This window comes from Planococcus beigongshangi (genome assembly GCF_016820495.1).
Classification (GTDB): domain Bacteria; phylum Bacillota; class Bacilli; order Bacillales_A; family Planococcaceae; genus Planococcus; species Planococcus beigongshangi.
Map to the genome: position 1 here is coordinate 114,083 of NZ_JADHDU010000001.1, position 57,671 is coordinate 171,753.

The 57,671-nt window shown below is 48.2% G+C and carries 55 protein-coding genes (2 of these 55 running past the window's edge); 35 read left to right on the forward strand and 20 right to left on the reverse strand.

All coding sequences use genetic code 11. The annotated features are described in order from the left end of the window. The 3 genes from IQ294_RS00595 to IQ294_RS00605 form a co-directional block, all read left to right on the forward strand. Positions 1–998 carry the 3' portion of an ABC transporter ATP-binding protein gene (locus IQ294_RS00595; protein WP_203332078.1) on the forward strand. The gene continues 730 nt to the left of window position 1, outside the view, so 998 of the gene's 1,728 nt are visible here — the last part of the coding sequence; its start codon lies beyond the left edge, outside the window; it ends in the stop codon at positions 996–998. Further along, positions 991–2,817 (forward strand): ABC transporter ATP-binding protein, encoded by a 1,827-nt coding sequence (locus tag IQ294_RS00600; RefSeq protein ID WP_203332079.1) that lies wholly within the window; start codon positions 991–993, stop codon positions 2,815–2,817. Before IQ294_RS00595 ends, IQ294_RS00600 begins: the two co-directional genes overlap by 8 nt. A 986-nt stretch (positions 2,818–3,803) precedes the next feature. After that, on the forward strand, positions 3,804–4,658 hold the full coding sequence (locus tag IQ294_RS00605) for a GNAT family N-acetyltransferase (protein ID WP_203332080.1): 855 nt from the start codon (positions 3,804–3,806) through the stop codon (positions 4,656–4,658). 34 nt (positions 4,659–4,692) lie between these two features. On the opposite strand, the gene IQ294_RS00610 is transcribed toward IQ294_RS00605, so the two are convergent. Further along, complete coding sequence (locus IQ294_RS00610; protein WP_238942574.1) at positions 4,693–5,199, reverse strand: YusW family protein; 507 nt, start codon at positions 5,197–5,199, stop codon at positions 4,693–4,695. Positions 5,200–5,341: 142 nt separating this feature from the next. On the opposite strand from IQ294_RS00610, the gene kynA reads away from it, so the two are divergent. Together kynA and IQ294_RS00620 are read left to right on the forward strand one after the other, a co-directional pair. Next, positions 5,342–6,196 carry a tryptophan 2,3-dioxygenase gene (gene kynA / locus IQ294_RS00615; protein WP_203332081.1) on the forward strand — a complete coding sequence of 285 codons (855 nt, stop codon included), beginning with the start codon at positions 5,342–5,344 and terminating at the stop codon, positions 6,194–6,196. A gap of 10 nt (positions 6,197–6,206) precedes the next feature. Then, positions 6,207–6,935 (forward strand): glycerophosphodiester phosphodiesterase family protein, encoded by a 729-nt coding sequence (locus IQ294_RS00620; RefSeq protein ID WP_203332082.1) that lies wholly within the window; start codon positions 6,207–6,209, stop codon positions 6,933–6,935. An 85-nt stretch (positions 6,936–7,020) separates the two neighbouring features. On the opposite strand, the gene IQ294_RS00625 is transcribed toward IQ294_RS00620, so the two are convergent. The 4 genes from IQ294_RS00625 to IQ294_RS00640 all read right to left on the reverse strand — a co-directional run bounded on the left by IQ294_RS00625 (position 7,021) and on the right by IQ294_RS00640 (position 12,195). After that, a complete protein-coding gene (locus tag IQ294_RS00625) occupies positions 7,021–8,040 on the reverse strand; it encodes a DUF2804 domain-containing protein (protein ID WP_203332083.1) in 1,020 nt (339 codons plus the stop codon). An 81-nt stretch (positions 8,041–8,121) separates the two neighbouring features. Next, positions 8,122–8,979, reverse strand: coding sequence for a DegV family protein (locus IQ294_RS00630; RefSeq protein ID WP_203332084.1), 858 nt, complete (start codon positions 8,977–8,979; stop codon positions 8,122–8,124). Between the two features lie 109 nt (positions 8,980–9,088). Next, complete coding sequence (locus IQ294_RS00635) at positions 9,089–9,655, reverse strand: glycerol-3-phosphate acyltransferase (protein ID WP_203332085.1); 567 nt, start codon at positions 9,653–9,655, stop codon at positions 9,089–9,091. Between the two features lie 1,163 nt (positions 9,656–10,818). Further along, positions 10,819–12,195 carry a dipeptidase gene (locus tag IQ294_RS00640; RefSeq protein ID WP_203332086.1) on the reverse strand — a complete coding sequence of 459 codons (1,377 nt, stop codon included), beginning with the start codon at positions 12,193–12,195 and terminating at the stop codon, positions 10,819–10,821. Between the two features lie 154 nt (positions 12,196–12,349). Here IQ294_RS00640 and IQ294_RS00645 point away from each other — a divergent pair, with 154 nt between their 5' ends. The 3 genes from IQ294_RS00645 (at position 12,350) to IQ294_RS00655 (ending at position 16,325) form a co-directional block, all read left to right on the forward strand. Further along, positions 12,350–13,591: a hemolysin family protein gene (locus IQ294_RS00645; RefSeq protein WP_203332087.1), complete on the forward strand. Its 1,242-nt coding sequence runs from the start codon at positions 12,350–12,352 to the stop codon at positions 13,589–13,591. Positions 13,592–14,163: 572 nt separating this feature from the next. Further along, a complete protein-coding gene (locus IQ294_RS00650) occupies positions 14,164–14,700 on the forward strand; it encodes an RNA polymerase sigma factor (RefSeq protein WP_203332088.1) in 537 nt (178 codons plus the stop codon). Between the two features lie 173 nt (positions 14,701–14,873). Next, the gene (locus tag IQ294_RS00655; RefSeq protein ID WP_238942575.1) at positions 14,874–16,325 is read left to right on the forward strand and encodes a phospholipase D family protein; all 1,452 of its coding nucleotides are present in this window, start codon (positions 14,874–14,876) and stop codon (positions 16,323–16,325) included. 47 nt (positions 16,326–16,372) lie between these two features. Here IQ294_RS00655 and IQ294_RS00660 read toward each other — a convergent pair whose 3' ends face one another. Further along, on the reverse strand, positions 16,373–17,938 hold the full coding sequence (locus IQ294_RS00660; protein WP_203332089.1) for an ABC-F family ATP-binding cassette domain-containing protein: 1,566 nt from the start codon (positions 17,936–17,938) through the stop codon (positions 16,373–16,375). A gap of 139 nt (positions 17,939–18,077) precedes the next feature. Beyond that, positions 18,078–18,260: an SE1832 family protein gene (locus IQ294_RS00665; RefSeq protein ID WP_203332090.1), complete on the reverse strand. Its 183-nt coding sequence runs from the start codon at positions 18,258–18,260 to the stop codon at positions 18,078–18,080. Positions 18,261–18,419: 159 nt separating this feature from the next. On the opposite strand from IQ294_RS00665, the gene IQ294_RS00670 reads away from it, so the two are divergent. Together IQ294_RS00670 and IQ294_RS00675 are read left to right on the forward strand one after the other, a co-directional pair. Then, positions 18,420–20,246, forward strand: a complete 1,827-nt coding sequence (locus IQ294_RS00670) for a cation:proton antiporter (protein WP_203332091.1) — start codon at positions 18,420–18,422, stop codon at positions 20,244–20,246. 162 nt (positions 20,247–20,408) lie between these two features. Beyond that, positions 20,409–20,972, forward strand: a complete 564-nt coding sequence (locus IQ294_RS00675) for an NADPH-dependent FMN reductase (RefSeq protein WP_203332092.1) — start codon at positions 20,409–20,411, stop codon at positions 20,970–20,972. A 561-nt stretch (positions 20,973–21,533) separates the two neighbouring features. Here IQ294_RS00675 and IQ294_RS00680 read toward each other — a convergent pair. Beyond that, positions 21,534–22,520 (reverse strand): nuclease-related domain-containing protein, encoded by a 987-nt coding sequence (locus IQ294_RS00680; protein WP_203332093.1) that lies wholly within the window; start codon positions 22,518–22,520, stop codon positions 21,534–21,536. Between the two features lie 149 nt (positions 22,521–22,669). Between IQ294_RS00680 and IQ294_RS00685 the strand changes: the two genes are divergently transcribed. The 10 genes from IQ294_RS00685 (at position 22,670) to IQ294_RS00730 (ending at position 35,414) form a co-directional block, all read left to right on the forward strand. Further along, positions 22,670–24,829, forward strand: coding sequence for a DNA topoisomerase III (locus IQ294_RS00685; RefSeq protein WP_238942576.1), 2,160 nt, complete (start codon positions 22,670–22,672; stop codon positions 24,827–24,829). Between the two features lie 64 nt (positions 24,830–24,893). Next, a complete protein-coding gene (ybaK, locus tag IQ294_RS00690) occupies positions 24,894–25,385 on the forward strand; it encodes a Cys-tRNA(Pro) deacylase (protein WP_203332094.1) in 492 nt (163 codons plus the stop codon). A gap of 84 nt (positions 25,386–25,469) precedes the next feature. After that, positions 25,470–26,108: a YczE/YyaS/YitT family protein gene (locus tag IQ294_RS00695; RefSeq protein WP_349291310.1), complete on the forward strand. Its 639-nt coding sequence runs from the start codon at positions 25,470–25,472 to the stop codon at positions 26,106–26,108. 80 nt (positions 26,109–26,188) lie between these two features. Continuing rightward, on the forward strand, positions 26,189–26,863 hold the full coding sequence (locus IQ294_RS00700; RefSeq protein ID WP_203332096.1) for a class I SAM-dependent DNA methyltransferase: 675 nt from the start codon (positions 26,189–26,191) through the stop codon (positions 26,861–26,863). Between the two features lie 21 nt (positions 26,864–26,884). Continuing rightward, complete coding sequence (locus tag IQ294_RS00705; RefSeq protein WP_203332097.1) at positions 26,885–27,358, forward strand: S-ribosylhomocysteine lyase; 474 nt, start codon at positions 26,885–26,887, stop codon at positions 27,356–27,358. An 11-nt stretch (positions 27,359–27,369) separates the two neighbouring features. Further along, entirely contained in the window at positions 27,370–28,302 is a 933-nt protein-coding gene (locus tag IQ294_RS00710; protein WP_203332098.1) for a PLP-dependent cysteine synthase family protein, read from the forward strand. Beyond that, a complete protein-coding gene (locus IQ294_RS00715; RefSeq protein WP_203332099.1) occupies positions 28,302–29,435 on the forward strand; it encodes a bifunctional cystathionine gamma-lyase/homocysteine desulfhydrase in 1,134 nt (377 codons plus the stop codon). Before IQ294_RS00710 ends, IQ294_RS00715 begins: the two co-directional genes overlap by 1 nt. A gap of 207 nt (positions 29,436–29,642) precedes the next feature. Further along, on the forward strand, positions 29,643–31,787 hold the full coding sequence (locus tag IQ294_RS00720; RefSeq protein WP_203332100.1) for a hypothetical protein: 2,145 nt from the start codon (positions 29,643–29,645) through the stop codon (positions 31,785–31,787). A 218-nt stretch (positions 31,788–32,005) separates the two neighbouring features. Then, a complete protein-coding gene (locus IQ294_RS00725; RefSeq protein WP_203332101.1) occupies positions 32,006–34,129 on the forward strand; it encodes a M6 family metallopeptidase in 2,124 nt (707 codons plus the stop codon). Between the two features lie 94 nt (positions 34,130–34,223). Then, positions 34,224–35,414, forward strand: coding sequence for a glycine C-acetyltransferase (locus tag IQ294_RS00730; protein WP_203332102.1), 1,191 nt, complete (start codon positions 34,224–34,226; stop codon positions 35,412–35,414). Positions 35,415–35,474: 60 nt separating this feature from the next. Here the strand turns inward: IQ294_RS00730 and IQ294_RS00735 are convergent, their stop codons facing one another. Continuing rightward, complete coding sequence (locus IQ294_RS00735; RefSeq protein ID WP_203332103.1) at positions 35,475–36,095, reverse strand: hypothetical protein; 621 nt, start codon at positions 36,093–36,095, stop codon at positions 35,475–35,477. A gap of 229 nt (positions 36,096–36,324) precedes the next feature. On the opposite strand from IQ294_RS00735, the gene IQ294_RS00740 reads away from it, so the two are divergent. Beyond that, positions 36,325–37,269 carry an L-threonine 3-dehydrogenase gene (locus IQ294_RS00740; RefSeq protein ID WP_203332104.1) on the forward strand — a complete coding sequence of 315 codons (945 nt, stop codon included), beginning with the start codon at positions 36,325–36,327 and terminating at the stop codon, positions 37,267–37,269. Between the two features lie 605 nt (positions 37,270–37,874). Here the strand turns inward: IQ294_RS00740 and IQ294_RS00745 are convergent. The 3 genes from IQ294_RS00745 to IQ294_RS00755 all read right to left on the reverse strand — a co-directional run bounded on the left by IQ294_RS00745 (position 37,875) and on the right by IQ294_RS00755 (position 40,458). Next, a complete protein-coding gene (locus tag IQ294_RS00745; RefSeq protein ID WP_203332105.1) occupies positions 37,875–39,248 on the reverse strand; it encodes a YjiH family protein in 1,374 nt (457 codons plus the stop codon). Between the two features lie 157 nt (positions 39,249–39,405). Next, a complete protein-coding gene (bshB2, locus tag IQ294_RS00750; protein ID WP_203332106.1) occupies positions 39,406–40,095 on the reverse strand; it encodes a bacillithiol biosynthesis deacetylase BshB2 in 690 nt (229 codons plus the stop codon). Between the two features lie 12 nt (positions 40,096–40,107). Further along, positions 40,108–40,458, reverse strand: a complete 351-nt coding sequence (locus IQ294_RS00755; protein ID WP_084244136.1) for a YojF family protein — start codon at positions 40,456–40,458, stop codon at positions 40,108–40,110. A 139-nt stretch (positions 40,459–40,597) separates the two neighbouring features. Between IQ294_RS00755 and IQ294_RS00760 the strand changes: the two genes are divergently transcribed. Both IQ294_RS00760 and IQ294_RS00765 read left to right on the forward strand, forming a co-directional pair. Continuing rightward, a complete protein-coding gene (locus tag IQ294_RS00760; protein WP_203332107.1) occupies positions 40,598–41,461 on the forward strand; it encodes an ABC transporter permease subunit in 864 nt (287 codons plus the stop codon). Then, positions 41,462–42,472, forward strand: a complete 1,011-nt coding sequence (locus IQ294_RS00765) for an ABC transporter permease (protein WP_203332108.1) — start codon at positions 41,462–41,464, stop codon at positions 42,470–42,472. Between the two features lie 334 nt (positions 42,473–42,806). On the opposite strand, the gene IQ294_RS00770 is transcribed toward IQ294_RS00765, so the two are convergent. Further along, on the reverse strand, positions 42,807–43,568 hold the full coding sequence (locus tag IQ294_RS00770) for an HAAS domain-containing protein (RefSeq protein WP_203332109.1): 762 nt from the start codon (positions 43,566–43,568) through the stop codon (positions 42,807–42,809). Continuing rightward, positions 43,568–43,891 carry a PadR family transcriptional regulator gene (locus tag IQ294_RS00775; protein WP_203332110.1) on the reverse strand — a complete coding sequence of 108 codons (324 nt, stop codon included), beginning with the start codon at positions 43,889–43,891 and terminating at the stop codon, positions 43,568–43,570. Before IQ294_RS00775 ends, IQ294_RS00770 begins: the two co-directional genes overlap by 1 nt. A gap of 198 nt (positions 43,892–44,089) precedes the next feature. On the opposite strand from IQ294_RS00775, the gene IQ294_RS00780 reads away from it, so the two are divergent. Beyond that, positions 44,090–44,971, forward strand: coding sequence for a GNAT family N-acetyltransferase (locus IQ294_RS00780; RefSeq protein ID WP_203332111.1), 882 nt, complete (start codon positions 44,090–44,092; stop codon positions 44,969–44,971). A 58-nt stretch (positions 44,972–45,029) separates the two neighbouring features. Here IQ294_RS00780 and IQ294_RS00785 read toward each other — a convergent pair whose 3' ends face one another. The 3 genes from IQ294_RS00785 to IQ294_RS00795 form a co-directional block, all read right to left on the reverse strand. Beyond that, positions 45,030–45,575, reverse strand: a complete 546-nt coding sequence (locus IQ294_RS00785; protein ID WP_203332112.1) for a DUF6609 family protein — start codon at positions 45,573–45,575, stop codon at positions 45,030–45,032. A 213-nt stretch (positions 45,576–45,788) separates the two neighbouring features. Further along, complete coding sequence (thiD, locus tag IQ294_RS00790) at positions 45,789–46,622, reverse strand: bifunctional hydroxymethylpyrimidine kinase/phosphomethylpyrimidine kinase (protein WP_203332113.1); 834 nt, start codon at positions 46,620–46,622, stop codon at positions 45,789–45,791. A gap of 64 nt (positions 46,623–46,686) precedes the next feature. Next, positions 46,687–46,941, reverse strand: a complete 255-nt coding sequence (locus IQ294_RS00795) for a hypothetical protein (RefSeq protein WP_203332114.1) — start codon at positions 46,939–46,941, stop codon at positions 46,687–46,689. A 71-nt stretch (positions 46,942–47,012) separates the two neighbouring features. Between IQ294_RS00795 and IQ294_RS00800 the strand changes: the two genes are divergently transcribed. From IQ294_RS00800 to IQ294_RS00815, 4 genes are read left to right on the forward strand one after another with little or no spacing between them, the layout of a single operon-like run. Then, entirely contained in the window at positions 47,013–47,735 is a 723-nt protein-coding gene (locus IQ294_RS00800) for a DUF4230 domain-containing protein (protein ID WP_203332115.1), read from the forward strand. Between the two features lie 12 nt (positions 47,736–47,747). Continuing rightward, positions 47,748–48,422 carry a uracil-DNA glycosylase gene (locus IQ294_RS00805; protein WP_203332116.1) on the forward strand — a complete coding sequence of 225 codons (675 nt, stop codon included), beginning with the start codon at positions 47,748–47,750 and terminating at the stop codon, positions 48,420–48,422. Between the two features lie 60 nt (positions 48,423–48,482). Further along, on the forward strand, positions 48,483–48,743 hold the full coding sequence (locus tag IQ294_RS00810) for a YwdI family protein (protein ID WP_203332117.1): 261 nt from the start codon (positions 48,483–48,485) through the stop codon (positions 48,741–48,743). Between the two features lie 19 nt (positions 48,744–48,762). Beyond that, on the forward strand, positions 48,763–49,140 hold the full coding sequence (locus IQ294_RS00815) for a DUF423 domain-containing protein (RefSeq protein WP_203332118.1): 378 nt from the start codon (positions 48,763–48,765) through the stop codon (positions 49,138–49,140). Positions 49,141–49,198: 58 nt separating this feature from the next. Here IQ294_RS00815 and IQ294_RS00820 read toward each other — a convergent pair whose 3' ends face one another. Further along, positions 49,199–50,230, reverse strand: coding sequence for a beta-carotene 15,15'-monooxygenase (locus IQ294_RS00820; protein WP_203332119.1), 1,032 nt, complete (start codon positions 50,228–50,230; stop codon positions 49,199–49,201). A gap of 173 nt (positions 50,231–50,403) precedes the next feature. Here IQ294_RS00820 and IQ294_RS00825 point away from each other — a divergent pair, with 173 nt between their 5' ends. Then, complete coding sequence (locus IQ294_RS00825) at positions 50,404–50,613, forward strand: hypothetical protein (protein ID WP_203332120.1); 210 nt, start codon at positions 50,404–50,406, stop codon at positions 50,611–50,613. Between the two features lie 203 nt (positions 50,614–50,816). Here the strand turns inward: IQ294_RS00825 and hemQ are convergent, their stop codons facing one another. Continuing rightward, on the reverse strand, positions 50,817–51,566 hold the full coding sequence (gene hemQ / locus IQ294_RS00830; RefSeq protein WP_203332121.1) for a hydrogen peroxide-dependent heme synthase: 750 nt from the start codon (positions 51,564–51,566) through the stop codon (positions 50,817–50,819). Positions 51,567–51,743: 177 nt separating this feature from the next. Between hemQ and lipL the strand changes: the two genes are divergently transcribed. From lipL to IQ294_RS00845, 3 genes are read left to right on the forward strand one after another with little or no spacing between them, the layout of a single operon-like run. Further along, a complete protein-coding gene (gene lipL, locus IQ294_RS00835; RefSeq protein ID WP_203332122.1) occupies positions 51,744–52,559 on the forward strand; it encodes an octanoyl-[GcvH]:protein N-octanoyltransferase in 816 nt (271 codons plus the stop codon). 59 nt (positions 52,560–52,618) lie between these two features. Next, the gene (locus IQ294_RS00840; protein WP_203332123.1) at positions 52,619–53,923 is read left to right on the forward strand and encodes an HD domain-containing protein; all 1,305 of its coding nucleotides are present in this window, start codon (positions 52,619–52,621) and stop codon (positions 53,921–53,923) included. Beyond that, complete coding sequence (locus tag IQ294_RS00845; RefSeq protein WP_203332124.1) at positions 53,924–54,418, forward strand: YwgA family protein; 495 nt, start codon at positions 53,924–53,926, stop codon at positions 54,416–54,418. A gap of 891 nt (positions 54,419–55,309) precedes the next feature. On the opposite strand, the gene thmT is transcribed toward IQ294_RS00845, so the two are convergent. Continuing rightward, entirely contained in the window at positions 55,310–55,495 is a 186-nt protein-coding gene (gene thmT, locus IQ294_RS00850; protein WP_106532804.1) for a 2-hydroxymuconate tautomerase, read from the reverse strand. A 63-nt stretch (positions 55,496–55,558) separates the two neighbouring features. Between thmT and IQ294_RS00855 the strand changes: the two genes are divergently transcribed. The 3 genes from IQ294_RS00855 to speB all read left to right on the forward strand — a co-directional run. Then, on the forward strand, positions 55,559–56,074 hold the full coding sequence (locus tag IQ294_RS00855) for a YwhD family protein (RefSeq protein WP_203332125.1): 516 nt from the start codon (positions 55,559–55,561) through the stop codon (positions 56,072–56,074). A 519-nt stretch (positions 56,075–56,593) separates the two neighbouring features. Continuing rightward, positions 56,594–57,427, forward strand: a complete 834-nt coding sequence (speE, locus tag IQ294_RS00860; protein ID WP_203332126.1) for a spermidine synthase — start codon at positions 56,594–56,596, stop codon at positions 57,425–57,427. A 2-nt stretch (positions 57,428–57,429) separates the two neighbouring features. Continuing rightward, a protein-coding gene (gene speB, locus IQ294_RS00865) for an agmatinase (RefSeq protein WP_203332127.1) crosses the window boundary here: on the forward strand, positions 57,430–57,671 show its beginning. Its footprint extends 631 nt past the window's final position; only the first 242 of its 873 coding nucleotides appear in the window; its start codon is at positions 57,430–57,432; its stop codon lies beyond the right edge, outside the window.

The window sequence follows — 57,671 nt, forward strand, 5'->3', positions numbered from 1 at the left end:
TATTCGGAATGAACTTATCCCTGTTGGCTGTGCTATGGTTCGGTGCTTTCGAAATCCGGAGCGGCGATGCACAGATCGGTGAATTGGTCGCGATTGTCAATTACGCGATGAGAATGACAGGTGCATTCTCGATGTTCTCTTTCATCATCATGGCGTTTGCCCGGTCGAAAGCTTCATCTGAGCGGATAGAAGAAATTCTTTTGGCGGATGATGTCCGTGAAAAAGATGAAAAAGGCGCTGAAAAAATTATACGCCGCGGCGATATTTTATTCGACGATGTGTCCTTCTCTTACCCCGGAACGAATATACCGGTTCTTAAAAACCTTTCTTTCCATATCAAACCCAATGAAAAACTGGCGATCATGGGTGCCACGGGATCCGGTAAATCGTCACTGCTGCAGTTGATTCCCCGTTTTTATGATGTTACCGGCGGCAGGGTGCTGATCCACGGCAGAGATGTCAGGGAGTGGTCATTGAGTGCGCTCCGGAAAACAATCGGCGTGGTGCCGCAGCAATCATTGCTGTTCACCGGGACGATTTCGGACAACTTATCATGGGGCAAAGAAGAAGCCCATCAGGAAGAGCTGTCGGATGCGGCATCGAAAGCGCAGATCCACGATACGGTGGAACGTTTTCCGAAAGGCTATTTCACCCGCGTGGGCCAAAAAGGGGTCAACCTTTCCGGTGGCCAGAAACAGCGCCTGTCCATCGCACGTGCACTTGTCCGGAAACCATCCATCCTGATATTGGATGACAGCACGAGTGCCCTCGATGTCAAGACAGAAGCGGCCTTGTGGCAGGAATTGGACCAGGAAAAAGCGACGATGCTGGTCGTAACCCAAAAGATTCGCACAGCGATGCGTGCAGATCATATCCTGCTCCTGGAAGAAGGGGAAATTTCAGCATACGGAACGCATGAAGAACTGCTGGAGCACTCTGAACTTTACAGAAAGATTGCGCTGTCGCAACAGGAAGAGGAGGTGGACGAATATGTTTGATGCCATTCGTCGCCCTTTCGGTTATGAACCGATCATCAAAAAAGAAGATTTGAAGAAAGACCCCGATAAAAAAACGGAACGCGCCGATAACTGGAAATCCACGTTGTTGAGAATCTGGAAGCTGGTTGATGAACAGCGTTTCTTGCTGATTGTCGTTCTTGCCCTTGTATTCGTCAGTTCGGCGCTGGCCCTTCTCGGCCCTTATCTGGTCGGACGGGTGCTGATCGACCAATACATCATTCCGGAACAATTCGGCGGGATGGGCATTGTCATCATTTGGCTCATCTTCATCTATATCGGGCATTCCGTATCGCTCTATCTGCAGAACTATTGGATGGTGGGAATCGCCCAGCAGGTCATTTACCGTATGCGGACTGGACTTTTCAGCCATTTCCAGCGGCTGCCGGTGTCGTTCTTTGACAAACGGCAGCACGGTGAACTGATGAGCCGGATGACGAATGATGTGGAGAATGTTTCGGCGACTTTGAACACTTCATTCATCCAGGTGTTTTCCAGTATTCTGACGCTGACAGGTACGGCGGTTGTCATGTTCCTGCTCAGTCCCTTGCTTACCTTACTGACATTCATCATCATTCCGCTCATGTACATTTCAGTGCGTTGGATTACGAAGCGGACCGGCCGTTTGTATAAAGAACAGCAGCGGGCTGTCGGCGATCTTAACGGAATGATTGAAGAAACCATTTCCGGCCAAAAGATCATCAAGGCCTTTTCGCAGGAACCCCGGGTGATGGATGAGTTTCTTGTGAAAAGCGAAAGGCTCAAACGTGCCGGTTTCTGGGCATGGACATATGCCGGATTCATTCCGAAAGTCATGAACTTTTTGAACAACGGCAGTTTTGCGATTGTGGCTGGAGTCGGCGGTATCCTGGCTTTGAATGGTGCAGTATCAATTGGTGTCATTGTGATATTCACTGAGTATTCCCGCCAATTTACGAGACCGCTGAATGATCTGGCAAACCAGTTCAATACGGTTCTGTCGGCCATTGCGGGGGCCGAACGCGTTTTCGCGATCATGGACGAAACGGAAGAGAAAGACGATCTGGTGGCCAACGCGGACAAAGAATTTACGGGACGGGTCGAATTTGATGATGTTTCCTTCAAATATGAAGGTGCTGAAGAGGATTGGACGATCCGCAATGTCAGCTTTACGGTGGATGTCGGTCAAACAGCGGCACTTGTCGGCGCGACGGGTGCCGGGAAAACCACGATCATGCAATTGCTGGCGCGCTTCTATGATGCCAATGAAGGCGAGATCCGGATAGACGGGACGCCGATTTCTTCAATGCCGCGCGAAACGCTTCGCAAGCAGATCGCCTTTGTGCTACAGGATCCATTCCTGTTCGAGACATCTGTGTACGATAATATCCGCTATGGGAAATTGGATGCGACAGAAGAAGAAATCATCGAAGCAGCGAAAAAAGCGAATGCGCATGACTTTATCCTTAAACTGCCGCACGGCTATGACACCATCCTTGAAGGGGACGGTTCGATGATTTCGCAGGGGCAGAAGCAATTGCTGTCGATTGCGCGGGCATTGATCGCAGATCCCGTCATCCTGCTGCTCGATGAAGCGACAAGCAGCATCGATACTGTAACCGAATTAAAGATTCAGGAAGCACTCGAACGGCTGATGGCGGGAAGAACAAGTTTCGTCATTGCGCACCGATTGAACACGGTGCGCCAGGCGGACCTGGTTTTCGTCATGGAAATGGGGAAACTCGTAGAAGCGGGTACCCAGGAAGAACTGATCGAAAAAGAAGGCATGTACGCAACCATGCTGGCAGATGCGAAATTATAATGGAAATCCCGCCGGAAGATATTTTCGGCGGGATTTTTTACGGGCGTTCTCGCTTTTCTTATTGTCCAGACTCCGACGACCCAGTTCCGCGAGTCGCTTCGGTCTTAGCTGCAATGGCAGAGAGCGCCATTTCCACTAAGCCCTCCCGCGCTTGTCGGAACTAAACGGGTGTCGTCGCTTTTCTTATTGTCCAGACTCCGACGACCCAGCTCTTCGGTCATAAGCCAGTCCAGCTATGCGGCAAAGAACGCTACTTCGCTGTTCTGTCAAAGTCCTTATTGCTCCTGCAACTATGCGCTAGCTTCGTCGCAAAGAGAGGGACCAATTGGAATTTGGTCCCTCTCTTGCCTGTCAGAGCTAAACGGGCGTTCTCGCTTTTCTGATTGTCTAGACTCGAACGGCCCAGCGCTTCGGTCATAAGCCAGTCCGGCTATGCGGCAAAGAACGCTACTTCGCTGTTCTGTCAAAGGCCTTATTGCTCCTGCAACTCTGCGCTAGCTTCGTCGCAAAGAGGGGGACCAATTGGAATTTGGTCCCTCTCTTGCCTGTCAGAGCTAAACGGGCGTTCTCGCTTTTCTTATTGTCTAGACTCGAACGGCCCAGCTCTTCGGTCATAAGCCAGTCCAGCGATGTGGCAAAGAACGCCACTTCGCTGTTCTGTCTGATGCCTATCAGAGCTAAACGGGCGTTCTCGCTTTTCTCATTGTCTAGACTCGAACGGCCCAGCTCTTCGGTCATAAGCCAGGCCAGCTATGTGGCAAAGAACGCCACTTCGCTGTTCTGTCTGATGCCTATCAGAGCTAAACGGGCGTTCTCGCTTTTCTCATTGTCTAGACTCGAACGGCCCAGCTCTTCGGTCATAAGCCAGTCCAGCTATGTGGCAAAGAACGCCACTTCGCTGTTCTGTCTTATGCCTATCAGAGCTAAACGGGCGTTCTCGCTTTTCGGATTATGGTACGATAAACATAAAAAAGGGTGGTGCCATAATGGATATTTCTCTCTCGATAGCATCTTTCCCCGTAGACTCGGAAACGGCGGAGGACATGCAGACATTATTGGAAAAGGCTGAGCTGGATTACAGCAAGCCGCTTTTCCAATACAGCTGGCAGCAGGCGGACGCAAAAGGATTTGCAGTTCTTGCTTATACAGATGATAATGAATTGCTCGGCTTTGCTGCCGCGTTGGATATCATCGGATTGGATTCATACGAATGGTCTGCTTTCGTGCGTCCGGACTACCGGCGTCTGACAATCGGCTCGGCGCTCGCTGGCGGGATCACTTATGGGTTGGAACAGCGTGGTGCCGAGGAAGAGTTAGCGGCATTCATCAAAGGCGAAGTCGCCGAAAAATTCATGGGAAGTCTCGGCTACCGGCCGAACTTCCAGGAAATTGAACTTGCTGCAGCACCGCTGGCTGAGTTTTCACTTCCTGAATCCGTGACTGTTAACCCGTATAACGGGGAACTCGAAGCGCTTGAAAATGTGATGGCTGCCGCTTTTGATGAGGAAATGCTTCCTGTTGTCCACTATAATATAGAAAGAGAAGAAAGAAATGTCTTTATAATGAAGCACGAGGAAACTCTCGTTGGAAGTGCAACATTATTAAAAGAAGAAGGAGCTCTTTGGATCACAGCTCTAGCGGTAGATCCGGCTATGCAGGGCAAAGGCTATGGAAAAGCATTCCTGTCATGGTGCCGATATTATGCCGGGAAAGAGGGGATAGATAATGTCCTCCTTGAAGTGGAAACTGATAATAATGCTGTAGAAGTCTATAAAAAAGCAGGTTTTATGCCTGTCCATACAGTAGAGTACTGGAAAAAGCCGGAAGACGAGCAAGATTAAAAAACCATCCGTTTCCGGATGGTTTCAGAATTGATCAGTTGCCGCGTGCTTCGTAATCCTTCTCAGTGCCATCCGGATAAGTCACTTCGATATCGATGGATTTATAACCATCTTCGATACTGAATACTTCGATGGCTTTATTGATGACTTCATCATCTGCCATATCAGCAGTCAGCTGAAGTTCAGCCAATAACGGTTCGATTTTATCGAAAGCGTCGTTTCCTTGTAGGTTTTCATTCGTGGACTTGTTTTCATATTCAGCTTCGACTTTGTCGCGGTCTTCATCATATGAAACCTGCAGTGCATCATCCTGGTCAGGAAGATCGACATCCAGGTCAAAGTCCACAAAGCCGAAGACCTCGCCTCCGACGTCACCTTGGGAAAGGCTGCCGCTGGGATTGGCATCTTCCACCCCGTCAGCAGGTTGGGAAGTTTCGTCTGTAATGGGTTCGGTCACTTCGTCCTCATTGCCGCAGGCACTCAAGAGAAGCATGGAAGAAAAAAGGATCCCAGTTGCAACCGGCGTTTTTTTGAATATCATAGCTCTCATCCTTTCGTAAATCCGTCTATAATCATCATTCCCGATTTTCAAAGACATAAGCTTTTCGAACCGAAAAACTTCGATGATGAAATATTAGTGCAAGTCGAGACGAGGCAAAGCAGAGCCCAAAGGAGTCTTTAATGTGAATAAATACGAAAATGGCCAGAATATCGCAGCAGCTTCAGAAAAGAATATCCGAACGGATTTCAAGGAAAGTATGACATATGGGGATTACTTGCATCTGGATCAATTGTTGACAGCGCAAGATGGCGTCAGCGGCCATCATGACGAAACCCTGTTTATCATCATCCACCAGGTTTCGGAATTATGGATGAAACTGATCCTCCATGAATTGCGTGCCGCGATCCGCAGTATTGATGCGGATGATCTGCAGCCTGCATTCAAGCAGATGGCCCGGGTATCAAAAATACAATCCCAAATCATCAACGGCTGGGATGTGCTGGCCACGATGACGCCTGCGGAGTATATGGAATTCCGTGGGGACCTGGGCAATGCGAGCGGTTTCCAATCCTATCAATACCGTATGATTGAATTCGCTTTGGGTTATAAAACGAAGCATGTGCTGAAGATCTATGAAAAAGATCAGGAGTTGCTGGAAGAATTGACGGCTGCTTTCGAAGCACCGGGCCTTTATGATGCAGCCATCCAAAAATTGGCGCGGAGCGGATTTGCGATAGATAAAGAAGTGCTCGAACGCGATCTTACCACCGTTTATGAACCGCATGACAGCGTTAAGGAAGCATGGAAAGCCGTTTACCGGGATGTGGATACGCACTGGGAATTGTATCAACTCGCGGAAAAGTTGGTTGATATCGAAGATTGGCTCCAGCAGTGGCGTTTCCGCCATATGAAAACGGTGGAACGCATCATCGGTTTCAAGCAGGGGACAGGCGGCTCTTCAGGAGTCCATTATTTGAAAAAAGTGCTTGATCAATATTTCTTCCCGGAACTTTGGGAAATACGGACAGAAATTTAGGAGGGGTCAAATGCGGATTTATGCACACAGGGGCTGTTCAGGCACGTATCCGGAAAACACGCTGGCAGCTTTGAAAGCTGCGGCGGAATTGCCGGTAACGGGAGTCGAATTTGATGTTCATCTGACGAAAGACGGAGAAGCCGTGGTCATTCATGATGAGAAAGTCGATCGCACAACGGATGGAACGGGCTATGTGAAGGATATGACATTAAGCGAAATCAGGAAACTGGACGCAGGCTCCTGGTTTTCGGAAAAATTTGCGGGAGAACAGATTCCGACATTGGATGAAGTATTCGATATCTTCCAGGACACGGATCACCGGCTGAATATCGAGTTGAAAACGGATATTTTCCCTTATGAAGGACTGGTCGACAAAGTGCTCGCTAAAGCGGAAAAACGGGGATTATCAGATCGGATTCTTATTTCTTCTTTTAATCATGAAGATGTACAGGCTGTCAGCCACAAAAAAACAGTGGAAGCTGCCATTTTGACTTTGGATGTCTATGTCGACGTCTATGATTATGCGCGAGTGGTCGGCACGAACCGAATCCATATGTCATTGCCTGCAGCATTTCGCAGGATGGCGACCGATGCGCTCCGCAAAGGCGCCATCGTCTACGTCTATACGGTAAACGAACTTGACTATGTCCGCCAATTGCAGCAGATTGGCATACACGGCATTTTCACGGATTTCCCGGAAAGAATGCTGGCAGAATTGAAAAGTGGATCGGATCAATAAAACATGAGAAAAAGACGCCGGCGTCCGCCGGCGTCCGCCGGCGTCTTTCTTTTGTCCAGGTTAGATGGACGCTTGCACTTTTCTATTACCATTTCGCATAATGTTCTTCGATCGACCCGAGCAACTGGGAGATTTTCAGTTTTTTGCCGTCAGCGTAACGCACATAGCCGTTATAATAGCCGAAAAGCTGATGTACTTCCGATTTCACTAATTTCAAATCGCTTTTGGAAACGCGTTCGAAAAAAGGGATGAATTCCAACTTCACATCATCAGAAAATTTAGTGGTGATCTGCCAGGGCTCTTTAAAGTCTTGATCGTTATACTGAAACAGCACATCTTCGTGGATTTTATGCATTTTACCGTCCACGAAAAAAGCATTCTCCGTCATGCCGGTGCCATCCGTCCATTTACCGCCGAAATTCAATCCGATCGTTTGATCATCAGAACGCTGCGACGCCATACCCCAGTTCCAGGTGGATTCGCGCGGCCAGACACCGCGGCCTGTATCCAGGACGGCGAAACTTTCCACCGGTTCAAATGTGTAATGCTGCGGACCGATCTTCACGCTGCCTGAAGCGGGGAGGGAAAGGTGTTTCCCGGTAAATTGGAATGTCTTCCGGTTCCAAGGGATGACCACATTCAGGGAATCGTGATTTTCGGGATGGGTGATATCCAGTTCGGCACTCAATTTTTCACCGTCAAAATCATCAACCTGGACATTGATCCGTGTGGATTTCCGGTCATGTAAAAATTCGATATCCATGTCAGGGTGATTGAATCTGCACGTGTCCATCGAATCGTCGGCCATCCCATTTTTTCTAGGAATGGGAACGACAACGGTCTTTTCATAAAATCGCTGGGTTTCGTAATTCAGGAAATAAACAAAACATACGGTTGCATAATCCAAGTGGCTGATGGTGGCGGAAAACATGATTTCCTCTCCAAATACACACCAATAATTCCATTTTTTCTTGCGCATGAAATTTCCCTTAAGGTTGCTTACTATAAGCGGCTTGCGCGCGAAACCGATGGCTTCCGGATTCAATTGGCCTTTTGCATCACACAGTTCCACTTTTTTATGGATTTCACGTTCAACATGTTGCATTAAACTCCACCTCACCGTCATTCTGCTTCTATTGTAGCAGAAGAAACGGGGGATATCTCTTTTGGCAATCCCGGGTTCCGCTTATTCCTGCGAGCTTCTTCTCCACATCAGGGCAAGCGTGCCTTCACCGGCATGAACGGCCAGAGATGAACTCAAATCGCCGATCAGAACCTGTGCGTCGGGTATGACTTTCAGCACTTCGCGTTTTAAGCTTTCCGCTTCTTCAGGTGAATTTGCATGCATGATCTGGAATTGGTCTATCCCGAATTCCTGATAATCTTCTGCGGCATGGTCAATCAGGTATTTCACCGCTTTCTTATGGGAACGGACTTTATCGATCGGTTTTAATTCGCCTTCCGGTGAGATCTGGACGATCGGTTTGACCTGCAGAAGACTGCCGATGTAGTATTGCGCTCCGCTCATGCGGCCGCCTTTATACAATTGGGTAAGATTGCCGATCAGGATGTAATTGCGGAAATTGACCGTTTCCTGTTCCAGTTTTTTAGCGATCTCTTCAGCAGCAAGCCCTTGTGCTTCAAGTTCCATGCCGCGTTCCATTAAACCGGTCAATCCATAAGACAGCGCATATGAATCGACTGCATATACTTTGAAGCCGGACATGTCAGCGCCGGCAGTGGAGGAGGCGATGGTGCCGCTCATTTTCGCAGAAGCGTGGACTGCGATGGCACAGTCGTATTCTTCTTTCAATTTTTCATAGAGCTCGGCAAATTTGCCGGCGGAAGGCTGGGAAGTTTTCGGGAATTCAGGTGCTGCTTTGATGCGCTCGTAAAGTTGGGCCTGTGTCAGGTCGACGCCGTCAATAAATTCTTCGGAACCAAAATGGATATTCAATGGCACCACATAGACGTCTGGATGCGCTTTCATTTCCTCGGTTACGAAACCAGTGGTATCGATTACCCATGCTATCGGCTTTTTCATTATCCAACATCCTATCTTTTTAATTTTTCGAATAATAAAACTATACCATGAATAATTTTATGCGGATAGGGTCTCGGCTTATTTTCAGGGGTTTCTTCAAGTTTTTGCGTCAACTCTTGCTGAAGCGTCTAACATAGGATTCTTCAATATCAAAACGGTGCTTAATCACGATAATAATTATTGCTGCAATCAGCGGCCACACCACCGGCATGACCTGCAGGACAGCTGCCATAACGATAAATGCGGTAAATGCGCTCAACATACATAGGGTGGCGCTTCTGAATAATGGATAAAATGCGATGAACAAGACAAACATGGCCAGAAAAAGTTCAGGTGTTAAAAAGAAGGTGACACCGATGAACACAGCGATGCCCTTGCCGCCGCGACCGCGCAGCCAGAAAGGGAATATGTGGCCGATGACAGCCAATAAACCCGAAAAGGCAATCGCCCATAATGGAAAATCAAAATAAAATCCGATAAAAACAAGGGCAGCCCCTTTACCTGCGTCTCCAAGGAAAGTGAGGATGAACGCGAGCTTTCCGATAACGGCGCCTGCGTTGCGGGCCCCCAGGTTGCCGCTCCGTTCCTTGGTCAGGTCGACGCCTTTCCATTTGCCGACAAGCCAGGCGGTCAAAATGTTGCCGATTAAATAAGAAAAAAGAAAATAAATAAACATGTTTCGGCCTCCGTTGGATGTATCTTTTTCTGACGAACTGAATTGAAGTGCTATTTTTATAACCGCTTAATTCCGCAAAACCGCTTGCTTTCCAAAAACCGTGCTCCTGTATTTGTATCGCTAACGCTAGCTTCGTCGCAAAGCGCAGGCCGAAAAAATCTGGCCGCGCCTGGCTGCTTGCGCTGAGCTAACCCGGTCTCGCTCCGCTTCACCCGGGTGGATTTCAGCCCTTCGCCGGGTCGCCTGGGAGTCTGCGCGGTTTTGCTCCATACCGCGGGAATCCTTCTATAAATGCAATAGACGTTAAAGAAGCCCACTCGGACATTTCGTCCGAGTGGATGCTCAAGACGACATTAAAATTTGAGCAGGCAGCTGGTGCTTCACATTCTCTGCAGAAGGCGCCCCAGCGTAGGAGCGCCTCTGGACCGGCTGGAGCAATAAGACGAGTGTTCTTCCCGGCTTATTGTGGAAAGTTGGTCCTAAGCGACGGAGCGGCATTTCAACTATTAATCTGAATTNAGGCCGAAAAAATCTGGCCGCGCCTGGCTGCTTGCGCTGAGCTAACCCGGTCTCGCTCCGCTTCACCCGGGTGGATTTCAGCCCTTCGCCGGGTCGCCTGGGAGTCTGCGCGGTTTTGCTCCATACCGCGGGAATCCTTCTATAAATGCAATAGACGTTAAAGAAGCCCACTCGGACATTTCGTCCGAGTGGATGCTCAAGACGACATTAAAATTTGAGCAGGCAGCTGGTGCTTCACGTTCTCTGCAGAAGGCGCCCCAGCGTAGGAGCGCCTCTGGACCGGCTGGAGCAATAAGACGAGTGTTCTTCCCGGCTTATTGTGGAAAGTTGGTCCTAAGCGACGGAGCGGCATTTCAACTATTAATCTGAATTTACTTTCTTTCCAGAAGTGGACCCCAAAGGTCACTCGGACATTCCGTCCGAGTGGCTGCTCAAGATGCCATTAAAATTTGAGCAGGCAGCTGGTGCTTCACGTTCTCTACAGAAGGCGACCCCAGTGAAGGAGCGGCCTTTTGATTATTAATCTATATTTATTTTCTTCCCAGCCCGCCATTACTAATAGTAAAGCAGTTTTGAAAGAAGAAGGGAATAAGCCGATGAAAAAAACCTTCCCGCTTATAGGAGCGGGAAGGTGGGATCGTCCATTATTTCAATGCAGCTGCCTCGAAAAGGTAATCGCTGATGACGCGCAATCCTTTGTCGAAGTTTTCCAGATGGAAATGCTCGTTCGGTGCATGGAAGTTTTCGGATGCCAGGCCGAATCCCATCAGGACGACCGGCAGTTCCAGAATTTCATCGAATGCGGCAACGATTGGAATCGAACCGCCCATCCGGGTGAATGCAGTCGGCACACCGTATACTTTTTCATATGAACGGCCGGCAGCCTGAATTGCCGGATGGTCGAATGGCGTCAGGAATGGTTTGCCTTTATCGAATTCAGAGATTTCTACTGTCACGCCAGCCGGTTTATGGGCTTCGACATGCGCTTTCAATTTCGCTACGATATCATCCGGATCCTGGTCTGGTACGAGGCGGCACGTGATTTTGCTGCTGGCTTCTGCCGGCAGAACCGTTTTGATGCCCTCGCCGGAAAAGCCGCCGGTGATGCCATTGAGCTCAAGCGTCGGACGGATCCATGTGCGTTCCACAAACGAATAACCCTGCTCGCCGAAATCTTCAGTGATGCCGAGTTCTTTCTTTTCATTTTCCAGATCGAATTCGAGTGACGCGAATTCTGCACGTTCCGCGTCAGAGACTGGAAGCACATCATCGTAGAACCCTTCGACTTGGATGACGCCTTCCTTGTCGCGGAAACTTTCCAGGATTTCAACGATTGCATGCAGCGGATTTTGCACAGCGCCGCCGTATAGGCCGGAGTGAAGATCCCCTTTCGGCCCCTTTACATCGATCTGGATGCCGGCAAGGCCGCGCAGGCCATAGCAGACTGCCGGACGTCCCGGCCCCTGCATGCCAGTATCGGAAATGACGATAAGGTCTGCCGACAATGCCTCTTTATTTTTTTCGACATATGCCGGAAGACTCGGACTGCCGATTTCTTCTTCTCCTTCAATGATGAATTTCATATTGACCGGAAGTTCACCGTTCAGCTGGAGTAAAGCCTCAGCCGCTTTGATGTGCATGAATGTCTGCCCTTTATCGTCGCTCGCCCCGCGTGCATATAATTTATTGTCGCGGACCTGCGGCTCAAAAGGCGGCGATTCCCATAGGTGCAGCGGGTCTACCGGCTGGACATCGTAATGGCCGTAGACGAGGACAGTCGGTTTGCCTTCTGCGTGAAGCCAGTCTGCATACACCAGAGGGTGGCCGCCGGTTTCATCAATTTTCACGTTTTCGAGGCCTGCCTTCTCGAAAGCTTTTACCAGCCATTCAGCTGCTGTCTGCATATCTTCTTTATGCTCAGATAATGAACTGACGGAAGGGATCCGAAGGAAGGATTCCAGTTCTTGCAAATGATCTCCGCGCCGGTCTTGAAAATAACGTTCAATTTTTTGTGCATCCATTTTGAAAACCTCTTTTCATAAAGTTTCTGATAATGAAAAAAGTATACCACAATGAAGTTCTGGTTTTCGACAGATGGAAAATCGCTATGATATAATTATTGGTACGGAAATAGCTCGTAAAAATTTTGTGCATCAGACACTGGAGGAAATAAATTTGTTTATAGCGTTAGCATTATTCTTGATGATGTCGTTCTTCTTATCGGGAAGCGAAACGGCATTGACGGCGGTTAACAGGATGAAGGTCCATCTTCGCGCGGAGCAGGGCGATGTAAAGTCGCAGAACCTGCAAAAATTGATTGCGAAGCCGGACCGTATGATCACTACCATATTAATCGGAAATAATATTGCCAACATCATGCTTCCGACGCTTGTCACGATGATCGCCATCGACAAAGGTTGGGAAGTCGGTCTTGCTACGGCCATTTTGACGATTGTCCTCATTATATTCGGTGAAGTGCTGCCGAAAACGATTGCGGCAACTTTTGCTGATAAAATCGCCTATATTGTGGCGCCTGTCATCAGGGTGCTTGTCTTTGTGCTCCAGCCCCTTACATGGCTGCTTGCACAGTTCACCAATATCTTCATCCGCATCATTTCCAAAGGCAGCGTCAAGGAAGCGACGATGACCAAGGAAGAATTGCGGACCATGGTTGATATTGCTTCGACTGAAGGTACTTTTGAGGAAGATGAATCGGAACGCATCAAGGGAGTCCTGGATTTTCCGCATAAGGACGTTTCGGACGTCATGTCGACACACCGTACGGATGTCGTCGGTATTGCTCTCGATTCGACTTATGAAGAAGTGCGCGACTTGATCCTGGATTCATCGTATACGCGGTACCCGGTCTATGAAGAAAGTATGGATAATGTCGTCGGGCTGTTTTATTCGAAAAAACTGATCGAATGGTCCATGAACCCGAATCTGACGTTAAAGGAATTAATGGATAATAACCCATTATTCGTCGTGCAGTCGGTCTCTGTCGAAAAAGTTTTCAAGCTGATGATGGCCAAGAAGAAACATATGGCCGTCATTTTGGATGAATACGGCGGAACGCTTGGAATCGTGACCCATGAGGATATCATCGAAGAAATGATCGGGCAGGATATCGAAGATGAAACAGACGAGGAAGACGACGAACTAGTATTTGAAATAACTGGAAATACATTGTCGTGCCATGGCCGTCTGGAAATCGAAGACGTCAATGAAATGTTCGAAGTGGAAGTCCCGAACGACCACGATACCATTGCGGGCTTTGTTATGCAGCAGCTTGGCCATGTGCCGGATGAAGGCGAACAATTCACTTACGAAAATCTTCACGTTGTAGTGAACGAAATGGATCGCAACCGGATTGTGCGTCTGACGATAACGAAAAAAGATGAGGAAGTGTTTGCTTAAAACCTGCCATTTGGCAGGTTTTTTGTTTCTGTGCCTATATAAGTTGAGCTAAAGAAATAACAGAAATATCACTTCGGTGCTATGGACAGTGCAAAGATTATGCTCCACCGCTGCGCTCGTCGCAAAGAGATGACGCAAATTGCATTTAATCGATCTCTTGCCTGTCGGGGCTGAACGGGTGCCGTCGCATTTCGGTGTCCAGACTCCAACCGGCCAGCTCCGGCGACCCAGCCCCTCGGGTCATAAGCCGGTCCAGCTGCCGTGGCAAAGAGCGCCACTCTGCTATGCCGTCTTACGCCTGTCAGAGCTTAACGGGTGCCGTCGCTTTTCGGTGTCCAGACTCCAACCGGCCGGCTCCGGCGACCCAGCCCCTCGGGTCATAAGCCGGTCCAGCTGCCGTGGCAAAGAGCGCCACTCTGCTATTCCGTCTTACGCCTGTCAGAGCTTAACGGGTGCCGTCGCTTTTCTATACATTACAACAATGTAAGCTAAATGAAAGCGGGAGCGATAGAGTGAAAGGTTCTTTTCGGGCACAATAAGGGTAACAAGAAAAGCGGACGGAGGAACCCTTCATGGAAAGTTTATATACAGAGTACAATCGTTACATCTATCATCTATGCTTGAAGCTGACACGCAATAAAGTGGAAGCGGAAGACCTTATGCAGGAAGTTTGGTTAAAAGTGGTGCGCTATGAGTCTTCCATCAAAGATGTGGATCATGTGAAAGCGTGGCTGACGACAATTTGTATGAATACTTTCCGTGACCGGTACCGGAAAAATGTGAGACGCAGCAAGCATGTACAACAGCAGCCGGAAGGACTGGATATTTCCCTTCTCGATTTGATCCCATCAGATAATGCAGGTGCGCCTGAACTGCTGGAGCAGCAGGATGTTTCAGAACTGCTGCAGAACAAAATTTCACAGCTGGATTCGATCTACCGGACGACGATCGTTTATTTCTATGTCCACCAATTGTCATTGATCGAAATTTCGGAAGCGATGAAAGTGTCGATCGGCACAGTCAAATCCCGCCTGTTCCGCGGCAAACAGCGTTTGAAAGACCTGTTGCTGGAAGATGTGCAGACGCGGGAATATGTGCTGCCGGCATAATCCGGAAATTTTTCTTCTATATAATACGATACAAAGCATGCCGGAACTCCGGCATGCTTTTTGATGATATTCATTAATCTCCATATTTATTACAGGAAAAAATTTATGGATAATTTTTAAAGAAATAATTCTTCATCTGCAGTAAGATGAGAAGGGACGGGGGAGAATTCTGGATGAAAAGACGAGTGAGCAATTGGAGTAAGCGAAAAAGGATCATCATGGGAATTATTGGCGTGTTTGCCATACTTTATATCGGTGTCATCGTTTGGCACACCTTTAAACCGTTGCCTGCGGGTCTCGACTACGCCGGCGAGCTTCACGAGGTGGAGACGGTCGAAATGATTTACGATTTGTCCTATGCACAAAACCAGAAAGGGACAAACCTGAAGCATGAGCTGCGTATTTTCGATGAAATCTATACGATGATCGAAGAAGCGGAGGAATTTGTGGTCCTTGATTTATTCCTCTTTGACAATTACAACGATCAGGACACGGATTTTCCGGCGGTGGCAGAAACACTGACGGATAAATTATTGGAAAAGAAAAAGGAAGATCCTGATTTTCCGATTTATTTCATAACAGATCCATTGAATTTGGGTTATGGTTCCTATGAAAACCAGCTGCTCGGCTCCATGGAAGATGAAGGGATCGAAGTGATCGTGACGGACCTTGATAAGCTGCGGGACTCAACGCCGCTGTATTCAGGCCTGTACCGCGTCGTGTTCCAGTGGTTTGATGCTGGCGGCAAAGGCTGGCTGCCGAATGGCATGTCGAGTGATGCCCCGAAACTCACTTTGTCGTCTTATTTGAAGATGATGAACATCAAAGCGAATCACCGGAAAGCGGTCATTACGGATAAAGAGGCGATCATCAGTTCCGCCAATCCGCATAATGCCAGCGGTCTGCACGGCAATATGGCCTTTAAAGTGAGCGGGCCGGTGCTGAACGATATGCTGGAATCGGAGGAAGCCGTGTCGGCGTTTTCCGGCGGTCCGGAATTGCCGCGGGTTGAAGTGGAAGAGCAGAACGGGAAATATCAGGTTCAATATGTAACCGAAAAGAAAGTGCTTGATACGCTGCTAGCTGATATTGCTGAAACGGAGAAAGGCGACGACATCTATTTGGCGATGTTCTATGTCGCGGATAGTGATATCGTCGATGCCCTTACCGATGCCGCCAACCGTGGAGTAAATGTCAAGATGGTGCTCGACCCGAACCAAAATGCCTTCGGGAATGAAAAGACGGGCTTGCCGAACCGTCCGGTTGTCAATGAGATGCTTGAGAACTCTGGCGGAAAAATCGATGTCCGCTGGTATAACACTGTAGTCGGCCAGTTCCATACCAAATCCATCATGATCAAAACCGCTGAAGAAAGCTATATTTCAGGAGGCGCTGCGAATTACACGGAACGTGCCTTCCAAAATTATAACCTGGAAAACAATATCCGCATTATAGCACCGAATGACAGTGAACTTGTCAGTGACATGGATGCTTATTTTGATCGGATCTGGAATAACGAAGATGCCCTGTACACACTGGAAACCGATGCTTATCAGGATACATTCAGTTTTTGGCAGCGGGGGATCTATGGTTTCCAGAAAATATTTAAGTTGACTACCTATTAAAGGAAAAAAGGTCTCTACCCGTTTTTCGGGAAGAGACCTTTTGCGTCTTATTTAATCTGCGGCGTCTGGCCGGCAGAAATCCATTTTTCAACGTTCCATACTTTTGTTGCAAGTCCTTCGTAAAATTCAGGTTCATGGCTGACAAGGACAATCGTTCCTTTGTAAGCCTGCATCGCACGTTTCAATTCCGCTTTCGCATCAATATCCAAATGGTTTGTCGGCTCATCGAACAAGAGCCAATTGCTTTCTTCAAGCATCAGTTTGCACAAACGGACTTTCGCCTGTTCGCCACCGCTCAATTGGCTCATTGAACGGGAAATGTGTTCGTTTTTCAAGCCCGTGCGCGCTAATGCCCCGCGCACCTGTCCTTGATCCATGCTTGGATAGGCGGACCAGATTTCATCTAAAGGGGTATGTGAGGGTGCTTTGACTTCCTGTTCAAAATAACTTGGCGTCAAATATTCACCGCGGATGACTTCGCCGTCGAGCGGTTTGATCTTGCCGAGCATCGTTTTCAACAGGGTCGATTTACCGACGCCGTTCATGCCGACAAGCGCGATTTTCTCGCCGCGTTCAATCATGAATGACAACGGCGGCATCAATGGCTTATCGTAACCGATCGAAAGGGATTCCGCTTCCACTACATAGCGGCTCGGACTGCGTGTTTCCTTGAAACCGAATTGCGGTTTCGCAGCCACTTCAGGCTTATCGATGCGGTCCATCCGGTCGAGCAGTTTCTGGCGTGACTTCGCGCGTCCTGTCGTCGAGGCGCGTGCTTTGTTTTTGGCAATGAACGTTTCGGTTTTCTTGATCATTTCCGCCTGCTTTTCATAAGCATCGAGGTGCTGCTGTTTTGCAAGCTCCGCAAGTTCCACGAATTTCTCGTACGTGGCCGTATAACGTGACAGACGTGAGAATTCCAGGTGGAAAATGACATCCGTCACCGAACTCATGAATTCCGTATCATGCGAAATCAGCAGGAAAGCATGCGGATAATTTTTCAGATAGTTTACGAGCCACTGAATATGCTCTTCATCCAGATAGTTGGTCGGCTCATCCAGCAGGAGCACTTTCGGTTTCTCCAGCAGCAGTTTCGCCAAGAGCAGTTTTGTGCGCTGTCCGCCGGATAACGCTTCAACCGGACGCTCCAGCCCGATGGCATCCAGGCCAAGGCCGCGTGCGATCTCTTCGATTTTCACATCGAGCGTATAGAAATCACCGGCATCAAGTGCATCCTGGGCTTCTGCCATATCTTCCATCAGCGCCTCAAGATCTGCGTCCGGATCGCCCATTTTCATGGCGATTTCATTTAATTCTTCTTCTTTTTTATACAGGGGCAGGAAAGCATCCTGCAGCGTTTCACGGATTGTGCGTCCCGGTGTCAGCTGCGTATGCTGATCCAGGTAGCCGTAATGCGTTTTCGGCTGCCACTCGACCCGGCCGGCGTCGTGGATCAGTTTGCCCGTCAAAATATTCATCATTGTCGATTTGCCGACACCGTTTGCGCCGACAAGTCCGACATGTTCGCCTTCAACCAGACGGAACGACACATCGCTGAACAATGTGCGGTCTCCGAATGTATGGCTTAGATTTTCTACTGTCAATAAACTCATTAAATAATTCCTCCATTATATAGCTGGAAAGTCCGTTCCTATCAGACTGTCCTTACTAATCGGTAATCCGTAATCCTGTATCAATTCCGAATGCGTATCTGGCGGGGCATCCGGGAAAACACTCAAAAAAAAACCGCGGCTACAAATCCGCGAGTTTTTGGTTTAATTCCGCTAATTGCTGTTCCATCCGTTCAAGACGCTGTTCCGCTTTCTCCACCATTTTGGCGTGTCCGGTCGTTTCCAATTTCTCGATGTCGCCCTGGTGGCGCACATAATCCATTTTCAATTCTGCAATCTGATATTCAATTTCCTGCCTGTTCACATGATCACCCGCATTTTTCCTTCATTATAGCATAAATCCATGAGATTAAAATCATTTCGACTGGCATACCGCTTTTAATTGAGGGAATAAAACACGTATAATGTTTTGAGAATATCCAAAAGGAGGCGAAGGCCGATCGATACGCTGTTATTCGATCTCATGTTAATAATTTTTCTTGGGGTAATTTCCCAATGGTTGGCCTGGCGCTTCCGCTTGCCGGCGATTGTGCTCATGTCAATTGCCGGTTTGACTGTCGGACCCATTCTCGGAATCATTCATCCTGAAGAGAGTTTTGGTGAGTTATTCAAGCCTTTCATCTCGTTGGCTGTTGCCATCATCCTTTTTGAAGGAAGCTTGAATTTGAATTTTAAGGAAATCCGGGGATTCAATAAACCGGTTCTGCGGATTGTGACGCTCGGCGCATTTATCGCCTGGATCTGCGGATCATTTGCTGCGCATTACATCGCCGGCCTGTCCTGGGCAGTGGCATTTGTGATCGGCGGCCTGTTCATCGTTACCGGGCCCACGGTCATCCTTCCGCTGCTGCGCCAAGCCAAATTAAAACCAAGGCCGGCCGCAATTTTAAAATGGGAAGGAATTGTCGTCGATCCGTTCGGCGCATTGCTGGCATTGTTTGCGTTCCAGTTTGTACTGTTTGCGAATGGTGATGAAACGGCCGGCGCTTTCGGTCTGTTCTTCCTTGCATCGTTGTTTGCTGCTGCACTCGGGGCGGGAGCAGGTTTTTTGCTCGGGCGAATGATCGAGAAGGGGCAGGTGCCTGAATTCCTGAAAGCGCCGCTTGTCTTCGGCGTCGTGCTGCTGACTTTCGTTTTATCCGACATCGTCATGCACGAAACAGGGTTACTGGCCGTCACGGCAATGGGCATGACGATGGCCAATATGCATATCGCCTCCATCAACGACATGCGCCATTTCAAGGAGAATATCTCGGTTCTCCTGATTTCCAGTATTTTTGTGATGCTGACCGCATCGCTCAGTCTGGATGTGCTGATTGAAATCTTCAATTGGCGGATCATCGCCTTTGTCCTGGCGACATTATTCGTGGTAAGGCCTCTTTCCATCTGGCTCTCGACAATCGGGACGGGGCTCTCTCTTCAGGAGAAGACGCTCATCGGCTGGATTGCGCCGCGGGGAATTGTCGCGCTGACCGTTTCCGGTTATTTTGCAGGCGTTCTATTGGACGCGGGCTTTGAAGACGCCGAATTGTTGACTGCGCTGACATTCGCCCTCGTGTTTTCGACAGTTGTCGCGCACGGCTTTACCATCGGCTGGCTCGGACGTAAGCTGGGCCTGTCTTCCGGCGATCAGCCCGGCATCCTTATTGTCGGAGCGGGAAGTTTTATGTTGAAACTGGCTGAAGCCCTTGCTGAAAAAAATAAGAACGTGCTCCTGATGGATCTTTCGTGGGGCAGGCTGCAGGCTGCACGTCTTGCCGGATTGAACACATACACAGGTGAAATCCTGTCCGAGCATACACAGTATGAACTGGAATTGACTTCCTACGATACGATGATAATGGCAAGTGAACTGGATTCGTATAATGCCCTCGTCATCAACAATTTTGTGCCTGATTTCGGCCGTGAGAATATGTATAAAACGTCCATTCATCAAGGGAATCCGGCTGAATTGAATGCTTCTTTGAAAGGGCGGACACTGTTCGGCAATGAATGGAATATCCACGAGCTGAACAGGAAAGCCGATGAAGGCTACACCATCCGTAAAACGCAATTGACGGAACAATACAATTATGAAGATTACAAGAAAAAATGGAGCGCCGATACGATCCTCCTGTTCATTGAACGGGAGCAGGGGAAAATCGAGTTCTATACAAGCGGCAGCTTCCCGGAGCCGAAAACCGGCGACACGATCGTCAGCTTTACATCGCCTGTCCGTCAATCCGATCGGACGCAGGAACGTCTGGAAAACAAGCGTGCAAGAAACGGGTCTTCTCCGCCTAAAGAATGAAATCTTGATTTCATAAGGTTTTTCGATACAGCTCTGCCTATGCTGTTTGTTATGATGGAAGAAAGTCGGTTCCGCTGGTTTTTTACTGGCCGGATCCGCATAAGCAATCAACAAGAGGCAGCCTGCTGCCCAGTATAGAAGGACTTGAGGAGGAACAGTTTTATGAAGGTTTTATTAGTGGATGGCACAATCGTCGGGAGAAAGACCGGCGCGATTTTGGAGCAGGTGAAAATGTATATCCAGGAATTCCAGCCGGAGATGGAATTGGTGATCCTGAGCCTGGCCGATTACGAGCATCAATTCGTGGATGGGCGTCCGCTTGGTGAATACAACGAGAGCATGCAGGAAATCGCTCGCCGTTTCAACGATGCAGACGGCTACATCATCGCGACGCCGATCTTCCAAGGCTCGATTCCAGGTGTCCTGAAAAACACATTCGATTTGCTCCACCCGCGTACGATGCGCTATAAACCAGTATCGATTGTCGCAAATGGCGGCACTTACCAGCACCACCTGGTCATCGAAAATCAGCTGAAGCCGATTCTCGATTATTTCCGGTCGCTTGTGACACCGAACTATGTCTATACGCATACGAGCCATTTCGACGCTGACAACAATATCATCAATGAAGACGTCCACGACCGCCTTCGTGAACTGGCACGCGTTTTCGTGCAGTACGCCGAGATGAGCAAGCATTTGTCGAAAGAGACATTGGACAATCATTAAGATAAGAAAAGCGACAGTGCCCGTTCAGCTCTGACAGGTATAAGGCGAACCGGCGTAGTGGCGTCCTTTGCCACGCAGCTGGTTTGACTTATATCCCGAAGACCTGGGCCACTGTAGTCTGGACACAAAAAGCAACCGTTGCTTTATATATATTTAGAGAAAAACCTCCCGCGGGAGGTTTTTTGTTTTGTGTGGGAGAAGCATGTTTAAGATCAAGTTCAAGGGCTGAATGGATGCTTTTCGCCGAAGCCCATGCGAAAAGCGTCCTTCTTTTAGGAAATCTTCGCGAAAGCGAAGATTTTTTCAAATTAGGGGTTGGGGTTGGTTTTTTGGTTGAGATTCTGGTGATTTGGTGTTTATTTGGTTGTTTGAAGTCAGGGTGTTGATTGATAATCGGGAGTATTGGTTAAAATCTATCTAAAATTGTAGGAAATAGCTTTGAAAAAGGGTTTTTACTGGATTTTATTTACATTTATTAAATTGTGATTTCCAGTAAAAGAGCTTACTTTCCAAAACCCTTAAAATACTTTCCAAAATAGCCGAAATACTTTCCATTTTGACTTAAATACTTTCTAAATCAGCCGAAATACTTTCTATTTGAATAATCTCTTCTGGAATTTGATAGATCCGGTCTTTATAACTGCCTGTATAAGGCATATTGGCCATTTTTAATAATTTGGAAGCAGTAGTGGTCGATTCAATTCCAGTGAAATGACGAAACTCTTTATTGGTAATCGTTTGGTTGATTAAAGATCTATATTGTAACAAAGTCTGGAAATGGGCAGAACGATCAACCCGCGAACATTTCTTACAAGTCCACTTCCGCCAGTAATATTCCATCTCTCCTCCACAATCTTTTCCGCACAACACACCTTTCCGCAAATCCGCTGGCACATTCAACTCCCGCAACGGTGGATCCATATGCAATTGCAGAAGCTGATCTGCAAGGCGCCGGGTCTGGCGCGTATTCAGTAGGTCATCAGGATATTTGGCCGCCAGCTGATCGAGCAGATAGGGCAGGCCGGATGACTGGATGACGATGCGATTACCCGGCCGGCTGCTCACGATGGACGAGGGATAAGTGAATACGATAATACCGACCACAGGGAGCGGGATTTTTTTCTCCTTTAAAAAATTCCGGACAAAGCCTTCGTGCCGCCGCACCTGGTCGTCGGGATTGCGCATGCCATCGATGCTGCCGTCTTTATTGGTACGGGAAAATTGGCGCAGCTGCGGGTCGAAATGCAGTTGGCCGGAAATGCTTTTGATTTCCAATAGAAGAACGAAACGGTTGGTGACTAAGACGGTATCGATCTGATGGGAGGATGTCGCCTTTTGGATATACAGGTCATGGATTAAGTAATGAGGAAGATTAAAAAGGATTTCACTCCATAAGTTGTCAACGCGCTGTTCGCCGTGGAAGCCGGCGGATATGCGTCGGAGTTTTTCCGTCCAGTGGGGAAATAGGGGATGGACGAGTGGAAAACGCTGGATCAAACTTTCGAGCTGGAAAATTTCCGGCGGTTCAGAACGCTTTTTCAGGATCAACGGGTCAACTCCTTTCTTTATTAACTAAAGAATACCTCTTTTTAAGAGAAGAAGAAAGAAAATTCTGTTTGATGATAATAAACACCTCAACTGTCTTCAACAGCCAAAAATGCTATAATTATAAAATGAGAAATGAGGGTGAAACTATTATGAAATCTATAGTATTAGCGGAAAAGCCATCCGTAGCCCGCGACATCGCGCGCGTGCTCGGATGCAACCAAAAAGGCAACGGTTTCCTGGAAGGGAAGCAGTATATCGTGACGTGGGCGCTTGGCCACCTGGTGACACATGCGCAGCCGGAGCAATACAACAACGACTTCAAGGAATGGAAGATGGAAAATCTGCCGATCCTGCCGAAGCCGTTCAAGCTCGTGCCAATCAAACAATCGATGAAACAATATAACGCAGTAAAAGCGCAGCTCAGCCGCGGCGACGTGAAAGACGTCATCATCGCGACGGATGCCGGGCGTGAAGGGGAACTGGTCGCGCGCTGGATCCTCGAGAAAACGAATACGCGCAAACCGGTCAAACGCCTGTGGATTTCGTCGGTCACCGATAAGGCGATCAAAGACGGCTTCAATAATCTGAAAGACGGCAAAGCCTATGAAAATCTCTACCAGGCGGCAGTCGCAAGAGCGGAAGCTGACTGGGTCGTCGGCATCAACGCGACGCGCGCGTTAACAGTGAAATACAATGCGCAATTATCAACAGGCCGCGTGCAGACGCCGACGCTTGCAATGATTGCGGAACGCGAGAAGCAGATCCGCAACTTCCAGCCGAAACCGTATTACGGCATGCAGGCGATTACAAACGAAGCGGCATTCACGTGGACAGACGGCAATTCGACACAGTCGTTCGATAAAGAGAAGATCGACCGTTTATTCCAGAAGCTCGACAATACGCATGAAGGCACCGTGACGGATATCAAAATCACGCCGAAAAAGCAGCCGGCGCCGCCTTTATTCGACTTGACCGAATTGCAGAAAGAAGCGTATAAACGTTACGGCTGGTCGGCGAAAGAGACGCTGAACACGCTGCAGAACCTGTACGAGCGCTATAAAATCGTGACGTATCCGCGGACGGATTCGAAGCATCTGACGTCGGATATGAAAGACACGCTGAAAGACCGCATCAAAGCGGTGCAGACGGGGCCATACCGCCCGCTTGCCGCAACGATCCTGAAATCACCGGTTGCACCGCAGAAAGGCGTAATCGACGATGCGAAAGTATCCGACCACCACGCCATCATTCCGACGGAGGAAAACCCACCGCTGCATGAGCTATCGGCGAACGAGCATAAATTATATGACATGATCGTCACGCGTTTCCTCGCGGTTTTCTATCCGCAGTATGAATACGACCAAACGACGGTCAAGCTCACTGCCGGCGATGAAACGTTCCAGGCCAAGGGCAATACGGTAAGAAATGAAGGCTGGAAACGCATCTACAAAGATGACGAAGCAGACGGCGACACGACGCTGCCGCCATTCGAAAAAGGGCAGACGCTGAAGATCAAAGGCATCTCCCTCACCGAAGGCAAAACGAAGCCGCCCGCTTTCTTCAATGAAGGAACGCTGCTCAGTGCGATGGAGAATCCGGCGCAGTTCATGGCGGGTGAATCGAAGGAATTGATCAAGACACTTGGCGAAACAGGCGGACTCGGGACGGTAGCGACCCGCGCGGACGTCATCGATAAGCTGTTCAATACGTTCCTGATCGAGAAGAAAGGTAAGGACCTGACGATTACTTCGAAAGGGCGCCAGCTTCTTGAGCTCGTTCCGGAAGATTTGAAATCACCGAAACTGACAGCCGACTGGGAACAGCAATTGACGAAAATCGCCAAAGGCCAGATGAAGAAAGAAACATTCATGAAGGAAATGGTTTTATTCGCGGAGAAATCGGTTTCCGACATCAAGAAGAGCGACCGGAAATTCAAGCACGACAATGTCACCGGCAAAATGTGCCCGGATTGCGGCAAGCCGCTACTTGAAGTGAACGGTAAACGCGGCAAGATGAACGTCTGCCAGGACCGCGAATGCGGCTACAAAAAACAAGTGGCGATGCTGACGAATGCGCGCTGCCCGAACTGCCACAAGAAACTGGAAATGCAGGGCGAAGGTGACGGTAAGATTTTTGTCTGCAAATGCGGACACCGCGAGAAGCTGTCGGCGTTTGAAAAACGGAAGAAATCCGGCCAGTCGAAGGCGACGAAAAAAGACGTCAATCAATACCTGAAGCAGCAGGACGAGCCGCCGCAAAACACGGCAATGGCCGAAGCGCTGAAAAAATTGCTTGGTCAAAACGATTAGAAATAGTGCGACAATGGTGGTAAGCTGATTTTATAACGACAGTTTACAGGTAAGGAGCGCCGCTATGGGAAAGAAGATGACCAAAACCAATGCAGCTAGGATTCTGGATAAAGAAAAGGTTCCCTATGAGATTATTCAGTATGAGACTGGAGACGGTTTAGTGGACGGCGTTTCAGTGGCTGCCAAAATAGGCCATCCGGAAGAACAGGTCTACAAAACGCTTGTCGCAGCCGGATCTTCAAAACAGCATTATGTATTCGTCATTCCGGTTGCGGAAGAACTCGATTTGAAGGCGGCTGCCAAAGCCGCCGGTGAGAAAAAGATTGAAATGGCACCTGTCAAGGACATCTTCCAGCTCACCGGATACATACGCGGTGGCTGTTCGCCGGTCGGCATGAAGAAGCCGTTCCCCACTTATGTCGCACAGCAGGCGGAAATGCAGCCGGAAATCATCGTCTCCGCCGGAAAAATCGGCATGCAGATTAAACTGGATCCCCGTAAATTACTGGAAGTCACCAACGGGCAGTATGCGGGATTGACAGTGTACAACGATTGATCCTGATTTCCACCCATTGTTTCCAATGGGTGGATTTTTCGTAAGACAATATGGGAGACCATTCAGTGAAAGAAGGGCTGTTTGATGAGAACGACGTTTTACCGCTGGCTGTTCTTTCTCAGTGGGTTAATAATCTTGGCACTCGGTTTTACGATGATCATTAAAGCGGACAGGCTCGGCATAGGCCCATGGGATGTGCTGCATGTCGGGTTATTCCTCAAATTCGGATTGACCATCGGCACCTGGTCGATTCTGGTCGCTTTTGTCCTGATCATCATTTCCACCATCTCGCAGCGGAGGCTGCCGCAAATCGGCACTTTCCTCAATATGATCCTGGTCGGCATTTTCATCGACATCTATTACTTCCTGATTCCGGATATCCCTTCGATGGCAGGACAGATCATGATGCTGATCGGCGGCATCATCGTTTCCGGCTTCGGGGTTGGCATTTATGTTTCGCCGAAAATCGGAGCAGGTCCCCGCGACAGCCTGATGCTGGTGCTGATGCAGAAAACAGGTTTAAGCATCACGATTGTGCGTGGCGGAATTGAGCTGTCAGCAGCACTTCTAGGCTGGGCGCTCGGAGGACCGGTAGGGATCGGCACGATAGCGGTCGCTCTGTTGACCGGCAGGATCGTTCAGTTCACCTTGCCGCAAGCTGAGGCTTTATTGAAAAAAATCATTGTAAAAAAAGATGAACTGCCGCCGGTTTTGAAAGTTTGAAACCGGTGCTTTTTTATGATATAAATAAAGCCGAGTAAAACTATTGGTTTTATAGTAAATGAAACCTGGAGGAGAATATCATGGGACGCGAGTTCGTAACTATATTTGATGAATGGGTTCACACATATGACGATTCAGTAAGCGGAAAAGACGCAGAATACAGAGATGTATTTTTAAGATATGAAGAAATTCTGCAGGCAGTAGCGGATGCGGCAACAGGCCCGGTAATCGAGTTCGGTGTCGGGACAGGGAATCTGACGCAGAAATTGATCGGCCGCGGACTCCAGGTGGCGGGTATTGAGCCGAACGGGGCGATGAGAGGAGTGACACAGGAAAAACTGAAAGATGTGTCAATCATCGACGGCGATTTCCTGGAGTTTGAAACACAGCTAAAACCGAATTCGTTTGTCAGCTCCTACGCCTTCCACCATCTGACGGACGCTGAAAAAGCGGATGCATTCAAACTCTATGCAGAACTGCTTCCGGCAGGCGGAAAAGTGGTATTCGCGGACACGATGTTCAAGTCGGCGGAAGCCCGCAATGAACTGGTTGACTTTGAAAAATCACGCGGTCATGATAACCTTGTAGAAGATTTAAACCGTGAATATTATACAACTCTGCCAATTATGAAAGAGCTGATCGAACAGGCCGGATTCACGGTGGAATTCACGCAGCTCAACAATTATGTCTGGCTGATCGATGCGAGCAAGAAAAGCGGAAACGGCCGCTCGAGTCTGGACACTAAAAATTATTGAAATTAGAAGGAGACGATCCAATTGAAAAAGATGAACGTTGAAAGTTTCAACCTTGACCATACGAAAGTGGTAGCACCTTACGTAAGACTTGCTGGTGAGAAAACAGGGGCAAACGGGGACACGATCCGTAAATACGATATCCGTTTTAAACAGCCGAATAAAGAGCATATGGAAATGCCGGGGCTTCATTCACTGGAGCATATGATGGCGGAACACAGCCGCAACCATTCAGACCAGATCATCGACATCGGGCCGATGGGCTGCCAGACAGGCTATTATCTGTCATTGATCAACCACGACGATTACGATGATGTACTTCGCATCATCGAAAATACATTGAAGGATGTCATTGAAGCAGATGAAGTGCCAGCCTGCAATGAAGTGCAATGCGGTTGGGCAGCAAGCCACAGCTTAGAGGGCGCGAAAGAATTGGCACGTGAAATGCTGGCGAAAAAAGACGAGTGGCACCAGGTGTTCGCGGAAGAAACTGTCTGAGGAGAATGGATATGAAATTTGCCACAGGCATTCAACAATTGATCGGAAACACACCGCTGTTGGAATTGACGCAAATGGACATTCCGAACAAGTGCCGGATTTTCGCCAAACTTGAATATTTCAACCCGGGCGGCAGCGTCAAAGACCGTCTGGGTGTCTCATTAATAGAAGATGCTGAACGCCGCGGATTATTAAAGCCCGGCGGCACAATGATCGAGCCGACTGCCGGAAACACTGGCATCGGCTTAGCTATTGCCGCCATCGGCAAAGGCTATCGGGTGAAATTCGTGGTACCGGAGAAATTCAGCCAGGAAAAACAGGGACTGATGCGCGCACTTGGTGCGGAAGTCATCAACACGCCGACTGAAAAAGGCATGAAAGGCGCGATTGCGAAAGCGCAGGAGCTCGCAGAAGCGGAGCAGGCGTTTTCGCCTTCGCAATTTTCGAATCCGGCCAATCCGGAAACCTACGTCCATACCTTGGGACCTGAATTATGGGAAGCGCTTGACGGCAATATTGATATATTTGTCGCAGGAGCAGGATCGGGTGGAACATTCATGGGAACATCCCGTTATTTGAAATCGCAAAAAGAGGACATCAAAACGGTCATTGTGGAACCGGAAGGCTCGATTCTGAACGGTGGCGAGTCCGGTCCGCATCTGACGGAAGGCATCGGCATGGAGTTTATGCCGGATTATATGGACCGTGCATATTTTGAAGCGGTCCACACGATTACCGATAAAGAGGCTTTTGCGGCGCTGAAGGAATTGGCGAAACGCGAAGGCCTGCTGGTCGGCAGTTCTTCCGGGGCAGCGTACGTTGCTGCATTGCGCGAAGCGGAGACGGCAAAACCGGGCAGCCATATCGTCACGGTATTTGCGGATTCAAGTGAGCGGTATATGAGCCAGGATATTTATAACAGAACGTTCGAGGAGGAAAAATGATGAGAGCCAAAACAAGATTGATCCACGGCGGCATTGTCGGAGACGAAGCGACAGGCGCAGTTTCCACGCCGATTTATCAGGTAAGCACGTATAAACAGGAAGCGGTCGGCAAATTCAAAGGCTACGAATATTCACGCACCGGTAACCCGACGCGCCACGCGCTCGAAGAATTGATCGCAGACGTCGAATTCGGTCATGCCGGATTTGCATTCGGTTCTGGAATGGCAGCCATTTCATCCGTCATGATGCTATTTTCAGCGGGTGATCACGTCATACTCACTGACGACGTTTACGGCGGAACTTACCGTGTCATGAATAAAGTCCTGAACCGCTTCGGTCTGGAATTCACGTTTGTTGATACAGGCAATCTTGAAGAAGTGGAAGCGGCAGTGAAAGAAAACACGAAAGCGATTTTCATTGAAACACCTACGAATCCGTTGCTTAAAGTGACAGACATCGAAGCTGTTTCAGCATTCGCCAAATCGAAAGGCCTTCTGACAATTGTCGATAACACATTCATGACGCCTTACCTGCAAAGCCCGATCAAATTGGGGGCAGACATCGTTCTTCATTCTGCGACGAAATACATCGGCGGACACAGTGACGTTGTTGCCGGTCTGGTCGTTGTCAATTCAGAAGAACTGGCAACGGATCTTCATTTCGTCCAGAACTCTGTCGGTGCTATCTTAGGGCCGCAGGATTCATGGCTGTTGATGCGCGGATTGAAAACACTTGGCATCCGTATGGAAGAAACAGGCGCGAACGCCCAGAAAATCGCTGAATTCCTGAAAAACCATGATGCAGTTGATACAGTTATCTACCCAGGTCTTCCAGAACATACCGGCCACGAATTAATGAAGAAACAAGCCACCGGTTTCGGCGGCATGATTTCATTTGACGTGGGCAGCAAAGAAAAAGCGGGCGAATTGTTGGCGAAACTGAAATACTTCACACTTGCTGAAAGTTTGGGCGCAGTGGAAAGTTTGATTTCAGTGCCAGCTCAAATGACGCATGCATCGATTCCGGTCGAGCGTCGCGGCGAGCTTGGCATTGTTGAGGGCCTTGTACGGATTTCCGTCGGTATTGAAGATGTCGAAGATCTCATTGAGGATCTGGAACAGGCATTGAGCTAAAAAATATAAAGGCGGTTCTTCCCATTGGACTGTAGGATCATAAAGCTGAAGCGGCCCGTTCATACGAGCAGCTTCAGCTTTATATTGTTTAAAAAAAGGATTATTTAGGAAAATAAAAATATGAATATACAATATTTCCTATGATTTAAGTTTTATACGATATATAATGGTGCGAAAAAGATACTTCAATATGAAAGCAGGACGAGAATGAAAAAAGTTATCATAGCTGCAATTGGTTTACTTTTGGTGCTGTTGGGAGTCTGGTGGATACAGGCAGATAAACCTGTTGAGTTCACGATCTTCAACCAACCCGAAGTCCAGGTTGGAACAGAAAAAGATGGTATTTCGTATTCTGCCCGCATAGCAGGAGAGCAATTCGAAGTTTTTGAAGATGGCGAATGGCGGGAAGTGACTATAAAAGGGGTCAATCTCGGCATGGCTAAACCCGGCACATTTCCGGGAGAGGCAGGGATTACACGGGAAGAGTATGATCGCTGGTTCGAGGCGATCGGCGAGATGAATGCCAACTCGATCCGTGTCTACACACTGCACCCGCCGGATTTTTATGAAGCACTGGAACAATACAATAAAAAAGCGGATACACCATTGTATTTATTCCACGGTGTATGGATTGATGAAGAGCCCCTCGAAGAGACAAAAGATGCTTTCACTCCTGAAATTACAGAAAGGTTCCAGCAGGAGATGAAAACGATTGTGGATGCCGTCCATGGAAATGCAGAAGTCGAACAGCAACCAGGCCATACCTATGGGAAGTATAAGGCGGACATTTCGGATTATGTTATCGGCTGGATGGCCGGTATCGAGTGGCATCCGCACATGGTCCAGGAAATGGGGATGAAATATAAAGATCTCGGAGAGTACGATGGCACATTCATCAAAACGGAGGATGCCAATCCGATGGAACATTGGGTTGCGCAGCAGCTGGATGTGCTGGCTGTCTACGAACATGAAAATTACGACAGTATGCGTCCGCTAAGCTTTACAAATTGGGTGACGACGGATAATATCGACCAGCCGGCAGAACCGAGCGAACAGGAAGACCTGGCGACAGTTGACCCCAATCATATCGAAACGAAAGGTGAGTTGGCCGAACCCGGTATTTTCGCTTCCTATCATGTCTATCCTTATTATCCTGATTTTTTAAATCTGGATGAAAAATACACGGAATTCATCGATCATCGAGGCGAAAAAAATAATTATGCGGGATATCTGCGTGACTTGAACGAATCGCATGAAATGCCGATCCTGATTGCTGAATTTGGCATTCCGGCCTCTCGCGGCATGACGCATAGAAATCCGTTTGGCTGGAATCAAGGATTTATTTCGGAACGGGAGCAGGGAGAGATTGTCAGCCGGCTGTATGAAGATATTCTGGAAGAGGAAATGCTCGGCGGCCTGGTCTTTACCTGGCAGGATGAATGGTTCAAGCGGACATGGAATACCATGGAATATGATAATCCCGATGAACGGCCGTTTTGGTCCAATGCCCAGACCAATGAACAGCAATTCGGTCTGCTGAGTTTTGATCGCCATAAGATCAAAGTGGACGGAGAAGATGATTGGCAGGAGGAAATGGTGCTTTACGAAAAAAGTGAAGGCGCAATCCGTTCACTGTCAGTGGATTCGGATGAACGCTATGTGTATGTAAAAGCCCAATTTGAGCCGGATGAAGAGTGGTTTGCTAAAGACAAGCTGCACTTTTACTTCAGTGTCCGTGAAGACGAAGGAATTGCTGTGGAAGATGGATTCCTGGCCGATTTCGAATTGAGCATCGAAGGCGAAGACGCTGCGCTCCGGGTGGCAGGGGATTATGATACCTTCTATTATGACTATCACAACCGCCTTGAAATGATTCCGGAAGAACCGGCAATCGAAGAAAATTTCCATCCCATAAGACTGGCGCTGAATAAAGCATTCACGCGTCCTGACACAGGAGAAGAAATTCCATTTGAAGCCTATGAAACGGGCTTGATGCGTTTCGGTATGGCAAATCCGGAGCATGAAGACTACGATTCACTGAATGACTATTATTATTCGGAAGAGACAGGGATTTTGGAAATCCGCGTTCCATGGATGATGCTCAATGCCAAAGCTCCGGGGAAAAAAGAATTCACCGGTGATTTGCAAAAAGACGGTATTGAAGCGAGCAGCACGGTTGAAGGCATCGGAGTGGCGGCAATCCTTGAACGGGCATCAGGCGGCGAAGAGATGCTGGGCTTAGAAGGCGACAGTAAGTTATACGACTGGGAAACGTGGCAGCTGCCGCAGTCAGAGGAACGGCTGAAGCAATCCTATTATATTCTGCAGGATCTATTCGGCAATATGGAATGACCACTAAAAGATCAAAAACATCTGTGCAGAATTTCTGCGCAGATGTTTTTTTGAATATACAAGAAATATTTAGGCCAAATAGCCAATTACACCAATACCATTTTCCTATTACTTCGAATTTCGAAATAAACATTATACACTATACTTCTGAATTATCAGATATGTTAAGCTCGTAAAAGATTAAAAAATTCTGATAAGTTGGAAGGGGAACACATCAAATGATCAAGAGCAAATGGATTTCAATTTTATCAGCAAGCGCGTTAACTTTATCATTAATGGCGCCAGCTGCAATGGCGGCTCCGGCAGAAATATTGCCGTCTGTGAAAGACTGGAACACGGAACGCTACGGCGACAGAATCGATATCGATCAAAGCCTCAATGAATTATCACAGGATGCCAACTTCCTGAAAGAAGCGGATAAGAAAATTAAAGCACAGGCAGGCAGTCTGGATAACGCAGCTGCCGGTTCCAGTAATGCTTCGGCACAAAGCTCTTTTACTGAAGATCACGGCACAAAACTGTTCCTTGACCGCAATCTGGCATTCAAAGAATTCACCCTGCGCAGCATCGGGGACAATGTCGAGATCTGGGTAGCGAATGACCTGGCTTACGGACCGGATAATCCGAAGCCGGCGGATGTCGTAACACAGGAACAGGTCGATACATTGCGCGACGAATTCGACAGCAATATTTATCCGGTAGCCACGGATTTCTTTGGAACGCCGGATTCATTGAATGGCTCGAATTCCCCGCTTCCGGGAATGGTCGGTTTGCCGGAAGGATATTATGAAGGGTCGGATAAAATCATCATGCTGGTTGACAATGTCCAGGATGAGGGATGGAACGATCCTACCTACCCATTCTTCGTTGCCGGTTTCTTCTGGCAGACGCTTGAAAATTATACAGACCGCAACATCATTACAATTGATACGAATTCATGGGAAACACGCCTTGAAAGCACATTCTTTGGAACGACGATCCATGAGCTTCAGCATTTGATTCAAGCTGATAACGACGGAGCTGAAGAAACTTGGCTGAACGAAGGGATGTCAACATTCTCTGAGTTTCTTGGGGGCTACGGCCACGGTGAAGGATCGATCAATTTCTACCTGGATCACCCGGAAAACTCACTTGTAAACTGGGATGAGCATGGCTCAGCCGCTACGGGTCCTGAAACGATCGCGGATTATGGGCAGGTTTACCTGTTCACGCTTTATATGTACGATAAATTCGGCCAGGAGTTCATCCGTGAATTGGCTACGGACGGCGACAACCAGGGAATGTCAAGCGTCGACAAAACCCTGAAGGATTACGGCACGGATAAGACATTCACAGAAGTTTACCAGAACTTCATGACGGCGATCACTTTGGATAACTCTGAAGTGAGCAGTGATTATAACATCGACAGCATCGATCTGCGCAATATGCCTGTCGGAGACGGCGTAAGAGGCAAGACGGTAGACTTTGAAAAAGCGAAGACATTTGAAAAAGAAGGCGTACCGGCATGGGGCGGCGACTTTAAGGAATTCAACTTAGGAAAAGATGTACGCGGCCTTGAATTTGACGGCGTTGATTTCCTTCCGCTTCAGTGGAGCGCAGTTGCAGATCCTAAAGGTTCTGGTCAGCAGGTGCTTCATGCAAACAACGGTGACGAAGCGGATCAGGCATTGATCTTCGGCGCAACGGTGCCGGCTGATGATGCAGCGCTGACTTTCGATCATTATTATGACATTGAAGAGCAATGGGATTTTGGTATGGTGCAGGTTTCAACGGACAACGGCGAAACGTGGACTTCACTTGAAAATGACAACACACGGTCAGATGTAGTCGAAGAAGGCTACCCGACGATTAAGGAAAATGTTCCAGGGTTCACTGGCACGAATGGTGACTGGGCTACAGAAACATTTGATCTTTCCGCTTATGCTGGACAAGAAGTATTGGTGTCATTCCGTAACCTGACGGACTGGGGCTCAAACAATACAGGCTGGTTCATCAAAAATGTTCAATTGGGTGATTTCTCAAATGACGGTTCTACTACCGAAGCATTCCAATCCCTTGGTCAATTGAAAGGGGAATATGTCGACTTCACGACTACTTTCATCCAAACAAAGAAAAATGGCAAACAGCGCGTATTCCATGTCGATCCGTTCAATGTGACGGATAAAGACGCGCTGGATCTTCAGCAAGTGCTCCGTGAAGGCAATGTGAAAATGATCACTTCCTACGCAGCTCCGGAAGGCCAGAAATCAGCACAGGAATTCACTTATGAAGTAATCTATAAAAAAGACAACCCGAATAAGGGCAAAGGCAAAAATAAAGGTAAAGGCAATAATAAGAACTGATTGAAAAGCGGGCCGAGGCCCGCTTTTTCTTTTTGTGCCTAATTGCGTTATGATAAGGAAGTAGAACAATCATGTAGATGAAAGGGAGATTCCATTGTCAAAAAAACTAGATGCTTTCCTGAATGATAACCTGAATGAACTTAAAGAGCAGGGTTTATATAACGAAATCGATCCTGTTGAAGGACCGAACGGACCGATCATCCAGGTGCGCGGTAAAGACCTGATCAACTTGTCTTCCAACAACTATCTGGGTCTTGCGACAAACGAAGACCTGAAGAGGATCGCCAAAGAAGCGATCGATAAATACGGAGTCGGCGCAGGTGCGGTCCGTACGATCAATGGTACGCTTGACCTTCATGTGAAATTGGAGGAAAAATTGGCTGAATTCAAAGGCACAGAAGCGGCAATTTCATACCAATCCGGCTTTAACTGCAATATGGCAGCCATTTCTGCTGTCATGGACAAAAATGATGCGATTCTTTCGGATCAGCTGAACCATGCGTCCATCATCGACGGCTGCCGTCTGTCGAAAGCGAAAATCATCGCTTACAAACACTCGGATATGGAAGATCTTCGTGCAAAAGCGAAAGAAGCGACGGAATCCGGCCAATACAATAAAATCATGGTCATCACAGATGGCGTCTTCTCGATGGACGGCGATATCGCGAAACTTCCTGAAATCGTGGAAATTGCAAAAGAATTCGACTTGATCACGTATGTCGATGATGCTCACGGTTCAGGCGTTACCGGCAAAGGCAAAGGCACAGTGAAACATTTCGGTCTTGAAAAAGAAGTCGATATGCAAATGGGGACTCTTTCAAAAGCAGTCGGAGTGGTCGGGGGCTATGTAGCCGGTAAACAGAACCTGATCGACTGGCTGAAAGTCCGTTCACGTCCGTTCCTGTTCTCCACTGCAGTAACGCCTGGAGATGTGGCGGCAATTACAGCTGCGATACAGATGATCATGGATTCGACAGAACTTCATGACAAACTGTGGGAAAACGGAGATTACCTGAAAAAAGGCCTGAAAGAATTGGGCTTTGATATCGGTGACTCTGCAACGCCAATCACGCCTTGCATCATCGGCGAAGAAAAAGCGGCACAGGAATTCTCGAAACGCCTCTTCGAAGAAGGCGTCTATGCGAAATCGATCGTTTTCCCGACCGTACCAAAAGGAACAGGCCGCGTACGGAATATGCCGACGGCTGCCCATACGAAAGAAATGCTGGATCAGGCAATTGCGATTTATGAAAAAGTCGGCAAAGAGCTTGGAGTTATTAATTAAAAAAGAGAATCGCCCTGCGGCTAACTGCCGGCAGGGCGATTTTTAAATTTTTGATCCAGTCTATTTCACTCGTTCAAAATTCTTTTGCAATGTATATTTCTGCACACCGCGAGCTTCCTGGACGCTCTTCTCGGCCAATTGGAGGAATTCCGCCTCATTCGTTTCGCGCGCGATCAAAGCCTCGATGGAATGTTTCATCCAAGACTCGCTGATTTCATTGCTCAGATTTTGGGCACGCTGCAAATCACCTGATGCGACTGCCGCCTGAGCCAGATAATAACTGCGCAGCGGTTCAGGCTCGATCGTTTCGGCATGCTGCACTGCCACAGCGGCCTGTCCGCGGTGGAGTGCTAAAAGGGTACGGTAAATGGATTGCAGTTCAGGCTGTTTGTGCTTCTTCAGCACCTGTTCGATGGCCGCTTCAACATCCTGGTCACTTCCATTGCCGAGTGCATAGGGAAAAGCGAAAATAGGTTTGAATCGATTCCGTTTGATATAGCGTCCGATCCGTGGAATCGAATTGGAAAAATAGACGGCATAAACCCCTGGCAATACCATTGCAATCAGGTATAAACCGATCACGATCGTAAATACAAGCCACCTGGAGAGGCCGTAGGATAATAACAAAGCTGTCAAAGCCATGCCGATGCAGAACAATGGTAATAGGCGCAGGGATCTCATGGTTCACCTCCAACAAAAGATTCTTTTCTAATAGAGGAAACTCTTTTCGTCTTTGAAGCTTTATATCAGTATATCAAATATGTTCAAGACCAGGAATTTTGAAAGTCGTTGTGTTTTTAAAGAGAACAATTTATAATGGCGTTATAGCAAAAGCTGTCACAACAACAAATTTACCGATGTTATTGTTTTTATACAGAGGACATATGTTTTAGTCGAGAGGAGCTTTTATATGAAACGAATTATGATCACTGGTGCACTGGGGCAGATCGGTTCCGAATTGACCGGAAAACTGCGGGAGATTTACGGTGCGGACAATGTCTTGGCGACCGATATCCGCCCATCGGAAGATAAGAGCGGACCATTTGAAATTCTGGATGTGACCGATGCGCAGAGAATGCATGACCTGGCAAAAGATTTCGGTGCCGACACGATGATGCATATGGCTGCCTTATTATCTGCCACTGCAGAAGAAAAACCATTGCTTGCCTGGAATTTGAATATGGGAGGTTTGGTCAATGCGCTTGAAGCATCCCGGGAACTTGGCATGCAATTCTTTACGCCGAGCTCGATCGGCGCATTCGGGCCATCGACTCCTAAAGTGGATACACCACAAGACACGCTGCAGCGACCAACGACCATGTACGGTGTCAATAAAGTCTCCGGCGAATTGCTGTGTGACTATTATTTCCACAAATTCGGCGTTGATACTCGAGGCGTCCGTTTCCCGGGATTGATCTCATATGTGGCACAACCGGGCGGCGGCACGACGGATTATGCAGTGGATATCTATTACAAAGCACTGGAACAGGGAAGCTATTCTTCCTTTATCGATAAAGGGACGTATATGGATATGATGTATATGCCGGATGCGATCCAGGCGATCATCGACCTGATGGAAGCGGATCCTTCAAAACTTGAACACCGCAATGCCTTCAACGTAACGGCGATGAGCTTTGAGCCTGAACAGATTGCAGCTTCCATCCGCAAATTCATTCCGGATTTCAAAATGGAATATGATGTGGATCAGGTTCGCCAGTCGATCGCTGACAGCTGGCCGGACAGCATTGACGCATCGGCTGCGGTCAAAGAGTGGGGCTTTAAAGCAAGCTATGATCTCGATGCCATGACGGCGGACATGCTTGAAAAATTGAAAGTCAAACTGCAAAAAGCGTAGCAGGAAAAGCGACAGGGCCCGTTAAGCGCTGAAAGCTATCAGACAGAATAGCGAAGTGGCCCTGACCATGTAGCCAGGCTGGTTAATGACCCGAAGAGCCGGGCTACTGGAGTCCAGACACAAAAAGAAAAAATGCCATCCGCCGACGCAGATGGCATTTTTGTGTTTAGTCGAGAATGAAAAAAGGTAAGTAAGTATTCGATATTCCAAAAACAGCGCCGATAATCTGGCCGACGACCGCGAGGACGGATGTTTGTGACGAAGTGCGCAGCACTGGTGGAGCACGGTTCTTGGAACTGTGTTATTTAAGAGATGGAGTCTCCGCTGTTTTACTCCCAATCTCAAAGTCGCTTTCAAAACTTTAAGTAATGTATGGAATGGAAACCAATCGTCTCATTTCCTGAAAGAATCAAAATGGAGTGAAAGCTGGCGACTCCTGCAGGATACAGAGCGAGTCCTGAGACCTCACAGGAGCGAAGCGACGAGGAGGCTCAGGCAGCTCCCTGCGGAAAGCGTACAGCTGAAACGGAATGATTGAAATAGATGATATTTCTTCGCGGAATAGTAAATGCCATCCGCAACCGCGGATGGCATTTTCATTTTTATTAGAATAGAAGGTGTGCAACGCCTGCCACAATCGGAAGAGCGATGATTGTGCGAAGAAGGAAAATGACGATCAGGTCAAAGATGTTGACTGGAATTTTCGATCCAAGGAGGATGCCGCCGACTTCAGAAAGGTAGATCAGCTGTGTGACGGACATCGTCGCTACGACGAAACGCGTCATTTCAGATTCGATGCCTTGGCCTAGAATGGCCGGCAGGAACATATCAGCAAAGCCGACAACCATCAATTGTGCCGCTTCAGCCGCTTCCGGAATGCCAAGTAAATTCAGATACGGTACAAATGGTGTGCCGAGTATAGAAAAAAGACTTGTGTTTTCAGCAAGGATCAAAGCAATTGTCCCGAATGCCATAACAACCGGCGCAACGCCGATCCACATATCCAGAACGTTTTTGAATCCATCTTTGAAGAATCCGGTTACTGAACGGTTACGGTTGGCTTTTTGCAGTGCCAGTTCAAGGCCGTGAGAGGCGGCATTATATCCTTTCGGGACATCTTCCGTTTGGGATTCCTGATCGGAACCATCGATATAAGTCGTTGGTTTGCGTGTCAACGGATAAATGCGCGGCATGATCAAAGCTAGAATGAGTCCTGCAAGAATGACTGTCCCATAGTATGGAAGGAAGTAGCTTGAAAGGCCGATTTCACCGATGACAACAATTGCGAAAGTGATGGATACCACCGAAAACGTTGTTCCGATGATTGCCGCTTCGCGCTGTGTATATTTATTGTCTTCGTATTGCTTGCTTGTCAGAAGGACGCCGATTGTTCCGTCGCCTACCCATGAAGCAAGGGCATCAATGGAAGAACGGCCAGGCAGCCGGAACAGCGGACGCATGATTTTCATCATCATGGAACTGAAGAATTCAAGAAGTCCGAAGTTCATCAATAGCGGCAAAAGAAGCCCGGCGAACAGGAAAATCGTGAACAGGAACGACAGAAGTCCGTCTTCGCCGTCAAGCAGCAGTCCGCCGGTAGCGTCGCTCCAAACTGCTTCAGGTCCTACTTGGAACAAGACCATGAAGGCAAATACTGCAGCTATGATGCGTGTAATAGTCCAGAACAGGCTGACGTTGAAAAGTTTATCGAAGAACGGGACATTTTCATCCGTATTCGGTTTTTTGGCTATGAACAACAATGAGCCGATTGCTGCAACGGAAAGGACGACAAGCATGATCCAGGGCACAACTGATGCGATATTATCCGCCATCCAGTTTGCCAGGACAGCAACTGTGACCATCCATTCCGTGTCGCCGTCAGCATTCGTTATAGGAATCGGAGTCAGGAACAGTAAGATACCGAGCAATGATGGAATTAAAAATAAGAGCCAGGTTGATGCAGAAAACTTTTTCTTCATTGAGAATCCCCTTTTCATTGTGCATAAATACACATTCTAATTACTTATTATACAGCATCTTCCCCCAAAGAATACTGTCAATAATATAGTTTATATTATCTGAAATCTATAGAAAAAACACCCTTATTTTCAATAAAGAAAATAAGGGTGTTGCGTATCAGAACGAAACTTCGAAATCATCTTCCCAGCGGTACTTGTAGAAACGTTCCTGCGTCAGCCAGTTTTCCGTTTCCGGATCGCCTTCAGCCAGTTTATGCTCCATCTCTTTCAGCATCCAGGCCGTCTGCGAAATATGGGCTTGCATGGAAGCCATCTTGTGGTCTCTCACAGGTGTTACGTCATGGACGATATCCGGTGCTCCAAGAACTTCAAGCGTATTATTGGCAAAAGCCACGCAGTGCAGCTTCGGACGATCTTCCATGCGGCGCACTGCACGGACTACGGCACGCGCTGTCGCTTCGTGATCCGGATGTACGGCGAATTTCGGATAGAACGTAATGATCAGTGAAGGATTCAATTCTTCGATCAGTTCTGTCATCATGCCGACCATCTTTTCATCGTCTTCAAACTCAATCGTCTTATCACGGAGCCCCATCATGCGGAGATCTGTCAGGCCGATCGCTTCAGCGGATGCCGCCAATTCCTTCTTGCGGATTTCCGGAAGTGATTCGCGTGTTGCAAATGGCGGGTTACCCAGGTTTCTGCCCATTTCACCGAGTGTCAGACAGGCGTATGTGACCGGCGTCCCTTGTTTTATATGAGTGGTCATTGTTCCGGATACACCGAACGCTTCGTCGTCGGGATGCGGAAATACGACCAATACATGCCGTTCTGTTGGAATCGTCATTTTATTGCCCCCTTAATAACTGAATGGTGTTTCGCTGATCTGCAGCGCCACCGCCAGTTTTCCTGTTCCGTCATGGCCTGCCAGCAGCAGGCGTCCCTGGTCATCCATTTCATAATGGGTGATGCCTTGTGCATAAACCCAGCCATGCGGCAGCTTCAAGCCGACACGGTGCGGGCTGTCGCCGACCACTTTACCCAGTTCATAATTGATCACTACATTGCGGATAAAAGCGCCCGCATTGAAAAACGCTTCATTAAAATGGCTGGCGTAGGATCCATTCGTGGTTTCCAGGTGAAGATATACATCTTTCCCGGCGAACGCATCCAACTGGACCTGCAATTTCTTGACTTCAACTAATTCCACGATAAAACCCTCCTCAAACAATCCGTATCTTTTAAGTATATGGAAAAAATACTGAGAATGCGATTAGTTAGCTCTACGGGTTCCGAAATAATGGTAGAATAACAAAAGAATGAATTTTCCAACAAAGAGGATGGAGCATATGAAGCTAATACTGAAGTTTTTTACAGCAATTGCTGGAATCATCCTTGCGAGCAGCCTGCCTCTCCTGATTACCGGATGGCTGGTGGGGGAGTGGAGATGGCGGGCCTATTTCGACTCGATCAGCTCAACGTTGCAGGAGTTGTGGCCGCTGGGGGACATCGCATTTTTCAATAACCGGATCCAACAGCCTGTCCCGCTGTTCCCCAATATCTTCGAATACATCGTTTATTCGCTTGAAATCCTGTTCCTGGCATTAGTCGCAGCAGTTACCGTGTCACTGATTCTGACAGTCATTACGATGCTGCTGTCGGAAAAGGCGCGGGAACGGGTGAAAATGGCCTTGTATTTTCTCGAATCAATTCCGGATCTGCTGATCATCATGCTGGCTCAGCTGACGGTGGTCCTTGTTTATAAACAGACAGGATTTTTAATCTCGAAGATCGCAGCGATCGGCGATGACCGCATTTATTGGCTGCCTGTGCTGTGTTTGGCGATTTTGCCGACCATCCAGCTTTACCGGCTGGCCATGCTGACGTTTCAGGAAGAAGAACGCCAGATGTACGTGGACCTGGCACGTGCTCTTGGATTTTCGAAAGTATATATCATACTTGTCCATATGTTCCGCAATGCCATCATCTCTGTTTTCTTCCAATCCAAAAAGACGATGTGGTTCTTGCTGTCGAATCTCTTTGTGCTGGAACTGATGTTCAATCTGCCGGGAATCATGCTGTTCCTCAGTGATAACATGTATCCGCTCGGATTTTTAGTCGCTGTTTTCAGCTTTTTCCTGCCCATGTTCTTCCTCTATAGTTTCGGGGAATGGTATTTTGTGCGCCGTCTGCGCGGAAAGGAGGCGGTGTAAATGTGGAAACAGCCTTATTTTGTCATCGGCTTCAGCATTATCGCCTTTTTCCTCATCGGCAGTTTTGTTTATGAATGGATCTGGGGGAATATTCCCCGTCAGGTTTATTACATAATGGAAGGAGGTCGGGCTGTGGAAGGTGCGCCGATTTCACCGAATTGGCAATTCCCGCTCGGTTCAGATCAGTACGGTTACGACATGCTGGGCAAATTGATGCTCGGGGCAAAATATACGATCCTGGCAGCGCTGGCAGTGGGGGCGCTCCGCATGCTGATTGCCGTGCCGCTTGGCTATATCCTCGGCACGTATCTTGATAAGCACCGGAAATGGATTTCAAGTCTTGCCGATTCGATGCATTATATCCCGCTTACATTATTTGCGGCATTTGTGCTGACGCCAGTCCTGTGGATGCCGCAGGAAGGCTTTACAACCACCATCTGGGAACGGATCGGCGTGCAGGTGGTGATCATGGCGCTGCTCACGGTTCCAATCGTGGCGATCTTGATCGCCAATGAAGCTGCCTTATTGCGTGACAAGGAATACATCCTGGCTGCCAAGACGCTTGGTGCCGGACGATTCCGTATCATCCGCAAGCATCTGTATCCGCAGATGCGTGAAAAGATTGCGGTTCTGTACGGCCAGCAGGTGATGGAAACATTTATCGTTTTTGCGCACCTCGGTCTGCTCAACCTGTTCCTCGGAGGCACCAAAATCAGCTACGATCCGATGTTCGGCGATCCGCCGATGTCGATTTCCTATGAATGGGCGGGGCTGTTCGGGTCGACTTTCAGGTATTTGCAGGGGGCTCCGTGGCTTCCGCTTGCACCGGTCCTGTTTATTGCGTTAACGATTTTCGCAGTGTCCCTGATGATGGAAGGCTATTTGCGCTCCAAAAATCCGACAGCCAAAAAGCGGCGGAAAGCTGCAGTGAAAGATCCTGTCGTTGAATGGAACCGGGAGCAGCTGCGCGAAGCGATGGTTAAACTGAAAGAAAGATCTCCGGAAAAATGAAAAGCATCATTTACTTCGATAATTTCGCCACCTGTTACTGTATTCTGACTTTGGGGAAAACAGAACATTTTCTTTTTCAATGAAACCATTTCTTAGATTTATTCTTTTATAGGAAGCGAAGCTGAGATATGCAGCAAAACAGCGCAGACTCCCAGAGGAACAGAAACGGAGTTGGCTCTCCAACTCCGTTTCGCGCGAAGTGCTGAGATCCACTCGGGCGGAGTGAAACGAGCCCGAGTTAGCTCAGCGCAAGCCCCAAGGAAAGCGAAGCTGTTTTGCGGAATATCAATTGCTTACATTTTCTTCATTCTCAATAAGCCGAAAAGCAGAACTCTCACGCATGGTGGGGGTTCTGCTTTTTGTTTTGTATCAATAAATACGCCATGAATAGCAGGAAACCGCCGACGAAAGTCCCCATATTTACGTAGAGCCCAGTCGTTTCGTCAATATCCATGAAAGTCATGATGAAATCAGGAGCGATTAAAAACAAAGGGATAATGATTGTGATCCATGTTTTTGACCAGATTGCGCCGATGATGAAAATGATGACCCCTATTGCGGCAATGACCCACATCACCTCTCTGGACGGAATATAGAAAGGTTCGAAGTAGAAGATATCAGCGAACAATACCGCAGACAACAGGCCGACTGTTATCAGCTGGATGCATAGCAATATGGTGAATTCCTTTTTCCTCGACCATTTCTTCGATGCCATTTTTCGGAACGCCAATATATATGCACCGATGCCTGCCGCGCCGATTATTGGAAAAGAGATCAATTTCAGCAATGAAAAACTCAAGTCGCCCCTGACGGCCGAACCTGTCATGAAATAGGCGATCAATAGCAGGATGAACATCGGCATGAGCTTGATGAGGCCGTAGAAATCCGTTGTCATTTCACTGCTGATATTCTTCATATAAGCTTCGGGGGAACCACCTGTAACTGTATCCAGGTTTTTGCCGCGGCTTTCTGCATCTTCAAGATGCCCCCGCAGTTCTTCAGCAATTTCCTTGATCTCACTGTCTTTTTTTCCGGATGTCATCAGATACAATTTCAAATTGGCTATGAATTCCTGACTGTCTTTTGACAAAACCATTATTTTTCCTCCTTTACGAGCCGGTTGACCGACTGCGATAGATTGTCCCAGCGTTCCTTGAATTCCAGGTATTCCTGTTCTCCTTCAGAAGTCAGCGTATAATACTTCCTCTTTGGGCCGCTTGGCGATTCTTTCATGACCGATTTTACAAAGCCTTCTTTTTGCAGGCGCAGCAGGACAGGATAGATGCTGCCTTCACTGACCATCCGGAACCCATAAAGCTCCAGCTTTTCAATCATTTCATAGCCGTAGGTTTCACGTCTATGAATGATTGCCAGCAGACAGCCATCCAAGATTCCTTTGAGCATTTGGCTTGATGACATAAGGTCACCTCTTTCTACTAAGTGGCATAACAAGATACTAAGGTGTGATCAAGCTACGTTGTAATACAATATAGCATATTCAAAAATACAGGTCAACTACTTTGTTAAACAAGTTAGTGTGGTGTTTCAGCAGGAGTTTCCTGTGCAGGAAGCGAATAAATTTAATTAGATCTATTTAAAGCAAAGGGGGGATGAAGGATGGTTGAAATCAGGAGGCTGGCCGAATGCACGATCGAACAAGCAGTAGTGGCATGGAACAAGGGGTTTGAAGGCTATCATTTCGACATGACGACAACACCCGACGCCTTCAAGAAGAGAATGGATCAGGAAGGGCTTTCAAAAGAATTATCCGTGGTGGCGTTTGACGGTGAGGAACCGGTGGGCCTTGTGCTGAACGGAATCAGGCAATCCGGAGACAGTAAAATCGGCTGGAACGGGGGCACCGGCGTTGCGGCAGCCTGGCGCAAAAAAGGCGTCGGCATCCAGCTGATGGAAGAGGCGTTGCGAATATTGGAAAGTCAGCAAGTCGACGTGGCGACGCTGGAAGCGATTAAAGGAAATGATCAGGCGATTGGGTTATATGAGAAACTTGGCTATGACATCGTGGATGAATTGCATTTCATGAATTTAAACGGTACTGTCGATCAAAAAGGGCCGGCCGTCTCAGAAGCGGTTAAAGTCAGTCAGGCTTCACCTGAAGAGATAGGCAAATTGCCGTTCTACCGGGGCGACTTCCCCTGGCAGACGCTGTGGCAAAGCGTCCGGGATGGACAGGCTCTGATCGCGTTTAATGAAAAAGGTAAAGCGGCCGGCTATGCATTGTTCCGGAAATTGAACGATGAACACGGCAAACCTTCCCGGACTTTATTGTATCAACTGGAAACGGCACCGGATGCAGCGGAGCGGGAAGGAATTACAGCGCTTCTGCTGAATGAGGTCTTCGGAAATTTCGAAGATGGCATCGGCCGGACGGCGGTCAATGTGCCGGTGGAAAGCAATGCGCTGACTTATGATACGTTGAAGAAATTTGGCTTCGAGAAAAATATAGCGCAGGTGTTCATGAAGAAAAAACTGAAATAAATTCTGATTCGATTAAAATGAAAAACCAGTGCAGTGAAAAAACTGCACTGGTTTTCTGTTAATCAACAAGCCTGGTTTCCGCACTTTCTTCCATTGCGTATTTCAGACTCAGCATTCTTATGCCGATTATGATCTTGATACTGCCATCGATTACCGCAAAAACCAGAAAAGGAACAGTCGTTAAAACCAGCCCCAATGCGCCGTTGATGATTGTAAGGACTGCCAGCAGAATCATCAGTTTGCCCTGCGAAAAATAAAACCCAATAAAATGGATGCCGACAGCGATGAGGATTGCCAGCCATACCACTCTCGGATGTTCAAAACCGATAAGCAATCCGCATAGCGTACATAAGATAACATTCAGCAGCATGGACAGATTATCCATTCTGTCCTGGAATTTCGTGTTTTGTCCGTAAGCCAGTTTACGATTAACAAAAGGAAAAGCAAAAATAAGGATATACCCGATGAAGAAACCGATTCCCAAAACAGCAGGCTGAATGAAGAACTCTCCTCCGGTCAGAGCGGAAGCGATGATGATCAAACCTATGTAAATCAGCCAGACACCGCAGGTCCTTTGAGTATTGTAGTGGCGCTCTTTCTGCAAAAGTATCCCTCCTTGAAATAAGAATCTAAAACTTATCTGATTTTTACGGGTCAATGAATAAAAAGTTTCTTAAACTTCAGTTTTTGATAAAAACATCCTGAAACAAAAAGCGAAACAGCTGCGTATAAAAAAGAAGCCCAACAAATTCTGCCGGACTTCTGGGTGGCATACTATTTTTGGTGTAAGGGTAAAGTGAGTTTGAAGTGAGGAGGCTTACAGCTCCACTACCTCAACTTCTTTTTTCGGGAATTTATTGGCGGCGCCGTGCATGACAGGGCCGACGAATTCGTTCAGCTTCCAGCCGTGCTCGATGGCAGCCGATACGAAAATTTTCGCATTCAGTACAGCGTCTTTCACGGACTGGCCATTAGCGATGTTAGCAGTGATGGCAGCGGCAAATGTGCAGCCCGCACCGTGGTTGTAATCAGTATCAGTTTTTGTTGTAGTCAGCAGATAATGCTTTTCGCCGTCATACAGAAGATCCGCCGCTTTTTCGTGCTTCAATTGCTTGCCGCCTTTGATGACGACAAATTGGGCACCGCTTGCGTGGATTTTTTCGGCAGCTGCCTGCATCTCTTCCACCGTATAGATGCGGCCGAGGCGCGACAGCTCTCCAGCTTCCACAAGGTTCGGCGTTACAATTTTTGCGTGAGGCAATAAATACTTGATCATTGCATCGACGTTTTCCGGGAACATGACTTCTGCTTCGCCTTTGCAGGCCATGACCGGGTCGATGACGACATCTTTGATGCCGGAAGCGGCAATTGCTTCACCGGCCGCCTGGATGATTTCAGCTGTCGGCAGCATGCCTGTTTTCAAGGCATCAACGCCAGTGGAAAAAGCGGTAGTCATCTGCGTTTTTACAGTATCGACCGGAATCGGGTGGACGCCGTGGCTCCAATTATTGTCCGGATCCATCGTGACGATTACCGTCAGCGCGTTCATGCCGTATGTGCCGTGTTCCTGGAACGTTTTCAGATCGGCTTGAATGCCGGCACCGCCGGAAGTATCGGATCCTGCTATAGTTAAGGTTTTTTTGAGTGACATGGATTAATCTCCTTTATATAGAAAGAATGTTTACTATGTTTTATTTTATCAAAACGTACTGTATTTACAATCCATTGGACTTTTGGGGCCATAAGAGGAGTGCTGACGTGAGGGTGCCGATTACTGCGAACAGCAGGGCGGAGCTTCCCATTACCCAATGGCCGCTTCTGAAAAGACCAAATGCGATAAGAAATGTTAAAATGGTAGCAATTACAATAATTGCACCCAGACAGCCAATTCCGGCGCTTTTCGCACTTTCAGGAGCACTGTCGCCTTTCGTCTTTGAAACGGTTTTGATTTTATCAAGCCAGTCAGCCATGGACATCGCTCCTTATATAGAAATATCGTACCACGACTATCAAATGAAAAAAACAGAAAGAGGGATGTCATTTGGCGAAGGACCCGAAACTGACTGAAATAGAACGCTTATTGGAAGAAATGAAAGGCAAAAAAGGGACAGAGGAATCAGGATTCTGGAAATCATTAAAAGTGATGATGGGCGTATTCCGCAACTCCTTTCTTGTCTTGATCCTTCTCGTCCTCCTGCTGCTCGTGGCCCTGCCGCTTGGAACATGGTGGATGATCCAGCAGGGCAGCACAGCGACCGAAAGCAAAAGTGCTTTCCTCGAGCGCATACAGGATCTAAACGAATTATCGACGGCGGAAGCCTATTCAAAAGTCATCATCAAACGTGAAGATAATAAAATCTTCGGCAAGGAAATCGGCATTGATCTGCCGGGCACGAAACGGGAGCTGCTGGTCGTGGTTCCAGGCGCGGTCCGTGCAGGCATCGATTTTTCGGAAATCACGGAAGATGATATCGAAGTGAATGATGAAGCGAGAACCGCTACGCTGACGTTGCCGAAAGCCGATTTCCTCGGAGGTCCGGAATTGTTCATGGATAAAGTCGAAATTTACAATAATGAAGGATTGCTCGCCGGTGGCCGGGATTTCCCGGAAGCCTATGAACTGGCGGAAGAAGCGAAGCAGATGATGCTGGAAGAGACCCGTGGCCAGGGCGTGCTGGAGCTGGCGGAAAGAAACGCGGCACGCTCTGTGGAGGAAATGTTCCAGCTGGTCGACTATGATGTAACGGTAGAGTTTGAAGAATAAGGAGTGGGCGCAATGGCTAAGAAGATTTTCTCCAACGACTGGCAGGAAGTGGTCGGCGAAGAATTTGGAAAACCTTATTATTTGGAGCTGCGTGAGTTTCTGAAAGAACAATATGAGACAGAGACGGTGTATCCGCCGAAAGATGAAATCTGGTCCGCTTTCGAACATACCGCTTACAATGACGTAAAAGTCGTCATTCTCGGTCAGGATCCCTATCACGGACCGGGGCAGGCGCACGGCCTGAGCTTTTCCGTCAAGCCCGGTGTAAAGATTCCGCCGAGCCTGCGCAATATGTTCAAGGAAATGAAAGAAGATATCGGCTGTGAAATACCGGGTAACGGCACATTGACCAAATGGGCGGACCAGGGCGTCATGATGCTGAATACTGTATTGACTGTGCGGCAGGGAGAAGCGAATTCACACCGGGGCAAGGGCTGGGAAACATTCACGGACGAAGTCATACGAAAGCTTTCTGCGCGGCAGGAACCCGTCATTTTTGTACTATGGGGCAAGCCGGCCCAGTTGAAAAAAGGATTGATTGATCTGGATCGGCATGATGTCATTGAAGCGCCGCATCCGAGTCCGCTGAGCGCGAGCCGCGGATTTTTCGGCAGCAGGCCTTATTCAAAAGTGAACAGCCTGTTACAGAAGCGCGGAGAAGCGCCGATTGATTTCTGTTTGGACTGACGGTGCCTGTGAAGGCATGTTAAACTATAGGACGAGATGTAAACGAAAGGGGGAATTTTGATGACTGTTGGACATGAACGGGTGATTGCTGAAATCGAAAAGCATGCTCGCCAGGCGCGTATGGGAGATTCGGCGAAAATGCGCGAATCACTGGCTGCCATCCGGGCATTGTGTGATTTGGTGCTGGAAGGTGAACAGCAGCCGGGCGCCCGGGCGCCTCGCGCGATTCCGCTGTCAGCATCCCCCGCGCCGCAGCCTGTACTTTCAGAAAAGAAACTGGAAGAAGACGGAGCAAACGGCGATTCGCTTTTCGAATTTTAATGGGAATGAGGAATAGACCATGCAATTTTTCTTGATTGCCGGAGCTGTCAACGCGTTACTCAGCGTAGCGTTCGGTGCATTCGGCGCGCATATGCTTGAAGGGCGCGTTGCTGATAAATACCTGGACACATGGCAAACGGCCGTCCAGTACCAGATGTTTCATTCCATCGGGCTGATCATTGTGGGAATTCTGATGAGCTCGACGCTGATTGGCTCACTCGGATCACTCAGCTGGGCCGGCTACCTGATGCTTGCCGGCATCATCATTTTCTCCGGCAGCCTGTATGTGTTGAGCCTGACAGGCATCAGCATACTCGGCGCCATCACGCCAATCGGCGGGGTCGCGTTCATCGCAGGCTGGGTCATGCTGATCATCGCTGCAGCGAAAGCATTGTAAGAAATAAAGAAAGCTGTCCGCAGGAGATGCGGACAGCTTTCTTTTGCTTGGAGAAAAATCAGGATGAGACACCGTTCGCTTCCAGCAAACCCTTTAATTTTGCTGGGTCATCGACTTTCAATGCCATCTGCGAAAATGATTTGGTTCTGCCGAAGAACAATGTCGCGAGCTGTGGCGTTTTGAAATCGATGACAAGCTGAGGTTCATGATTTTCAATATCTTTGGCCACGAATTCAATGGCATCTTTTTCGGCTTTTTCGCCCCAGCGGACAGCTTCGATTGTCTCGACAGGCACTCTGATTCTTTTCCCTAATCCGAGCGAGACCTTCAGTACGCCGTCTTTTATTGTCAGCGGGTTCAAGCGGATGGCCTGCATTTCGCCGATGAAATAAATGACAGAGTAGATGTTCAGGATCAACAAGATAACCGACAGTGCCGGCGACTGATCGTGGAGCCACCAGTGAATGCCAATCGTCTCAATGACGATGGCATGGATCAGCATGATATGGAAGGCGATAATACTCGTTTCTTTATGAAGGCTTATCGATTCAGCATTGTCCTCAGGCTTCTTTTTCCAGGTGAAAAAAGCGTAATAGAAAGCCAGCGCCTCCGATAAAATGACGGTAATGATCGGATTCGGCCTGACCCGTTCATAAACCGCCGGCATCAGCGTAAACAATGGACTGCCTGCTTGCTGTTTCATCGACCGGCGGATTTTCGGGACGTGCCAGGCCAGCAGGCCAATCAAGGCAATTTCCGCGAATAAAATCAAAGCTTCCAGACCAAGCCCTACATAGAAAAAGACTTCGAATGGCTCAAAGTAAAGCGAAGGGATCAACAGGCGCGCTAAGATGAACCCGGCTGCTATAAAACCGATGAATTGTTTGAGCGTCAGGCGGAAAGCGGCGAGAACAAGCAAAGGCGCAACCAGCGCCAGATCCAGAAGCGATCCGGTGACGACGAAATATGTTTCTTCAGGTATGGCGATGGCGGATAAAGGGGAATGGTAAAGCAGGAAATTGCTCATTAACACCAGGAACAGTAAAGCCAGTGCCCATTTCGCATAATTTGTCTGTCGCATCACAAGCATACAAACACCCCGTTTTTCTTTTAGTATACCCTCCAGTTGTCAGAAGATAGTGAATTGAATATGGCGAAAAAAGCACAGATGGAAATTTAATAAGGGCTGAGTTCATGGGAATAAAATCCAAAATAATTCACCGGAGAAACTGGGTGCGGAAATTTGTGTTTGAGGTGCGGAAAATGGATGCTGAGGTGCGGAAATCGCCTCGCGGGGTGCGGTCAGGAAAATCTGTCCCTAAAAAGAAAGAGAATAGAATGAATGAAAAAATTACTGGTAAAAAAAAACAGTGGTCCGTGCGCGGCCAGCCGCTCACGGACCCAGCAGTTTGCGGAAGCAGACTGCAGGCATTAAAAGGGTTTGGACAGGAGAAGAAGGATGAAAGTTATTGATGGTAAATGGATGAAATTTTTATCGCATAAATTCTGTTGCGGAGTTTGCACTGTTTGTTGCGGAAATCGGCAATTTAGTTGCGGTCGTAAAACAGCTAAGTGCTGATAATTTTATATGTATAATATTTCCACTAAAAATGACGCCTCTCAACTCCCACAAATAAGAAAAGCCGCCCAAAAGGCGGCTTTCATCGAATTGGCTATTAAACTTCCAAGAACTTGACGATTCGTTCTTTATCCAGGCGTGTGCCCACATAAAACGACCCGAATTCTGCATAACGCGCGCTGACTTCGTCAAAACGCATTTCGTAGATCAATTTCTTGAACTGAAGAACGTCATCTGCGAACAATGTCACGCCCCACTCGTAATCATCAAAACCGACAGAGCCGGAAATGATCTGTTTCACTTTGCCTGCGTAGCTGCGGCCGATTTTACCATGTGACAGCATCAGATCTTTGCGCTCGTCCATCGGCAGCATATACCAGTTGTCATCGCCGTCGCGGCGTTTGTCCATCGGGTAGAAGCAGATATACTGCGAACGCTGAAGTTCCGGATACAGACGTGCACGCACATGCGGGTTCTGGTACGGATCTTCGTCCGATTTGCCGGACAGGTAGTTGGAAAGTTCCACTACGGAAACGTAAGAGTAAGTCGGGACCGTGTAAGCGACTAAAGTCAGTTTATTGTATTCCGTTTCAAGCTCGTTCAGCTCATCCATCGTTTCGCGCAGCAACATCAGCATCAAGTCGGCTTTTTGGCCAACGATTGAATACAAGGCATGTGCGCCGGTTTTATTTTCATCGGCCTGGTTGACTTTGTCCATGAATGCCTGATATTCGTCGATTGCGAATTGGCGCTCTTCGTCCGTCAGCATTTTCCAGGACACCCAGTCCATCGAACGGAAATCGTGGAGGACGTACCAGCCATCTAATGTAATTGCAGCTTCATTCATCTAATAAACACTCCTTCTAATGAAAATCTCTCATAACCCAGTTTATCATACCCACCCGCCAACTTCCTTCAAAAGAGGTGGCTGTCACCAATTTGCCATGACCATCGTTCCTTTTCAGGAAGTACGCCGTAAGGTAAAATGAAAAGCAAGCGAACGCTTTGAAGAGGAGAAGAAAACATGCCGTTATTTACCGAACAGAATGAGTGGCGTTTCTGGGACCAGTCCCTCAGCGCCAAAAATAAATCCGCGCTGGAATCATTTGCGGCGGACGATTTACTGTGTGAGTTGGTTGGCTCCGGAGCAAGCATTCCCACCATCCGCACATGGGTGCATGACGAAACGGTAGTGCTTGGCATCCAGGATCACCGGCTGCCGCATATCGACGAAGCGAATCAATTGTTGAAAGAAAGAGGCTTCACGCCGATCGTCCGGAATTCCGGTGGACTCGCCGTTGTTCTCGATGCTGGCGTCCTGAACATTTCCGTTGTCGTGTCCGAAGAGGAAAGTGCGATCGATATTCCGGAAGGCTATGAAATGATGCTGGAGCTGGTGCGCAATCTGTTTCCGGAAGCGGAGATCGATGCTTACGAAATCGTCGGCTCCTATTGTCCGGGTTCCTATGACCTCAGCATCGGGGGGCGCAAATTCGCCGGCATATCACAGCGTCGCATCCGAAAAGGCATTGCCGTGCAGGTCTATTTATGCGTCGAAGGCAGCGGTTCGGAACGTGCCGAACTGATCCGCGATTTTTACGAAACAGGCTTGCAGAATGAAGAAACAAAATTCTCCTATCCGACGATAAAACCGGAGACGATGGCATCCCTCAGTGAACTGCTTGAAAAAGAAATCACTGTCGCGGAAGTGGTCATCGATCTGTATAATCTGCTCGACAATCCGCAATTGAAGCCGCTGCAGCCTGAGGAAGCCGAACGTTATGGCTATTATTTGGAACGGGTCGTGGAGCGCAATGCAAAAATGCTTCGCGCAACTTGATAGGCTGAAGCGGTCTGATGTAAACTGACATACAATAGTAAAATTCTGGAGGTGCGCCTGTGGACTATGCAAAACAGAAATTAGCGGAAGAAAAAGTGTTCAAAGATCCGGTTCACCGATATATCCATGTGCGCGACCAGGTCATCTGGGACCTCATCAATGCCCGCGAATTTCAGCGGCTGCGGCGCATCAAGCAGCTCGGTACGTCTTATCTGGTGTTTCACGGAGCTGAGCACAGCCGCTTCAACCATTCACTGGGCGTTTATGAAATCGTCCGCCGTATTATGGATGATATCTTCCATAGCCGCCCTGATTGGGATGAAAGCGAACGTCTGGTAGTCCTTTGTGCGGCGCTGTTGCATGACCTCGGACATGGACCATTTTCGCATTCATTTGAAAAAGTATTCGATGTCGACCATGAAAATTTCACCCGTGAAATCCTGCAGGGCGACACGGAAGTGAACCGTATCCTGCAGAAAGTGGCGCCGGATTTTCCGAAGAAAGTGGCGGAAGTGATCGGCAAAACCTATGCCAATAAACAAGTCGTTTCATTGATATCGAGCCAGATCGATGCCGACCGCATGGATTATCTGCAGCGTGATGCCTATTACACAGGTGTGTCTTACGGTCATTTTGATATGGAGCGGATTTTGCGCGTCATGCGTCCGGTAGATGACCAGGTCGTCATCAAATCGAGCGGCATGCACGCGGTGGAAGACTATATTATGAGCCGCTACCAGATGTACTGGCAGGTTTATTTTCATCCGGTTGCGCGCAGTGCCGAAGTGATCCTCCGGAAAATCCTGCAGCGTGCCAAATATTTGAGCGGCCACGGTTATAAATTCGAGCAGCCGCCGACACATTTTCTGGCGTTTTTCGACAGGACGTTCACATTGAAAGAATATCTGGCGCTGGATGAAGGCGTGCTGATGACGTATTTCCAGTTATGGATGGACGAACGCGATCCGATTCTGTCGGACCTCTGCGACCGTTTTGTCAATCGCCGCCTGTTCCAGTATGTCGATTTCGATCCGGGCAAAGATTACAGGAAGCTGGGTGAACTCGCCCAATTATTCCACAAAGCGGGCATCGACCCGGAATATTATCTGATCGACGATTCGACTTCCGATCTGCCTTATGATTTTTACCGGCCCGGCGAGGAGGAAGAGCGCCTGCCGATCCACTTGCTCATGCCAAACGGCGACATCAAGGAATTGTCGCGCTTGTCGCAGATCGTCGATGGCATTTCCGGCAAACGCCGCACCGATTATAAATTGTATTTCCCGGCGGAATTACTGATAGATGGAAAAAAGAAGGAAATCAAACAGCAGATTCTTGAGCTGCTGAGAGAAGGAGGGGTTTAATTGCTCCAGGAACACGCAAAAATAGTGGATTTCATCTCCACGGCGGAAGGTGTAACCGGACGGAAGAAATTGCAGAAGATGATTTACATACTGAAGAAAATCGGCGTGCCGTTTCAGGAGAAATACGAATTCCACATTTACGGACCGTATTCAGAGGAATTGACTGCACGCATTGAAGAATTATGTGATATGGGGTTCATCCATGAACAGAAAGAAGATAAAAGCTCCTATGTGCAATACCGCTATACGGTGACGGATGAAGGGCTCGAGTTCCGCAACGCACTGGGCAAACCGGTGCTGGAGAACGCGGAGCACGCTGCGAAGCTGAACGGCAAAAGCGCTAGATTTCTGGAACTGGCGGCAACGCTGCTGTTCTTCGATGAGCTGGCACCGGCGGAACAGATTGCAAAGCTGCACAGCGTCAAAGGCAAATTGAATTTCACGCAGGACGAAATCAACGAGGCATACGCTTTTATCGAAGAATTGAGGAATTGAAAAAAGCTTCCGGAGAGGAAGCTTTCGGGTGGTGGTGCTTTTCTTGGTGTCCAGACTCCAACGGGCCAACTCCTCGGTTCATAAGCCAGCCCAGCTGCGCGGTCGGGACCGCTACGCTGTTCTGTCTTATGACTTTCGGAGCTGAACGGCCGTTGTCGCTTTTCTTTTGTCCAGACTCCAACGGGCCAACTCCTCGGAATTAAGCTGTCCTTCCTGTGCGGCAAAGAACGCCGCTTTGGAAGTTCATCTTAACTCTGTCGGAGCTGAACAGCCGTTGTCGCTTTTCTATTGTCCAGACTCCAACGGGCCAACTCCTCGGTTCATAAGCCAGCCCAGCTGCGCGGTCGGGACCGCTACGCTGTTCTGTCTTATGACTTTCGGAGCTGAACGGCCGTTGTCGCTTTTCTATTGTCCAGACTCCAACGGGCCAACTCCTCGGAATTAAGCTGTCCTTCCTGTGCGGCAAAGAACGCCGCTTTGGAAGTTCATCTTAACTCTGTCGGAGCTGAACAGCCGTTGTCGCTTTTCTATTGTCCAGACTCCAACGGGCCAACTCCTCGGTTCATAAGCCAGCCCAGCTGCGCGGTCGGGACCGCTACGCTGTTCTGTCTTATGACTTTCGGAGCTGAACGGCCGTTGTCGCTTTTCTTTTGTCCAGACTCCAACGGGCCAACTCCTCGGAATTAAGCTGTCCTTCCTGTGCGGCAAAGAACGCCGCTTTGGAAGTTCATCTTAACTCTGTCGGAGCTGAACAGCCGTTGTCGCTTTTCTATTGTCCAGACTCCAACGGGCCAACTCCTCGGTTCATAAGCCAGCCCAGCTGCGCGGTCGGGACCGCTACGCTGTTCTGTCTTATGACTTTCGGAGCTGAACGGCCGTTGTCGCTTTTCTTTATTGATCCGAAAACAGCTTACCCTTTGTTCCGTAATCAGACTTCTTCATGTCTTCGATGAATACGACAACGTTCTCGACCGGGGCGCCGGTTGTTTCAGAAACAGCTTCCGTGACTTTTTCGACAAGCGCACGTTTTTGATCTTCCGTTCTTCCTTCGAGCATTTTGACGGTTACGTATGGCATAATGGACACAGCTCCTTTTCTTTAGGTTCCACTTTATCATAGCAGAATGGAGGGAATGTACACATGTCGAACAATGAAAAACCAAAACAAAAACTGGGTTTCACCATCATAAAAGACGATCCCACCGATGGCCATAAAGGCTACGGCATCGGCTCCCTGTCTCTTGAAAACGTTTCGCCGCTGTTCATCGATGTGGCTGAACAGGAAGCTTTCATCGACATTGGTGCCATGCACGCACGAAGCCAAGTCGAAAGAGGCATCAAATTCACGACCAATCCTGAAGACTCAGCAGGCGGCAAGGATTACTGGCTGATCTGGATCACCATCGATTTCAATCCGGAAGGCCCGTATTACGCTGGAGTTACGGCTTGTGAAATGGTCGTCAACCGCGAAAAACGCCGTGGTTATAAGATTTTGGCGGATCACGTCAACCGCATGGATAAATCGATGAAACGCAGAATCCTGGTCGACAATATGGATGCACCATCAAAGCGGGTGCTTGCGGAATACTTGCGCAGCCACAACCCTGAAATGTGGAAGAACAGTGCAGAGCAGCTTCATACCGAATTGGATGCTTGAAAATAATAAAGAAGAGAAAACTCCAGCCGAAAAGGGCTGGAGTTTTTTAGAGAAGAAATATTTGTCTGAAATAATGTCTTTCCTCGTTATTCGGTCATGCGATCTCAGGAAATGAATGATAGGAATTTGCTTATGACGGTAATTTTAAATCATGTATGTACAATTTATGACTTTTGAATTTGGGTATAACAGGCAGTTGAAGTTACAGGGGAAACGCAGTACACTAGGGGTACAGCTTTTAAATAGAAAGCTAGGACACCTGTCGGCGAGCAAGTGGCGTGAGCGATTGTGAACAAACCCAAGCCCAATGCCTCATGTCACTTGCAACGCTAAACAGGAATAAAAAGGTTTTCTGTGCAGGGAAATATTCTCTGTGCAGAAAGCCTTTTTATTTTCCGCATAAAAGAATGGCAGGCGGGTAAAGAAAACTGTCTGAAAAATGTTATTGCACTTTCAGCGAAATCACTTATACTTTTTTAAGTGATTACTACTATGGAAGAAAAAGGAGTTTGATTATAGATGGCAGGATTCTGGTATACAGAAAAGCAGACTGAGAATTTCGGGATTACGATGAAAATCAATAAGACCCTTCACACGGAACAAACGGAATTTCAATACCTGGAGATGGCAGAAACCGCTGAATGGGGCAATATGCTGTTTCTTGACGGCATGGTCATGACTTCTGAGAAAGACGAATTCGTCTACCATGAAATGGTTGCGCACGTTCCATTATTCACACACCCGAACCCTGAAAATGTACTGGTGGTAGGTGGCGGTGACGGCGGCGTCATCCGTGAAGTGCTGAAGCACCCTTCTGTCAAACGAGCGACGCTTGTCGATATCGACGGCAAAGTGATCGAGTACTCGAAGAAATTCCTTCCATCGATCGCATCCGGCCTTGAAGATGCACGTGTCGAAGTGATCGTCGGCGACGGTTTCATGCATATCGCTGAATCTGAAAACAAATACGATGTGATCATGGTCGATTCGACTGAACCGGTTGGACCTGCTGTGAATTTATTCACGAAAGGCTTCTATGCCGGGATTTCAAGAGCACTGAAAGAAGATGGCATTTTCGTTGCGCAATCTGACAACCCGTGGTTCAAAGCGGATTTGATCGAGCAGGTGCAAAAAGATGTCCGGGAAATTTTCCCGATTACGAAATTGTATTTGGCGAACATCCCCACTTACCCAAGCGGACTGTGGGCATTCACGATCGGTTCGAAGAAATACGATCCGTTGACTGTGCCTGCTGAGCGGTTCCACGAGATCGATACGAGATACTACACGAAAGAATTGCATAACGCGGCATTCGTTTTGCCGAAATTCGTGAAAGATATGGCAGGCGAATAAAGATGAGATTCGACGAAACGTATTCAGGCAAAGTGTTTATTGGAAGCCATCCGAATTATGAAGAATCGAAGGCGGTTTTATACGGCATGCCGATGGACTGGACAGTAAGCTACCGTCCGGGTTCCCGTTTCGGCCCGAATAAAATCCGTGAAGTGTCGATCGGCCTGGAAGAATACAGCCCGTATCTTGACCGCGAACTGGATGAAGTGAAATTCTTTGATGCAGGCGACATTCCGCTGCCATT

What these genes read in the sequence shown, in the direction of transcription:
- IQ294_RS00770 (WP_203332109.1), bottom strand. Translation starts at nt 43,568, where the DNA reads ATGGTTTTGTCAAAAGACAGTCAGGAATTCATAGCCAATTTGAAATTG.
- IQ294_RS00660 (WP_203332089.1), bottom strand. Translation starts at nt 17,938, where the DNA reads ATGAGTTTATTGACAGTAGAAAATCTAAGCCATACATTCGGAGACCGC.
- IQ294_RS00735 (WP_203332103.1), bottom strand. Translation starts at nt 36,095, where the DNA reads ATGAGATCCCTGCGCCTATTACCATTGTTCTGCATCGGCATGGCTTTG.
- IQ294_RS00825 (WP_203332120.1), top strand. Translation starts at nt 50,404, where the DNA reads ATGGATGCTGAGGTGCGGAAATCGCCTCGCGGGGTGCGGTCAGGAAAA.
- IQ294_RS00745 (WP_203332105.1), bottom strand. Translation starts at nt 39,248, where the DNA reads ATGAAGAAAAAGTTTTCTGCATCAACCTGGCTCTTATTTTTAATTCCA.
- IQ294_RS00760 (WP_203332107.1), top strand. Translation starts at nt 40,598, where the DNA reads ATGAAGCTAATACTGAAGTTTTTTACAGCAATTGCTGGAATCATCCTT.
- IQ294_RS00630 (WP_203332084.1), bottom strand. Translation starts at nt 8,979, where the DNA reads ATGAAAAAGCCGATAGCATGGGTAATCGATACCACTGGTTTCGTAACC.
- IQ294_RS00715 (WP_203332099.1), top strand. Translation starts at nt 28,302, where the DNA reads ATGAGAGCCAAAACAAGATTGATCCACGGCGGCATTGTCGGAGACGAA.
- IQ294_RS00605 (WP_203332080.1), top strand. Translation starts at nt 3,804, where the DNA reads ATGGATATTTCTCTCTCGATAGCATCTTTCCCCGTAGACTCGGAAACG.
- IQ294_RS00810 (WP_203332117.1), top strand. Translation starts at nt 48,483, where the DNA reads ATGACTGTTGGACATGAACGGGTGATTGCTGAAATCGAAAAGCATGCT.
- IQ294_RS00670 (WP_203332091.1), top strand. Translation starts at nt 18,420, where the DNA reads ATGTTAATAATTTTTCTTGGGGTAATTTCCCAATGGTTGGCCTGGCGC.
- IQ294_RS00720 (WP_203332100.1), top strand. Translation starts at nt 29,643, where the DNA reads ATGAAAAAAGTTATCATAGCTGCAATTGGTTTACTTTTGGTGCTGTTG.
- thiD (WP_203332113.1), bottom strand. Translation starts at nt 46,622, where the DNA reads ATGTCACTCAAAAAAACCTTAACTATAGCAGGATCCGATACTTCCGGC.
- IQ294_RS00640 (WP_203332086.1), bottom strand. Translation starts at nt 12,195, where the DNA reads ATGGATGCACAAAAAATTGAACGTTATTTTCAAGACCGGCGCGGAGAT.
- lipL (WP_203332122.1), top strand. Translation starts at nt 51,744, where the DNA reads ATGCCGTTATTTACCGAACAGAATGAGTGGCGTTTCTGGGACCAGTCC.
- IQ294_RS00700 (WP_203332096.1), top strand. Translation starts at nt 26,189, where the DNA reads ATGGGACGCGAGTTCGTAACTATATTTGATGAATGGGTTCACACATAT.
- IQ294_RS00625 (WP_203332083.1), bottom strand. Translation starts at nt 8,040, where the DNA reads ATGCAACATGTTGAACGTGAAATCCATAAAAAAGTGGAACTGTGTGAT.
- IQ294_RS00710 (WP_203332098.1), top strand. Translation starts at nt 27,370, where the DNA reads ATGAAATTTGCCACAGGCATTCAACAATTGATCGGAAACACACCGCTG.
- IQ294_RS00820 (WP_203332119.1), bottom strand. Translation starts at nt 50,230, where the DNA reads ATGCTTGTGATGCGACAGACAAATTATGCGAAATGGGCACTGGCTTTA.
- bshB2 (WP_203332106.1), bottom strand. Translation starts at nt 40,095, where the DNA reads ATGACGATTCCAACAGAACGGCATGTATTGGTCGTATTTCCGCATCCC.
- IQ294_RS00620 (WP_203332082.1), top strand. Translation starts at nt 6,207, where the DNA reads ATGCGGATTTATGCACACAGGGGCTGTTCAGGCACGTATCCGGAAAAC.
- IQ294_RS00815 (WP_203332118.1), top strand. Translation starts at nt 48,763, where the DNA reads ATGCAATTTTTCTTGATTGCCGGAGCTGTCAACGCGTTACTCAGCGTA.
- ybaK (WP_203332094.1), top strand. Translation starts at nt 24,894, where the DNA reads ATGGGAAAGAAGATGACCAAAACCAATGCAGCTAGGATTCTGGATAAA.
- IQ294_RS00775 (WP_203332110.1), bottom strand. Translation starts at nt 43,891, where the DNA reads ATGTCATCAAGCCAAATGCTCAAAGGAATCTTGGATGGCTGTCTGCTG.
- IQ294_RS00685 (WP_238942576.1), top strand. Translation starts at nt 22,670, where the DNA reads ATGAAATCTATAGTATTAGCGGAAAAGCCATCCGTAGCCCGCGACATC.
- IQ294_RS00610 (WP_238942574.1), bottom strand. Translation starts at nt 5,199, where the DNA reads ATGATATTCAAAAAAACGCCGGTTGCAACTGGGATCCTTTTTTCTTCC.
- IQ294_RS00855 (WP_203332125.1), top strand. Translation starts at nt 55,559, where the DNA reads ATGTCGAACAATGAAAAACCAAAACAAAAACTGGGTTTCACCATCATA.
- hemQ (WP_203332121.1), bottom strand. Translation starts at nt 51,566, where the DNA reads ATGAATGAAGCTGCAATTACATTAGATGGCTGGTACGTCCTCCACGAT.
- IQ294_RS00600 (WP_203332079.1), top strand. Translation starts at nt 991, where the DNA reads ATGTTTGATGCCATTCGTCGCCCTTTCGGTTATGAACCGATCATCAAA.
- thmT (WP_106532804.1), bottom strand. Translation starts at nt 55,495, where the DNA reads ATGCCATACGTAACCGTCAAAATGCTCGAAGGAAGAACGGAAGATCAA.
- IQ294_RS00765 (WP_203332108.1), top strand. Translation starts at nt 41,462, where the DNA reads ATGTGGAAACAGCCTTATTTTGTCATCGGCTTCAGCATTATCGCCTTT.
- IQ294_RS00695 (WP_349291310.1), top strand. Translation starts at nt 25,470, where the DNA reads ATGAGAACGACGTTTTACCGCTGGCTGTTCTTTCTCAGTGGGTTAATA.
- IQ294_RS00725 (WP_203332101.1), top strand. Translation starts at nt 32,006, where the DNA reads ATGATCAAGAGCAAATGGATTTCAATTTTATCAGCAAGCGCGTTAACT.
- IQ294_RS00655 (WP_238942575.1), top strand. Translation starts at nt 14,874, where the DNA reads ATGAAAAGACGAGTGAGCAATTGGAGTAAGCGAAAAAGGATCATCATG.
- IQ294_RS00650 (WP_203332088.1), top strand. Translation starts at nt 14,164, where the DNA reads ATGGAAAGTTTATATACAGAGTACAATCGTTACATCTATCATCTATGC.
- IQ294_RS00635 (WP_203332085.1), bottom strand. Translation starts at nt 9,655, where the DNA reads ATGTTTATTTATTTTCTTTTTTCTTATTTAATCGGCAACATTTTGACC.
- IQ294_RS00740 (WP_203332104.1), top strand. Translation starts at nt 36,325, where the DNA reads ATGAAACGAATTATGATCACTGGTGCACTGGGGCAGATCGGTTCCGAA.
- speE (WP_203332126.1), top strand. Translation starts at nt 56,594, where the DNA reads ATGGCAGGATTCTGGTATACAGAAAAGCAGACTGAGAATTTCGGGATT.
- IQ294_RS00780 (WP_203332111.1), top strand. Translation starts at nt 44,090, where the DNA reads ATGGTTGAAATCAGGAGGCTGGCCGAATGCACGATCGAACAAGCAGTA.
- IQ294_RS00805 (WP_203332116.1), top strand. Translation starts at nt 47,748, where the DNA reads ATGGCTAAGAAGATTTTCTCCAACGACTGGCAGGAAGTGGTCGGCGAA.
- IQ294_RS00795 (WP_203332114.1), bottom strand. Translation starts at nt 46,941, where the DNA reads ATGGCTGACTGGCTTGATAAAATCAAAACCGTTTCAAAGACGAAAGGC.
- IQ294_RS00675 (WP_203332092.1), top strand. Translation starts at nt 20,409, where the DNA reads ATGAAGGTTTTATTAGTGGATGGCACAATCGTCGGGAGAAAGACCGGC.